This is a genomic window from Faecalimonas umbilicata (assembly GCF_042846195.1).
GTDB classification, from domain to species: Bacteria; Bacillota; Clostridia; order Lachnospirales; family Lachnospiraceae; genus Faecalimonas; species Faecalimonas umbilicata.
In genome coordinates, this window is the sequence record NZ_AP031411.1 from 1,441,789 (window position 1) to 1,499,459 (window position 57,671).

The following is a 57,671-nucleotide window of genomic DNA, read 5'->3' on the forward strand; positions in this document are numbered from 1 at the left end:
ATGCAGCAGGATTTTTCCTGGGATAATTCTGCAAAACAGTATGAGCAGTTGTACGATGATTTGATCTAAGGCACACCCAAAATAACAGCATGAGAATATTGCAGCTAAGGAGATTACGAGAAGATGAAGATTATAGATAAATTACAGGAGAACAAAATACATATTTCATTTGAGATTTTTCCACCAAAGACGGATGCAGGAATTGAGGCCGTTTTAAGCGCCACAGAGCAGATCGCGAAGCTTGCACCTGCGTTCATCAGCGTCACTTACGGCGCAGGAGGCGGAACGAGCAAGAATACTGTACAGATTGCCTCGGATATTCAAAAGAAAATGGGTGTGACCAGCCTGGCGCATCTGACCTGTGCTTCTTCGACAAAAGAGGAAGTGTTGTCGGTGGTAGACCGATTAAGGGCGGAGGGGATTGAAAATATCCTGGCACTGCGCGGAGATATTCCGGAAGGGCGGGAATTTCCGGAGACAGACCAGTATCATTACGCATATGAACTGATCCGAGAGATTAAAAAGCAGGGCGATTTTTGCATTGGGGCGGCATGTTATCCAGAGGGCCATGTGGAAAATGAACACAAAGAAGATGACATCGCTTATCTGAAGCGGAAGGTAGACTGTGGAGTGGATTTTCTTACAACGCAGATGTTTTTTGACAATGCGATTCTCTATAACTTCCTCTATCGTATTCGGGAAAAAGAGATCACTGTTCCGGTACTCCCGGGAATCATGCCTGTCACAAACAGCAGACAGATGACGAGAATCTGCAAATTATCCGGAACGGTTCTGCCGCAGCGGTTCCATGCGATCTTAGACCGTTTCGGGGAGAAGCCGGAAGCGATGAAGCAGGCGGGAATCGCTTATGCGACAGACCAGATCATTGATCTGATCGCCAACGGAATTGATCACATCCATATTTACTCAATGAATAAGCCGGAAGTGGCGGCAGCGATTATGACAAATCTGTCAGAGATTTTGAGGTAATGCCGATGGAAATGCGGATAAAGGAAGCAATCCGCTATCTTGGCTATGGAAGACATGCGGTAGATGATGGAACATTTGCACTGATCACAGAAGTTTTTAGAGAACTTGATCAGATAAAATGTGCGAAGTCAGTCTATCGCATTTTTGATTTGCAGGTCAAAGGAGCGGATCAGATAGAAATTGGCGGATGGACAGTCACAAGCAAAAACCTCTCAAAAAATCTTACGGGATGTGATCAAATTGTTTTGTTTGGGGCGACGCTTGGGACGGAGGTGGACAGATGGATCCGGAGATACTCTCTGACAGATATGGCGAAGGCGGTTGTCGGTCAGGCATGTGCTGCTGCGGAATTGGAAGAGTATTGTGATGACTGTCAAAAGAAAATCGCAGAAGAGTATCAGAGACAGGGAAGGTATCTGCGCCCGCGGTTTAGTCCGGGATACGGAGATTTCTCAATTTCCTGTCAGGAGACACTGATGCGGATGTTAGACTGTGCGAAGACGATCGGTCTTACCCTCACAGGAGGAGGGATGATGACACCGACAAAATCTGTCACCGCAGTGATCGGAGCCAGCACAGAACAACAGCCATGCCATATCAAAGGATGTGAGGCGTGTGAGAAGAAGGATTGTTTATACAGAAGGAGTAGTTAGAGGATGCTGTTAGAACGTTTGGGAAAAGAATTACTGTTTCTCGATGGAGGAATGGGCACATTGTTACAGGAGAAAGGGTTACAGCCGGGAGAACTTCCAGAGAGCTGGAACTTAAAAAGACCGGAAGAAGTCATTGCGATCCACCAGAATTATTTTGAGGCGGGAAGCGATATTGTACTGACAAATACTTTTGGCGCGAATGCGTTGAAGTTTCACAGTGAAGACTGTCCTTTGCAGGAGGTTGTCACCAGAGCTGTGGAAAATGTGCGGGAGGCGGCACGGCGTGGTGTCAAAGATGGCAGAGAAATCTATGTGGGTCTGGATATCGGACCGACCGGAAAGTTGTTAAAGCCGATGGGAGATCTTGCCTTTGAGGATGCCTATGAGGCATTTGCAGAAGTAATGGAATATGGTGAGAAAGCCGGAGCAGATCTCATTCATATTGAGACGATGAGCGATACTTATGAAGTGAAGGCAGCAGTTCTCGCGGCGAAAGAGCGCACAAGTCTTCCCGTATTTGCAACGATGATCTTTGACGAACGCGGAAAGCTTTTGACGGGGGGAGACGTTCCTTCGGTGGTTGCGATGCTGGAAGGACTTCGTGTGGATGCCCTCGGAATCAACTGTGGTATGGGACCGGAGCAGATGCTTTCGATTTTGGAGGAACTTTTGACTTATACGTCACTGCCTGTGATCGTAAAGCCAAATGCAGGACTTCCGAAACAGAGGGACGGGCAGACTTACTACGATGTAGTGCCGGAAGAATTTGCGTCTACGATGAAACTGATTGTAGAGAAGGGCGCCTGTATTATCGGGGGGTGTTGCGGAACAACACCGGCACATATCCGACAGATGACAACACTATGTCAGGGGATGAAAGCAATTCCGCCGGTAAAGAAGCATCATACACTCGTATCTTCTTATGGAACCTGCATAAGTTTTGGCAGAAAGCCTGTCATCATTGGAGAACGCATCAATCCAACTGGAAAAAAGAAATTAAAACAGGCATTGAAAGACGGAGATTTTGACTATATCCTGAAAGAAGGGATCATGCAGCAGGAGAAAGGCGCGCATATTCTAGATGTCAATGTAGGACTTCCCGATATCGATGAAGTGGCAGTGATGGAAAAAGTGGTGACAGAACTTCAGAGTGTCACAAGCCTTCCACTTCAGATTGATACGGTGCTTCCGGAAGCGATGGAACGTGCGATGAGAATTTACAATGGAAAGCCGATGATCAACTCTGTCAATGGGAAACAGGAGTCGATGGACCAGGTATTTCCACTGGTGCAGAAGTATGGTGGCGTCGTTGTTGCACTGACGATCGATGAAGACGGCATCCCGGATACGGCAGAGGGGCGTCTTGCAATTGCGGAAAAAATCATCTGTGAGGCGGAAAAATATGGCATCGATCGGAAAGACATTGTTGTTGATGTGCTTGCGATGACGATCAGTTCTGAACCGGAAGGAGCGCTTGTGACATTGAAAGCATTGAAACTCGTGCGGGAAGTATGCAAAGTAAATACGGTGCTTGGCGTATCCAATATATCTTTTGGACTTCCGAAACGTCCTGTGATCAATGCGCATTTTTATACGATGGCGATGCAGCAAGGGCTTACATCGGCAATCATCAATCCGTTCTCAGAGGAGATGATGAATTCTTATTATGCGTTTTGTGCGCTGATGAACTATGATGAGAACTGTGCTTCCTATATTGAGCGGTACAGCAAAACTGTCGAGGAGGAACAACAGTCTATAGCGGGCAGTCCGACGCAGGCCGGGCAGGAGACGTCCCGGGCGGGAGAAATGTCACTGCAGACAGCGATCGAACGTGGATTAAAGGAAGAGGCGGGACATCTTACGAGAGAGCTCGTCAGAGAAAAAGAGCCGCTTGCGATCATCCAGGAACAGTTGATCCCGGCGCTGGATGTTGTTGGAAAAGGATTTGAGAAGGGAACAATCTTTCTTCCGCAGCTTCTGATGAGTGCAGAGGCAGCGAAAGAAGCATTTGCCGTGCTGAAAGAAGTGCTGGAACGAAGCGGACAAAAAGAGCAGAAGAAAGGAAAAGTGATCCTTGCCACAGTCAAAGGAGATATCCATGATATCGGGAAAAATATCGTGAAAGTTCTGTTGGAAAATTATAGTTTTGATGTGATCGATCTTGGAAAGGATGTGGATCCGGAGGTGATTGTGCATACTGCAAAACAAGAGGGGATCAGACTGGTCGGACTGAGCGCGCTGATGACTACGACTGTTGTGAGCATGGAAGAGACGATCCGATTGCTTCGGGAACACTGTCCGGACTGCAAAGTGATGGTCGGAGGTGCTGTTTTAAATCCAGAATATGCAGAGATGATCGGGGCTGATTTCTATGGAAAAGATGCCATGCAGTCTGTCTATTATGCGCAGCGTGTATTTGCATAAGGACCTCTCATATAAGATAGCAATCTACTTCCAAATATGGAAGTGGGAGGGTGGAAACGAGTTACATTGTATCTGAAAGAATGCATCCGAGAACATTGACAAACGATTAACACTCTTTTATGATTAAAGGTAATAATGTATCGGAACTGATGTCCGATGGAAAAGCAGCTTGTGACATTGTAAAAATGTCATGGATATATGCTGGAAAGATAAAGGAGGAAGAAGAATGGGAATGCGAGGATTAGAAACACCTGTCAGAAAAATCAGAAGACAAGTATTCCGTGAAGTATCGAAAGTAGCATTTGAGTCAACATCAGAGAATCTGATTGAAGAGATTGAGGAAATCCCATATCGTCTTGTGACGGAGGATGGAGAAAAATATAGGGACAGTATGTATCGTGCGAGAGCTGTTGTCAGTGAGCGTGTACGCCTTGCGATGGGAATGTCTTTGCGTCCAGAAGACCGTCCGGTTCATATTACAGCAGGAGTGGAAGAAAGTAATATTTCTGAGAAGTATTATGAGCCGCCACTTATGCAGGTTGTGCCATCCGCGTGTGCTGCGTGCGAAGAGCGTGGATATGAGGTCAGCAATATGTGTAAAGGATGTCTGGCACATCCATGTGCAGAGGTCTGTCCAAAAGATGCAATCTCTATGGTAAACGGACATTCTTATATTGATCAGTCAAAATGTATCAAGTGTGGAAAATGTAAGTCTGCCTGTCCATACGATGCAATTGCAAAAAAAGAGCGCCCATGCGCGAGAGCATGCGGAGTAAATGCGATTGTCAGTGACAAAGTAGGAAGAGCAAAGATTGACAATGAGAAATGTGTTTCCTGTGGAATGTGTATGGTAAGCTGTCCATTCGGAGCAATCTCGGATAAGTCACAGATCTTTCAGTTGGGAAGAGCGCTCAGAGAAGGCGGCGAGATCATTGCAGAGATTGCACCTGCCTTTGTTGGACAGTTTGGAACGGATGTCACACCAAGAAAAATTAAGTCTGCATTATTGGACTTAGGATTCAGCGAAGTATATGAGGTCGCACTGGGAGCGGATATTGGAGCTGTTTCAGAGGCGCATCACTATGCGGAAAAAGTAGCTACGGGAGAGTTGCCATTCCTTCTGACGTCCTGCTGCCCATCGTGGTCTATGCTTACAAAGAAATTTTTCCCGGACCTTGTAGACGAAGTTTCTCAGGAATTGACACCGATGGTTGCGACTGCAAGGACGATCAAACAGAAGCATCCAAATGCAAAGGTGGTATTTATCGGTCCGTGTGCGTCAAAGAAACTAGAGGCATCAAGAAGAAGTGTGCGCAGTGATGTGGATTTTGTGATCACTTTTGAAGAACTGCAGGCGATGTTTGATGCGAAAGACATTGACTTTGATAATTATGAAGGAGAATCCTCTTTCCATGATGCAACCGGAGCTGGCCGTGGATATGCAGTGGCAGGTGGTGTCGCAAATGCGATCGAGCAGTGTATCAATGAGTATTATCCGGATATCGATGTGAAGATCGAACATGCAGAAGGACTTGCAGATTGTAAAAAATTGTTGACACTTGCAAAGGCAGGCAAGATGAATGGATGTCTGATCGAAGGAATGGGATGTCCGGGAGGATGTGTTGCCGGAGCGGGAACGAATCTTCCGGTGAATAAAGCACAGGCAGAACTGAAAAAATTTGTGTCAACTTCCACTAAAAAACTTCCGCCAAAAGAACTGGCAGAGATTGAGTTGAATTAGAAGCGGAAGGAAGAGGCTTTGCACGGCTTTACAAATGCAGAGTGCTGTGTTATGATAACAGAAGAAAAGTCGGAGAGAAAGATCCGAATGGAGGGAAGAATATGGCATTTTTTGCAGAACTTATTATCACAGTTGTGAAAATGGTATTTCTGATGGCAGTAGCAGTTCTTGGAGTCAAAGCCGGACATGCTCTGCGTGTCAGAAAAGAAAAGAAATAAGAAAATCCCCTTTCAAATGAAAAGGAGAAGGAACACTGCCTATGAGAGAGAGATTGCAGTAAGTTTTCAGGTCTGTCCGGCAGAGAATGCCGCAGACAGACAGCGTATGCGATCTCAGTTGAATAGGCAGTGTTTTTTATTACAGAAGTGTAATCTTTTTGCCGCCTGGATCAGAACGGTATGTTTTCTGCTGTCTGTTCATTGACAAGGCAGGCAAACCTATTTATAATTAGGAAGTATTTAGCAAGTAAGTCGATCAGACATGAAATAGTTTGCCTTAGGAGGAAAAGTATGAAACAATACGGAGTAAATGAATTGAGAAAGATGTTCCTTGAATTTTTTGAGAGCAAAGGACATCTTGCAATGAAGAGTTTTTCACTGGTGCCGCACAATGACAACAGTCTGCTCCTGATCAACTCGGGAATGGCGCCGCTGAAACCATATTTTACAGGACAGGAGATTCCACCGCGCAAGCGCGTGACAACCTGCCAGAAGTGTATCCGTACCGGAGATATTGAGAATGTCGGAAAGACAGCACGCCACGGTACATTTTTTGAGATGCTTGGAAATTTCTCTTTCGGAGATTACTTTAAGAGAGAAGCTATCCAGTGGTCATGGGAATTTTTGACAGAAGTGGTAGGACTTGATGCAGACCGCTTATATCCGTCTGTGTATGTGGATGATGAGGAAGCATTTGAGATCTGGAACAAGGAGATGGGAATTCCGGCAGAGCGTATCTTTAAGTTTGGAAAAGCAGATAATTTCTGGGAGCATGGAGCTGGTCCATGTGGTCCATGTTCTGAGATCTACTATGACCGCGGGGAGAAATACGGATGCGGAAGCCCGGATTGTACAGTTGGATGTGAATGTGACAGATATATGGAGATTTGGAACAATGTATTCACTCAGTTTGACAACGATGGACATGGAAATTATTCTGAGTTAGAGCAGAAGAATATCGATACCGGTATGGGATTGGAACGTCTTGCTTCTGTTGTGCAGGATGTAGATTCTATTTTTGATGTGGATACTGTCAAAGCACTTCGTGATAAAGTGTGTGAAGCAGCGAACGTGACTTACAAGAAAGATGCGGATCAGGACGTATCGATCCGTCTGATCACCGATCATATCCGCTCTGCAACATTTATGATTTCAGATGGAATCATGCCGACAAACGAAGGACGCGGGTATGTGCTTCGCCGTCTGATCCGCCGCGCGGCAAGACATGGCCGTCTTCTTGGAATTGAAGGAAAATTCCTTGCAAAATTAAGTGAGACAGTCATCGAAGGTTCCAAAGACGGGTATCCGGAATTAGATGAAAAGAAAGAGTTTATCTTCAATGTGCTGACGCAGGAGGAAGATAAGTTTGACAAGACAATCGATCAGGGATTGCATATTCTCTCGGTGATGCAGGAAGAGATGAATCAGGCCGGAGAAAAGGTACTTTCTGGAGAAAATGCATTTAAACTGTATGATACTTATGGATTTCCACTTGATCTGACAAAAGAGATTTTGGAAGAAAAAGGTTATGGAATTGACGAGGAAGGTTTCCAGGTAGCAATGGAAAAACAGAGAGTCCAGGCAAGAGAAGCCCGCAAAGAGACAAACTATATGGGTGCAGATGCGACTGTATATGATGAAATCGATCCGTCTGTCACAACCGAATTTGTCGGATATGACACACTGTCCTGTGATTCTAAGATCACAGTGCTTACAACAGAAAGTGAGATCACGGAAGCGGTTGCAGATGGACAGAGAGCTACAATCTTCGTAGAGAAGACACCGTTTTATGCTACAATGGGTGGACAGGAAGGTGATACTGGAATCATCCATACTGCAGATGCAGAGTTCGCAGTAGAAGAGACGATCAAGCTGCTCGGAGGAAAATTCGGACACATCGGTCGTGTGACAAAGGGAATGTTCCGTACAGGAGATACTGTGACACTTGAGGTGAAATCGAAAGAACGTTTGAATACATGTAAGAATCACAGTGCAACACATCTGCTCCAGAAGGCATTAAAAACAGTACTCGGATCTCATGTAGAGCAGAAAGGTTCTCTTGTGACACCAGACAGACTTCGTTTTGACTTCGCACATTTTTCTGCGATGACAAGAGAAGAGATTGAGGCAGTAGAAGCGCTTGTAAATGAAGAAATCGCAAAGAACAATCCGGTCGTAACAGAAGTAATGAACGTGGAAGAAGCGAAAAAGACAGGTGCGATGGCACTTTTCGGAGAAAAGTACGAAGAAGATGTGCGCGTTGTCACAATGGGAGACTTCTCTAAAGAACTTTGCGGTGGAACACATGTAAGTAATACTGGTCTGATCACAACATTTAAGATCGTGTCCGAATCCGGTGTGGCAGCAGGTGTGCGCCGTATTGAAGCACTGACTGGAGACGGTGTATTTGCTTATTATAAAGCACAGGAACAGAAGCTTGCAGAAGCGGCAAAATTATTAAAAGCAACACCAGAGAATCTGACGGAGAAAATCAGTCATCTGCTCGCAGAGACAAAGTCACTTCACAGTGAGATCGAAAGCTTAAAGAGCAAAGCGGCTCAGGAAGCTGTCGGCGATGTGATGAATCAGGTAGAGGAGATCTGCGGAGTGAAAGTGCTTGCAGTCCGTGTGGAAGATGTAGACATGGGAGGACTTCGTGAGCTTGGCGATCAGTTAAAAGAAAAACTCGGAGAAGGAGTTGTAGTGATCGCTTCAGCAGCAGGTGGTAAGGTTAGCCTGATGGCGACAGCTACAGAAGGTGCGTTAAAGAAAGGTGCCCATGCAGGAAATCTGATCAAAGCAATTGCTGGTCTTGTAGGTGGAGGCGGCGGAGGTCGTCCGAATATGGCGCAGGCCGGCGGAAAGAATCCAGAAGGAATTGACGCAGCATTGTCGAAAGCGAAAGAAGTGTTAGCAGAACAGATTCAGTAGATGCGTGCAAACTGGTTGATTTTTTTGAAAAAGTCTGAAAAAAGAAGAAAAAAGTAATAAAAATCATTCCGAAAATTTGCAGGAAACTATTGACGAAATCAAAAAATATGCTATAATCATATGTAGTGCAATAAAAATACCCGAACAGTCGTATGATGCACAATATAGGGCTGGAGGGGAGGTTAGGTGTGAGACTATGTCAAATGTAATCGTAAAAGATAATGAGACGTTAGATAGCGCTTTACGCAGATTCAAAAGAAACTGTGCAAAAGCTGGTATTCAGCAGGAGATTCGTAAAAGAGAACATTACGAAAAACCAAGCGTAAGACGTAAAAAGAAATCTGAAGCTGCTAGAAAACGTAAATATAATTAATGAATATGTGCAGAAGTGAGGAGTGTTTTTACAAACACTCCTTTTTCAATGTGTAAAGATAGAAAGAGCTTAAATGGTTTCATATAAATGATGAGAAGAATACAAAAAGAGGAGAAAAAAGATGATAGATACTGTGATTTTTGATCTTGGGAAAGTGCTTGTTGAGTATGACTGGGAATCTTATCTAAAGCAGTTTTGTTTTGACGAGAAGACTTTTCAAGTGTTGGCAGATGCGATTTTCTTAAGTGAGGCCTGGATCCTTGGGGACCAGGGTGCTGTTACACCAGAAGAATGGCTGCAGTGCTTTCTTCAAAATGCACCGCATAATGAGAAGGAAGTGCGGCAAGTATTTGAAGGACTTGCGGGCTGCATACATAAATTCCCTTACACAGATCGTCTGATCGCTCATTTTCGTGAAAAAGGGTGCCGGATCTATTATCTTTCCAATTATTCGGAAGGATTATATGAAATGACAAAAGAGGAACTGGGATTTATCAATAGCTTTGACGGAGGTGTTTTTTCTTACAAAGAAAAATGTATAAAACCGGAAGAAAAGATATACAAAACCCTTCTGACGAGGTATAATATAAAACCGGAGAATGCGATATTCTTTGATGACAGACCGGAGAATGTAGAGGCGGCAAAGATGCTCGGCATCCAGGGCGTTGTTTTTACACCAGAAGTTGCAGAAGAATATCTTGGATAAATGAGAGGAAGGTACCGAATGAGAAAAGTAGTAAAATTTGGCGGGAGTTCGCTTGCAAATGCGGCTCAGTTTAAAAAAGTAGGAGAGATTATCCGGGCGGATCAGACAAGACGCTATGTAGTTCCATCTGCACCGGGAAAACGGCATATTAATGACACGAAAGTCACAGACATGCTCTACCACTGCTATGAACTGGCAGAGAAAGGAAAGAAATTTCTTCCACTGTTAAACGAGATCAAAGCACGCTATGAAGAAATCATTGACGGACTTCAGCTGGAGTTGTCTCTTGACAAAGAATTTGAGGTGATCGCGGAACAGTTTTTAAAAAAGGCAGGAAGAGATTATGCGGCATCCAGAGGAGAATATCTGAATGGGATTGTTATGAGCAGTTATCTGGGCATCACGTTTATTGATGCGACAGAAGTGATCTTTTTTGATAAGCAAGGAAATCTTGATCTGACACGGACCGAAGATGTACTCGCGAAACGTCTTGAAAATGCAAATCGTGCGGTGATTCCGGGATTTTACGGAATGGGAGCGGATGGAAAGATCCACACATTTTCAAGAGGAGGATCAGATATTACGGGATCGATCGTGGCAAAGGCTGCGAAGGCGGATATGTATGAGAACTGGACGGACGTCTCGGGATTTCTGATTGCAGATCCAAGGATTATCCACAATCCTCAGCCGATCGAGACGATCACATACAGAGAGTTGAGAGAGCTTTCTTATATGGGGGCCACAGTCCTGCACGAGGATGCTATCTTTCCGGTGAGAAAAGACGGAATTCCGATCAATATCCGCAATACCAATGCACCGCAAGATCCTGGTACGATGATCGTGGAAAGTACCTGCCGTCAGTCGAAGTATACGATCACCGGGATTGCAGGAAAAAAAGGATTTGCTTCGGTTCATATTGAAAAAGAAATGATGAATGCAGAGATCGGTTTTGGACGAAAAGTTCTTCAGATTTTTGAAGACAATGAGATTCCGTTTGAACATATGCCGTCAAGTATTGATACGATGACAGTGCTTGTGGATCAGTCTGTGTTTGAGGAGAAAGAGCAGGCTGTAATTTCCGGAATTCAGCGGGCAGTACAACCGGATCATATTCAGCTGGAATCAGACTTCGCCTTGCTTGCCGTTGTTGGACGAGGGATGGCGCGTGCGAGAGGAACAGCCGGGCGCATTTTCTCTGCTTTAGCACATGCAAATGTCAATGTCAAAATGATCGATCTTGGCTCCAGTGAGTTAAATATTATTATCGGAGTGAAAAATGAGGAGTTTGAAACTGCCATCCAGGCAATTTATGATATCTTTGTAAAAACGCAGATTTAACAGCTAAAGAGAGGACAGATATATGAACATTTTATTTTTTCTAAGACCGAAGAGTGATCTTGCATATGTCTATGACAATCACACATTGCGACAGGTGTTAGAAACAATGGAGTATCATAAATATTCTTCTGTTCCGGTATTGAACCGGGAGGGAAAATATGTGGGAAGCATCACAGAGGGCGATCTTCTCTGGTGGATCAAGGATCATGCTAATCTTGACCTGAAAAAGGCGGAAAATATTCTGATGACAGAGGTTACAAGACGTTATGATTATCAGGCCGTGAATGCAGGCGCAAAGATGGAGGATTTGATCGACCGCGCGATGGAGCAGAATTTCGTCCCGGTCGTAGATGATCAGCAGAATTTTATCGGAATCATCACAAGACGCGAGATCATCAGCTACTGCTATAAGCATATGGAAAGAGGAATAAAAAGTATAAAAAAAATCAGTAAACCTATTGACACAATGAAAAACAGATGATAGTATATAGGAGATGCCGCACAGCGAGGTATAAGAATCTTATTTAAGGTCACCAAAGCTGGCGAGTAATGATAATAGGAGGTGCCATATGTACGCAATTATAGCAACAGGTGGTAAACAGTACAAAGTAGCCGAAGGCGATATCATTAGAGTAGAGAAACTTGGTGTAGAAGCTGGAGAAACTTTCACATTTGACCAGGTGCTTGCAGTTAGCGATGCTGAATTAAAAGTTGGAAATCCGACAGTAGAAGGTGCAACAGTTACAGCTTCTGTAATCGGAGATGGAAAAGCTAAAAAAGTTATCGTTTACAAGTATAAGAGAAAAACTGGATACCATAAGAAAAATGGTCACAGACAGCAGTACACAGCTGTTAAGATCGAAAAGATCAACGCTTAATCAAGACCATGATTCAGGTAACGATTTTAAAAAATGAAAAGCATGCATGTGTTGGTTTTCGTACGAAAGGACATGCCGGAATGAGCGAGGCGGGGCAGGATATTGTTTGCGCAGCAGCTTCGGTACTGATCATTAATACAGTGAATGCAATTGACCGTTACACATCAGATGAGACAAGTTTGGTATCGGATGATGAGGAAGGTGTAATTGAATTTGAACTGCCAAATAGTCCTTCGGAGAGGGCTGCACTGTTGTTGGATGCGATGATTCTCGGTCTTGAGAGCATAGCAGATGACGAAAACTACGAGCAATATATTGATATAACATTTGAGGAGGTGTAAGACCATGATGAAATTAAACCTTCAATTTTTCGCTCACAAAAAGGGAGTTGGTTCTACAAAGAACGGTAGAGACTCTGAATCTAAGAGATTAGGTGCGAAAAGAGCTGACGGACAATTTGTAAAAGCTGGAAATATCCTTTACAGACAACGTGGAACAAAGATTCACCCAGGAGTTAACGTAGGACGCGGTGGAGATGATACTTTATTCGCTTTAGTTGACGGAGTTGTAAGATTCGAAAGAAAAGGAAGAGATAAGAAACAAGTTTCTATCTATCCAGTAGCAGAATAATAAGTATGAAAATAGGCTTCAAATCATCAGGTTTGGAGTCTTTTTTAAATTCTACTATCTATCATTACAAGATTCTGATATAATAATAGCATTCATGGAACAATAGAACAGAGAGATTGACATAGAAAGGAAACAAAAATATGTTTGCAGACAGAGCAAAAATTTATATCCGTTCCGGAAAAGGCGGGGATGGACATGCAAGTTTCCGGAGAGAATTGTATGTGCCAAACGGCGGACCGGACGGAGGAGACGGCGGAAAAGGCGGAGATGTGATCTTTGAAGTAGATGACGGACTCAACACACTTGCAGATTACCGTCATAGAAGAAAGTATGTCGCAAAAGATGGAGAACAGGGTGGAAAGCGCAGATGTCATGGGAAGAATGCGCCGGATATCATCCTGAAAGTTCCAGAAGGAACGATCATCAAAGAGGCAGAGTCTGACAAGGTGATTGCAGATATGTCCGGAGAAAATAGAAGACAGGTAATTCTCAGGGGAGGAAAAGGAGGACTTGGCAATCAGCATTTTGCAACTGCGACGATGCAGGTGCCGAAGTATGCACAGCCAGGACAGCCTGCACAGGAACTCTGGGTGAATCTGGAACTGAAAGTGATTGCGGATGTTGGGCTGATCGGATTTCCAAATGTAGGAAAATCGACGTTCCTCTCTCGTGTGACAAACGCAAATCCGAAGATTGCAAATTATCATTTTACAACATTGAATCCGAATTTAGGTGTTGTAGATTTTAAAGATGGCGGAGATGGCTTTGTAATCGCTGACATTCCGGGTCTGATCGAAGGAGCATCACAGGGAGTTGGATTGGGATATGAATTTTTACGTCACATTGAGCGTACAAAGATGATGATCCATGTCGTCGATGCAGCTTCTTCGGAAGGAAGAGATCCGATTGAGGATATTTATAAGATCAATGCAGAACTGGAAAATTACAACAGCGAGATCGCAAAGCGTCCTCAGGTGATCGCGGCAAATAAGACAGATTTGATTTATGCGGAGGATGAAGATCCGGTAGAGAAGATTCGGGCGGAGTTTGAACCAAAAGGAATCAAAGTATTTCCGATTTCCGGTGTTTCCGGTGAGGGTGTGCAGGAACTCCTCTACTATGTACGTGAACAGCTGAAGACATTGGATGTACCTCCGGTTATTTTTGAGCAGGAGTATTTCCCGGAGGAGGAATTAATTACGATCGATCTTCCTTATACGGTAGAGAAAGAAGACGATGTATATGTTGTGGAAGGGCCAAAGATCGAGAAGATGCTTGGTTACACCAATCTGGATTCCGAAAAGGGATTTGCGTTCTTCCAGAAATTCTTAAAAGATACCGGTATTCTTCAGCAGCTTGAAGATGCAGGCATCCAAGAAGGAGACACTGTGCGGATGTATGGTCTGCAGTTTGACTATTACAAATAGAAAAGAGTTTTTGACAGAGAAACAGAGGTGGATAAAAGATGACAACAAAACAGAGAGCATATTTAAAGAGTCTTGCTATGACGATGGATCCAATTTTCCAGATTGGTAAATCCAGCATGACACCTGCGCTTACTGAGGCGATCAGCGAGGCGCTGGAGGCAAGAGAACTGATTAAAATCAGTGTTTTAAAGAACTGTGCAGATGATCCAAAAGAACTTGCACAGTTGATCGCAGAACGAACACGGGCACAGGTTGTGCAGGTGATCGGAAAGAAAATCGTACTTTACAGAGAAGGAAAAGACAATAAAAAGAAAATTATTCTGCCGTAAAGGAGAATGAGAACAATGAAAATCGGAATCATGGGTGGGACATTTGATCCGATCCACAATGGTCATCTAATGCTCGGAGAGTACGCAGCCAGACAGTTCCGCCTTCAGAGAGTGTGGTTCCTGCCAAATGGAAATCCACCACACAAATCAGGGGAGATCTCAATCCGGCATCGGATTGAGATGGTGAAACTGGCTCTGGAAGGGCATGACCGTTTTGAATTGAATCTGTACGAGGCAGAGAAGGGAACTGTATCGTATTCTTATGATACGATACGGAACTTAAATGAACTTTACCCGGAACACGAATTTTATTTTATCATAGGTGCGGATTCGCTTTTTTCCATTGAGTCATGGAAATGTCCGCAAAGCCTTCTGTCTGACTGTACGATTCTGGCGGCATGCCGTGATGAGAAAGATCAGTCACAGGTACAGGAGCAGATTGATTATCTGAAGAAAAAGTATCAGGCAGGGATAGAACTGCTTCTCACACCGATGATGGATGTTTCCTCAAGTGATATCCGTCAGATGGTCCAGTATGGAATGGATATCAGCAGTCTTGTTCCGCCTGGAGTCAAAGAGTATATTCATGAGCACAGACTGTATCTTACGGAGGAAAAGGGAAAGTGAAAGAAAATGCAAACATTCATGCAATTAAAAAAGAAGTAAAACTACATCTCGACAGTGACAGATATGAGCATACGCTTGGAGTGATGTACACAGCCGCTTCACTGGCGATGTGCTACGGGGAAGATATTGAGAAGGCAATGACCGCAGGGGTGCTTCATGACTGTGCCAAAGGGATTCCAAACAGTAAGAAAATAAAGCTGTGCGAAAAATACCAGATTGAGGTCACAGAGTCTGAAAAGAAAAATCCAGAATTGCTGCATGCAAAGCTTGGCGCTTATATGGCAGTACACAAATATCATGTCGGTGATGAGACGATTGCGCAGGCAATCACATCTCATACGACCGGGCGGCCGGGAATGACACTTCTTGAGAAAATTATTTATATTGCAGATTTTATAGAACCGGGAAGGAAAGAGATTCCAAAACTGGACGAGATCCGAAGGATGTCTTTTCAAAATATTGATCAGGCATTGTTTACAATCTTGGAAAATTCTCTCGCCTATTTGCGGACACGGGATAAGGTGATCGATCCGATCACAGAGAAGACTTATCTATATTACAAAGACTTATTTGAAAAACGGACAGAGGAGGCATAAAAATGGATCACTCAAAAGAAATGGTGCGTCTTGCTTACGAGGCGCTGAGCGATAAAAAGGGAGAAGATATCCGTATCATCGATATCTCACAAGTATCTGTACTTGCAGATTATTTCATCATTGCAAATGGTTCCAGTGAAAATCAAGTAAAAGCGCTGGTCGACAACGTGGAAGAATATCTGCACAAAGGTGGATACGAAGTAAAACAAAGAGAAGGACAGGGACTCGGAAATTGGGTACTGTTAGATTTCGGCGACTTGATCGTGCATGTATTTGACAGAGAAAACCGTCTGTTCTATGATTTAGAGAGAATCTGGAGCGATGGAAGAACCGTGGAAATCGATTCTTTATAAGAAGCGGATAGAAAAACAGATGTCTGAAAAGCAGAGATAAAGCTTTTGGGACATCTGTTTTTTGTTTTGTTATTGTTGTAAGTTCTTGGAAGCGGTAATAGGTTCTTCGCTTGTAAATGCACGGAAAATCTGGATGATCGACAGGTGCAGATATGGCAGATATTCATCGATGGTCACCGGTTCCTCAAATAGGATACAGTTGTAGCAGGTTGCATTGATCAGTTCAATGATGGTAAACAGCATCAACTCAGGATCTTTGCAACCAATATGATTTTTCTTCAGCATTCTCAGATAGTAATCGTAAAATTCTTCAGACTCTTTTGGGACATTGCTTGAAAAAGCAGTGCGAAAAATTCCCCAGGATAGATTTTTTGCGAGAAACTGAAGAAGCGAATGATCCTTCTTCAGACGCTCGATGATATAGTCTGCCACAAAGAGGAGTTCCTGCTCGAATCCATTTATCGGTTGACTGACAAGAGCTTTGTAAGCATCGCAGAAAAGTTGTCCTGCCTTATAGACAATCAGTTTATCACGCAAGTCATATTTGTCTTTAAAATATAAATAGAAAGTACCTTTCGCAAGACCTGCCCGACTGACGATGTCAGAGATCGTTGTCTTTGCGAAGCCTTTGTCTGTAAATAATTCAAATGCATTCTGAAGGAGTGCATTTTTTTTCACCTTTTTATTTGTTTCTAATTTTCCCACTCGAATCCCTCCAATTTTTTGCTCATATGTATTATTTACGATTCCAAAAAGAAAGTCAAGCTATAAAAATGACTAAATTTCATTTTTAGTATTGACTATTAGTCATTTTTGAATATAATAAAGCTGTAAAGAAAAAAGAAAAAGTCAGGAGATGATTAGAGTGGTCAAAGTTGGTAAGTGGATCGCCAAACACAGGATATTTATTTTATTAGTAAGTATCTTACTGCTTATTCCTGCGGCAATCGGGAAAGCAGAGACAAAGATTAATTATGACCTGCTCAGTTACCTTCCGGGTGATCTGGAAACAGTAAAAGGGCAGGACATCCTTGTAGACGAATACGGTATGGGTGCATTTTCCATGGTTGTCGTCGAAGGAATGGAATTAAAAGATGTACAAAAACTGGAAGAAAAATTCAGCGAAGTTGATCATGTGAAAGATGTGATGTGGTATGACGATGTGGCAGATATCAGCCTTCCGGTAGAAATGATTCCGAAAGATTTACGGAAAGCATTTTTTAACGGAGATGCGACAATGATGCTTGCATTGTTTGATAATACAACTTCTTCAGATGAAGCTATGGAAGCTGTTACAAACATGAGAAAAATTGCAGATAAGCAATGCTTTATCAGTGGTATGACAGGGATTGTCACAGATATTAAAAATATCTCATTACAAGAACTTCCGATCTATGTTGTGATTGCAACGCTGCTTTCCTTCTTTGTGTTGGAATTGACGGGAACATCATTTCTCGTACCAATATTTTTCTTGATCAGTATTGGTGCAGCAGTTTTATATAACTTGGGAAGTAATATTTTTCTCGGAGAGATTTCTTATATTACAGAAGCATTAACAGCAGTACTACAGCTTGGAGTGACGATGGATTATTCGATTTTCCTGCTGAACAGCTATGAGGAAAATAAATTAAGATTTCCAGGAGAAAAAGAACGTGCGATGGGGCATGCGATCGCAAATACATTTAAGTCCGTTGTGGGAAGTTCCGTCACAACAGTTGCAGGATTTATGGCACTTTGCTTTATGACATTTGCACTTGGCAAAGACTTAGGTATTGTTATGGCAAAAGGTGTAGTGATCGGTGTTTTATGCTGTGTAACGTTATTACCATCTTTGATATTGATCTTCGATAGAGCGATTGAAAAGACAAAACATAGACCATTGATTAAAAGTATTGATAAGCCATCTGCGTTTATTACAAAACACTACCGTCTGTGGCTCATTCTGTTTGCAGTGTTGCTGTTCCCGGCAATTTACGGAAATAATCATACGAAAATTTACTACAATATTGCACAGTCACTCCCGGATACACTTCCGGCAAACGTGGCAAACAAGAAACTGGTAGACGACTTCAAGATGAGCAATATGCACATGGTCCTGATGCAGAAGGATATGGATGCAAAGGATAAAAGAAAGATGTTGGAAGAGATTGACGAAGTCGATGGAGTCAAATGGAGCCTTGGAATGAACACATTGTTCGGACCGACCATTCCGGAATCCATGATCCCGGATGATATGAAGAAGATGCTTCAGAGTGACAATTATGAATTGGCATTTATTTGTTCGGAATATGAATCTGCAACAGATGAGGTCAACAAACAGATTTCAGAAATTGACAAAATTGTAAAATCTTATTCCAAACATGCAATGGTCATCGGAGAGGCTCCTCTGATGAAGGACCTTCAGGATACGACCGATGTCGATCTGAAAACAGTCAATGCCATTTCAATCCTTGCAATCTTTATCATTATTATGATCGTGTTTAAGTCGATCTCCCTTCCGGTCATCCTTGTGGCGGTTATTGAGTTCGCAATCTTTGTCAATATGGCAATTCCATATTACCAGGGAACGAGCCTTCCGTTTGTGGCAAGTATTGTCATCGGTACTATTCAGCTTGGAGCAACTGTGGACTATGCGATCCTGATGACGAGCCGTTATCAGAAAGAACGTGGAAAAGGAAAAGATAAGAAGACAGCGATTTCAATCGCACACAGAGCAAGCATGCTTTCTATTATCAGCAGTGGATTCAGCTTCTTTGCCGCGACCTTCGGTGTGGCGCTTTATTCAAAGGTAGATATGATCGGCTCCATCTGTACACTGCTTGCGAGAGGTGCATTGATCAGCATGTTTGTAGTTATTTTGATCTTGCCGGCGATGTTTATGATCTTTGATAAAGTAATTTGTAAAACATCCGCAGGATTTCTTGGCAAAAAAACTGCCGAAAGGAGTAATTAGATATGAATAGAAATAAAGTAAGAAGTAATACAAACCGGAAAATGGATCTGAAAAAGAAAATGACAGCAGGGCTTGCGGTCGGCATGGCAGGATTGATGGGAACAACTCCAGTTTTTGCAGCGGAGCCAGCAGATAAGAAAGTCTCAAAAGATGAGACCGTGTATGTGAATGCAGATGCACAGGGAACAGAACAGGAAATCACAGTTTCCAACTGGTTAAAAAATGCCGGAGCAGAAAAAAACTTAAAAGATGAGACAGAACTTGAAAATGTCAAAAATGTCAAGGGAGAAGAGACATTTGAAGAAAATGGAGATGCAATTACATGGCAGACAAACGGAGTAGATATTTATTATCAGGGAACTACAGATAAACAGTTGCCGGTATCCATGAAAATGACTTACTATCTTGACGGCAAAGAAATAACACCGGAAGAGTTGAAGGGACAGAGCGGGCATTTAAAGATAAAAATTGACTATACAAATAATGCAAAAAAGACCGTGAACATTGATGGAAAGAAGCAGGAAGTGTACAGTCCGTTTGTGATGGTGACAGGGCTGATTCTGCCGGATGAGACGTTTTCCAATGTTATGATCGATAACGGAAAAGTAATCTCTGATGGACAAAAAAGCATGGTTATGGGAATTGCAATGCCTGGATTAAAAGAGAGCCTTGGTTTAAACAATGAAGATTTTAAGGAAGTATCTGAGGATATCCAATTGCCGGAAAGTGTAGAAATCACGGCTGATGTAACAAACTTTACAATGGGATCGACGTTTACAATTGCATTGTCAGATCTTCTTGACGATGTTGACTGGAAAAACGTGACAGATTTCGATACGCTGAAAAATTCTTTAAATGACTTGGAAGATGCGGCACTTCAGCTGGTAGACGGTTCTGCCCAGTTATCGGAAGGTACACAGACACTTGGATCCAGCTATGCGGAGTTTGACCAAGGTGTGCAGACACTGAAAGATGGAATCCATACACTTCAAAGCGGCGCTGGAGAATTAAAGAGTGGTGTAGACAGTTACACAGCGGGAGCAGATCAGCTAAATGCGGGAATCCAGCAATACCTCGGAGAAAATGGGGAGCTGAATGTAAAAGTTACAGAATATGTAAATGGCGTGAATAAGGTTGTAAAAGGGGTAGAAGATTATACAACGGGCGCTTCTCAGCTCTCTGCCGGAATCACTTCCTACATTGGTGGTGAGAAGCAACTTGCAGCAGGAGCAGATGAGCTGACTGCATTAAAAAATGGCCTGACACAGACAAAAGAAGCAGTCGGACAGCTTTATGCGGCGATTGATGGAACCGGAGACAATGATATTCAGGTGGCTTCTCAAAAACTTGCAGAAGGAACAAAAAAATTAAATGATGCGGTAAATAGCATGAATAACCTACTTTCCAATGTAGATACGATGACAGCCACAGGAAAAGAATTGATCACACAGACAGAAGGACTTTCTGAGGTGATGCAGAAGCAGATTGCAGTTCCAGTGCAGGAAATGATGAAAAACGGCCAGGAATTGATGAAGATTTTAAGTGCTGTTACCACTCAATTGGAGACGATCAGCGCAGATAGTGAGGCTGCCGTTTCACAGGCAAAAGAAGCTGCTGTCAGTGAAGTAAATGCACAGATTGCAGAGCGAAATGGCCAGATCCAGGCGGCAAATCAGGCAGCGGCGGCAGCCAATGAGCAGGTGGAAGCGGCAAAAGCTCAGATTAGCGCTCAGATCGCAGAAGCTGAAGCAAATGGAAATGCAGAACTGGCAGCTTCTCTGCAGAGTGCACTTGTGGCAGTTTCTGGAATTTCTGTAGATGCGGGAGTTTCCGAAATTGCTCCGGTTACAGTGCCGGATGTGTCGGTAAAAGTTGGATCTGTTGACACGACACAGATCAAAGCATTGTTAGAAAGTATGCAGAATTCTTTCGGTGAAATAGAGGGAACGGTAAACGGACTGACTCCACAGTTGGCAGAAATGCAGAAAAAGATGGAAGACATCACAAATTTGAAAAAACAGATTCCGTCAGGAATGGCAGATCGGTTAAAAGCCAGTGTGTCTGAACTGAATACAGGAATGCAGAGACTCAACGCAGCAATCGGAGGGTATGCTGCGAATATGAAGAAATTAAATGATGGAATGGAAGTGACTGTGCCTGAAGCTTCTCAGGGCATCGATCAGCTCAATGCAGGATTTGCACAACTTGGTGCAGCCAATGATGCACTACTTCAAGGTGCAGCGAAACTTCAGCAAAATACACCGGTACTCGTAGAAGGAGTACAGACATTGGCGGGTGGCACAACAGAGTTGAGCGGCGGTTTGCATCAGCTTGGAACACAGCTTTCTTCCGGAGGTGCACTTCTCGCAGGAAATAGTCAGGCACTGAGAGATGGAGTAAGCACACTTGTACAAGGAGCTGGCCAGCTTTCCGATGGTGGTAACACACTTGCTTCTGCAAGCGGAGAAGTCAAGAACGGAATTGCACAACTTTCTGATGGAGCTTCTCAGTTAAAAGATGGTGCAGAAAAATTCAATGAAGAAGGAATTAAGAAACTGCAGAAAACAGTGGAAGATGCATTGGAGAAGATCCTCGATAAAGTGGATGCACTGACATCCGAAGACTGCTCTTATGATACTTATAGTGGAAAAGCAGATAATATGGATGGAAATGTGAAATTTATTATTGAGACAGATGCAATTGAATAAAGCAAGCAGGTTCTGTTAGGGCAAAGAAAAGGGACAAAACTTTATAAAATAAAGTGGAGTTCCTTTTCTTTTTGCGTGCTGGGATTCTATCGAGGCATTCCGCAGTTTCTAAGAAGTTCTCTTGTGAAACGGACAGTATTGTATATTTTTCTCTTAAATGTTGGATATGAAAAAAATAATATAAAATAAATGGAATGTTGAAATTTGCTTTTTACGTTGTTACAATAGAGATACTGTTCACAGGACATAATAAAGAAAGACAGTTCGGACAGGGCTGTCTGGAAACAGAAGGGAAAATGAAATGTCAACGGAATTAGAAAAGTATTATAATAAATTTTGTGAAGAAAAACGCCTGACGAGAAGACACGGAAAGGTAGAATATATTACCTCGATGAAATATATCCATAAATATCTGGAAGGAAAAGAAGGAGCAAGGATTCTGGATGTGGGTGCCGGGACCGGAAGGTATTCGGTGCAGCTTGCAGAGGAAGGGTATGATGTGACGGCAGTAGAGCTTGTCAAATACAATCTTGGAATTTTAAAATCAAAGGGAAGCAGTGTAAAGGCTTATCAGGGGACTGCATTGAATCTGTCACGGTTTGCTTCCAATTCTTTTGATATGGTCCTTGTATTTGGGCCAATGTATCATTTGTATACGATGGAGGATAAGATCAAAGCGCTTGCGGAGGCAAAACGCGTAGTGAAACCGGACGGGGTGGTACTTGTCTCTTATTGTATGAATGAATACAGCATTCTGACCTATGGGTTTAAAGAAGGACATATCCGGGAAAGCATTGCCTCCGGGAAGGTCAGCGAAGAGTTTCATGTACAGGCAGAGCCGGAGGATCTATATGATTATGTACGTCTGGAGGACATTGCTGCAATCAATGCAGGGGCAGGCATGAAACGGATTGAGATTATTGCGGCAGATGGTCCGGCAAATTATATGCGGCAGATTTTAAATGCGATGGACGACGAGACTTACCAGACGTTTATTGAATATCATTTAAAGACGTGTGAGCGCCCGGAATTGCTTGGTGCGAGCGCACATACACTTGATATTTTGCAGATGGGGGAAGAAGGGGATTTAATAAAATAGATGAAGGCAGATGTAAAGAAAGACGGAAAATTATTTTTGGCGGAAGTGTCAGACAAGCTGCGTGACAGACTTACAAAGCTTGCAGAGACACTTCTTGCGGGACAGCAGGAAATTGAAAACATGCATGCATATTACTGGGAGAATTACACAGAGATGGACCAGTATGGGTATGAAGATTTTGACAATCAACAGGCACTGCTGCATCAGATCAATGCAAACAACGAATCACAGCTTTTATATCAGCGCTTTCAGAAGATGGCAGATGCCCCATTTTTTGGCAGAGTGGATTTTCTGTATGACGGGGATGAGGAAGCGGAGATTTTTTATATCGGCATTGGAAATTTTGCGGAGCGCACAGGAGCGATTCCGCTGATCTATGACTGGAGAGCCCCGGTGAGCGGACTGTTCTATGACTATGATAAAGGTCCTGCTTCTTATGAAGCGCCAGGCGGGACGATGGAAGGAACTATTGAGGCAAAATGGCAGTACAAGATCCAGGGTGGAAAGATGATCTATGGATTTGAGAGCGATGTAAAAATCGATGATGACATTTTGAAGAAGGAACTTGGGCAGAATGGGGACGTACAGTTGAAAAACATTGTCCGTACGATCCAGAAGGAGCAAAATGATATTATCCGCAATACAAAAGATAAAATTTTAGTTATTCAGGGAGCAGCAGGAAGCGGAAAAACTTCGGTGGCATTGCATCGGATTGCCTATCTGCTGTATCATGACAGAGAACACTTAAAATCATCCAATATTCTTGTACTGTCGCCAAGCGGTGTGTTTTCAGACTATATTTCTCATATTTTGCCGGAACTTGGGGAAGAAAATATCCGTGAGATGAGTTTTGATCTGTTTGCTTATCAGGAATTAAAAGGAATCGTTCCAGATTGTGAGGATCGCTATCATCAGATAGAACGGCAGATGGAAGGGATGAGCAAAGAGGCACAGGCGCGCTATGAGCTGAAGCAGTCTCAGGCATATATCGGAGCAGTGGAAGGATTCCTTGTAGGACTGGAGGAAGATCTTGTAGAACTAAAAGAGTTCGAGTGGCGCCAGATGAAAAAAACAGAGGAAGAACTGATCGAGCTATTCTACTTTAAATTTCAGGAAATTCCGCTTTTGGAGCGGATGTATGCAGTTATGGATTATGTGGTAGATGAGTTTGAAACACTGTATGACCGAGATTTAAGTGAAGAAGAGCTGGCAGCCGTGCGAGAGAAATTTGACCAGATGTATGTGACGAGGGATGTGTACCGGATCTATAACTGGTTCTTAGAAGAAAACGGATGGGAGCAGTTGCCGGATGTACCTTATGAGAGCCGTATGCTCTCCTATGAAGATGTATTTCCGATGCTGTATTTGAAATACCGGTTAAGTGGCAAGGCAAAGCATAAGCAGATCAAGCATCTGGTCATCGATGAAATGCAGGATTACTCTTATCTCCAGTATGCTATTTTAGAGACATTGTTCTCCTGCAGGATGACGATTTTGGGAGACCGGGCTCAGACGATGGACGGCAAGATCCAGGATGTTCTTACATTTCTTCCGAAGATTTTTGGAAAAGAAATCCGTACGATCATTATGAATAAGAGCTACCGAAATACGATTGAAATTGCACGTTATGCAGAACAGATTACAAATGTGACCGGATTGGAATTTCTTGAGCGCCACGGGAAGGCGGTGGAGGAAAAAACGGTTTCGGGTATCGTTGGAGCGCTCCGGGACATCGAGGGACATCTGCACTTAAGAAAGGATGGAGTGCAGATCAAAGAAGCTTTTTCTGAAACAGCAGCGGACAGAACGGAGCACACAGAGGATGCTTTCGAGACGGCGGCGATTCTTCTGCGGACGGAAGCGGAGGCGAGGATGGTCTACGAATATCTGAAAGAGCAGCGGGAAGATATTCATTATATTGATCGGGACAGCAGCCATTTTGAAAAGGGAGTGACGGTCACAACTTTCTATCTTGCAAAGGGATTGGAGTTCGATCAAGTATTTGTATTGCGTGAACAGACAGAAAGTGCTTTTGAACGGCAGGCAGACTATATTTGTGCGACAAGGGCGCTGCATGAACTTTATCTGTATTACTTGGAAGAAAAATAAGACAGATGTCGGGAAGGGGCTTCCTATAGCGAACAATCTGTAAGAAGAACGGGAGAGAAACATGAGAAGAGAAATAGATCTGAAAGAAATATCGGACGGCAGGCTTTATACAGAAAATGACTTGGTGAAAGCAGGATGCGGGGATTGCCAGGGCTGTTCTGCCTGCTGCCGGGGGATGGGAACATCGATTGTGCTGGATCCGCTTGATATTTTTCGGCTGACAACGCAGTTAGAGATGACTTTTGAGCAATTACTGCAAAAGTATGCAGAGCTCAATGTAGTAGATGGTGTAATCTTGCCAAACTTAAAAATGACCGGAGCGGAGGAAGCATGTGCTTTTCTCAATGCAGAGGGGAGATGTTCCATTCATCCGCATCGTCCGGGCATTTGTCGTCTGTTCCCGCTTGGAAGATATTATGAGAATCATCGTTTTCAGTATTTTCTGCAAATACACGAATGTCCGAAGGAACCAAAGACGAAAGTGAAAGTAAAGAAGTGGATCGATACCCCGGAATTGAAAAAGAATGAACAGTTTATCAACGCATGGCATGATTTTATATTGGAAATGCAGGACAGACTTTTAAAACTGGGAGATGAAAAGGCAAGCCGTGAGAGCAATCTATACCTTTTGCAGGAATTTTTTCTGACACCGTATGAGAAAGAGCGTACATTTTATGAGCAGTTTGCAGAAAGGCTTGCAAGAGCAAAGAAGGTTTTCCGATAGCAGTTTTTTTGACAGAGAACTTTACGGAACGATGATAGGAAGGAGATACGAAGGAAATGGAATATCAGATTAGAAAGGCAAAGCAGTCAGATCTTGCTGCACTTGCCGACGTGGAGGCATGCTGTTTTCCGGTGAGTGAGGCAGCTTCCAAAGAGGCGATCCAGAAGCGCCTGGAGACGTTTGGAGACTGTTTCTTTGTGGCAGAGATGCCGCATGGGGAGGTGATTGGTTTCATCAATGGTTGTGTGACAGACCGGACTACCATCTGTGATGAAATGTTTGCAGATGTGACATATCACAGTCCAGAAGGGGCGTATCAGTCTGTGTTTGGACTGGATGTACTCCCACAGTACCAGCGAAGAGGGATTGCAGCAGATCTTATGGAACATCTGATTGCAGATGCATGGAAGCGGGAAAAGAAAGGAATGATCCTTACTTGCAAGGAACGGCTGATTCCGTATTACGAACGGTTTGGATACCGAAATCTTGGAAAGTCACAGTCTGTCCACGGGGGAGCTATCTGGTATGATATGCTCCTAGAAAGAGGTGAAGCGATTGATTAAAACCTATGTAGCGTTTGACCTTGAGACGACCGGACTCAGCGAAGAGAGAGACAGTATTATCGAGATTGGCGCTGTGAAAGTGAGAGATGGAAAAGTGACGGATCGTTTCATGGAGTTTTTGAAGCCGGCAGAAGAGATTTCTCCGATGATCACACAAATTACCGGGATCACCAATGAAATGGTGGCACATGCGAGAAATACAAAAGAGGTCATTGATGATTTTATGGGTTTTTGTGGGGAAGAAGTGCTGCTCGGACACAATATTCTGTTTGATTATAAGTTTATGAAACGATATGCTTGTAAGTATCAGCATTCTTTTGAGCGAAGAGGGATAGATACGTTAAAGATTGCCAGAAAAGTGCATAAGGATCTGGAATCAAGGAGTCTCGAGGCATTGTGTGCACACTATCAGATCAAAAATGACGCGGCACACCGTGCATATCACGACGCCCTTGCAACAGCAAAACTATATCACTGCCTGGGGCATTATTTTGAGGAAAAGGAACCAAATTTATTTGTGCCGGAACCACTTTTCTATCAACCGAGAAAAGAACAGCCGGCGACAGAGAAGCAAAAACGGTATTTGGAAAAGTTGTGCGGCTGGCATCGGATTGCGGTTCCGGAGGATCTGGAAGCTATGACAAGAAGTGAGGCATCCAGATTTATTGACCGAGTGATCGCAAAAAGCGGGCGGATGGATCGCGAATAAGAAAACCTGTATTGGATATTGATTTTTCAGACATGATTTTATACAATGAAGGCAGATGATCATTGCAGAAAAATAATCAAAAAAACTGTTATTTTTCTGACAAAAATCTACAATATTCCCTTTAGATGGGAAGTACGTGTAGAAAAGGAGGAAAACATATGGTTCGTGAAATCATGGATTACATTTCATCTTGTGATGAAGCAGTGGGAAAAGCTTTGTATGCAGAGTATCACAGGCAGCAGCGGAATCTGGAACTGATCGCGTCTGAAAATATTGTATCCCCGGCAGTGATGCTGGCAATGGGAACGGTTCCGACAAACAAGTATGCAGAAGGGTATCCGGAGAAACGATATTATGGCGGCTGCGAGGAAGTTGACGTATTGGAAGATCTGGCAATTGAGCGGGCAAAGAAGCTGTTTGGTGCAGAACATGCATGTGTGCAGCCGCATTCCGGTGCAAGCGCAAATCTTGCTGTATATCAGGCGTTTTTGGAGCCGGGAGATACGGTAATGGGAATGAACCTTGCACACGGTGGGCACCTGACCCATGGATCTCCGGTCAACATTTCGGGACGTCTATATCATTTTATTCCGTATAATGTCAATGCCGATGGAGTGCTGGATTACGAAGAAATCAGGCGCCTTGCCCTGGAACATCAACCGAAGATGATCGTCGCAGGCGCTTCAGCATATCCGAAGGAAATCCGGTTTGATCTGTTTGCAGAGATTGCAAAGGAAGTCGGAGCTTATCTTTTCGTGGATATGGCACATATCGCAGGGCTTGTTGCGGCAGGACTTCATCAGAATCCGGTACTCTACGCGGATGTGGTATCGACGACGACGCATAAAACATTGCGAGGACCGCGTGGCGGTACGATCCTCTGTAAAAAGGAGTATGCAAAACAGATTGATAAAGCAATTTTCCCGGGAACACAGGGAGGTCCTCTGATGCATGTGATCGCAGCGAAGGCTGTCTGCTTCGGGGAGGCATTAAAGCCGGAGTTTCGGACATATCAGGAACAGGTGGTAAAAAATGCAAAAGCATTGTCCACTGCATTGATGGAAGAGGGATTTCATCTTGTGAGCAACGGTACAGACAATCATCTGATGCTTGTAGATCTGCAAAATATGCACATTACAGGAAAAGAACTTCAGAATCGACTGGACAATGTATATATTACTGTCAATAAAAATGCAGTTCCAAATGATCCGGCCAGTCCATTTGTGACAAGCGGTATCCGAATTGGTACACCTGCAGTTACCACAAGGGGACTTAAGGAAGAGGATATGAAGACCATTAGCCATCTGATCAAACTGGCAGTGACAGAGTTTGATACGAAGGCGGATGAGATCCGTGCGGCTGTCAATGAGATCTGCAGCCGTTATCCAATCTATGAATAACGAATAATTTGCCGTGCCATACATATACTTAAGATAAAAAGTATGTGTATGGCATTTCCTATGAGTCGAGAGTATGAAAAAGGGACATTTAAACATAAAATGGCGGAAGCGGCAAATCTTCCGAAAGATCTGGCACTGGGACTTCCGGTTGTGCATGTAACTGGGAGATCCGAAGCATGCGTGGAAAATTACAGAGGGATTTTAGAATATACCGATTCGCTTGTGCGCGTGCAGACAAAGTGTGGGCAGATCCGCTTTACCGGGAAACATCTGCAAATTGAATATTATATGAACGATGAGATGAAGATCACCGGGAGAATTACGGCTATGGAATACGTGTGATCGGGATGTTTCACATTGGTTTCTGAAGCAATCGGAAAATAGTTCCAGGAGGATCCTATGTTTGTTTTACTCATGCGTTATTTGAAAGGTTACCTTCGGATTTGTGTAACCAGCACTTCCCCTGAACGGTTTTTAAACTTATGCCGAAACCGGGGGATTCTTCTGTGGGGGCTGTCCCCGCACGGGAGAGATTATGAAATGTATATCAGCATTCGTGGATTTCGGAAGTTAAAGCCAGTTTTAAAAAAGACAAAGACAAAAGTTACCATTGAGGAACGGTTTGGACTGCCGTTCTTTTTCCATAAATATCGAAAACGAAAAATGTTTTTCTGCGGGGCGGCCGGGTGTGTGATGATTGTTTATCTTCTTTCTCTTTTTATCTGGAATATCCATATAGATGGCAATCAGACGAGAACAGATGAGACGATTCTTGCTTTTCTGGAAGAAAAAAATACGGTACACGGGATGCTTCGAAAAGATGTGGACTGTGAGCAGATCGTAAAGGATATCCGGCAGCAGTTTGACGACATTATCTGGGTATCTGCGTACGTGAAAGGAACAAGACTGATGATTCAGGTGAAGGAAAACAGTGATACGATTACAATGCCTGCCACAGAGATGGAGAAGCCTTCTGATATTGTTGCGGACAAAGACGGGGTTGTAACTGAGATTATCACGCGCAAAGGGGTACCGCTTGTCCATGCCGGGGATGAGGTGAAAAAGGGAGATCTCCTTGTTTCGGGGAGAGTGGAAGTATTAAATGACAGTAAAGAGGTAATCGGTTATCAATATCAGACCGCAGATGCGGATATTTTTGTACAGACGGTCTGTTCATATGAAGAGACGATGGAGCGCGCTTACGAGAAAAAGATCTATACAGAGAAGGAGCGACGGAAATACTATCTCAAATGGAACGATATAAAGGTTTCTGTTGGGACGACAAAAAATCAGTACCAACATGCAGAGCGGCTGACAGAGGAGTATCGGTGGACACTAGGAGAACATTTTGTACTTCCGGTTTCTCATGGAATGGAGAGGGAACGAGAGTATCGTCTGCAGAAGAAACTATATGGAAAAGAAGAGGTCCAGACGATGCTCAGTGAAAATTTTCACAGATTCTGTGGGGAATTAGAGAAAAAGGGGGTTCAAATTCTTGAAAATAATGTTAAAATACACATAGGTCAAAATCGCGCCACCGCAAAGGGAACATTGACCCTGATCGAACCGGCGGGGGAACAGAGAGAAACCGAAATTATAGAAGTAGAACAAAAAACAGAAGGGGAACAGTAAATGAGTATTCTGGAAGAAATCATAGAAATACCAGTGGAACATGAGCAGAATGTCTTCGGACAGTTTGATGCATTTGCAAAGAAGATCGAGCGGACACTTCATGTGACATTGATCGCAAGAGATGGAAAGGTAAAGATTCTTGGAGATGCAGCGCGTGTAAGTCAGGCAAAGAGGACATTGACGCAGCTGACAGCTCTCTCAGAGAGAGGGAATACAATCACAGAGCAGAATGTAGATTATGCGCTGTCGCTCGTATTGGAAGATCAGGAAGCGGGGATTGTGGAGATTGATAAGGATATCATCTGTCATACACTTCAGGGAAAACCAATCAAACCGAAGACACTCGGACAGAAAAAATATGTAGATGCAATTCGTGATCAGATGATCGTATTCGGACTTGGACCTGCAGGAACTGGAAAGACATACCTTGCGATGGCAATGGCGATCACTGCATTTAAGAACAATGAGGTGGGCAGGATCATCTTGACGAGACCTGCCATAGAGGCAGGAGAAAAACTTGGATTTTTGCCGGGAGATCTGCAGAGCAAGATCGATCCCTATTTAAGACCGCTCTACGATGCACTGTATCAGATCATGGGGGCGGAGAGCTTTTTGAAAAATTCGGAAAAAGGGTTGATTGAAGTGGCTCCGCTCGCCTACATGCGAGGACGTACATTAGATAATGCATTTATTATTCTTGATGAGGCGCAGAATACAACGCCAGCGCAGATGAAGATGTTTCTGACAAGGATTGGGTTTGGATCAAAAGTAGTGATCACCGGAGATTCTACACAGAAGGATCTCCCGGCGGGAACAACCTCCGGGCTTGACGTGGCAGTCAATGTTGTAAAAAATCTGGAGGATATCAGTATCTGCAGATTGACGAGCAAAGATGTTGTCAGACACCCGCTTGTTCAAAAAATCGTCAAGGCATACGAAGAATATGAGAAGAAAAGCAGCGCGAAAAATATAGGAAAAGAACGAAGGAGAAAGAAATAAATGACCGTTTATTTTGAGGAAGAGGGAGCGTATCAGCTCCCGTTTGACTGCAGAAAGCTGGCTGAAAAAGTTATCGCCGAGGCAGTGGACTACGAGCAGTGTCCCTATGAAACAGAAGTGAACTTGCTTCTGACAATGAATGAAGAAATTCGTGAAATGAATCGGGAATTTCGGGAAATCGACCGTGCGACGGATGTGTTATCCTTCCCGATGGTTGACTATGGAACTCCAGGAGATTTTGAGTTCCTTGAGGAAGATGACTCTTATTTTCATCCAGAATCAGGAGAACTGATGCTTGGGGACATTGTGATTTCCAAGGAGAAGGTAACTGCACAGGCTGAAGAGTATGGACATACGGAAGAGAGGGAATTTGCCTTTCTTGTGGCACACAGTATGCTGCATCTGTTTGGTTATGACCACATGGAAGAGGATGAACGTGCTGTGATGGAGCAAAAGCAGAGGGAGATCCTTGAGCGGCTCAATATATTAAGATAACAAAAGAGGGATAATATGACGAAACAAATTAATAAAAACAGCGGTTTTCTACTGCAAGGTGCGATCCTTGCAGCAGCAGCCGTCATTGCAAAGATCATTGGAGCAGCCTACAAGATTCCTCTGACAAATATTCTTGGGGATGAAGGAATGGGGTTTTATGGCTATGCGTTTGAGGTCTATGCAATTGCGCTGATCCTTTCCTCCTTCAGTCTACCGCTTGCAGTCTCAAAGCTTGTGTCTGCACGTGTGGCAAAAAAGGAATATAAAAATGCGATGGCGATTTTTAAAGGATCTATTCTATTTGCAATCGGTGTAGGGCTCCTTGCTGCACTGGTCGTTTTTTTTGGAGCAGATTTCTTTGCAGATAAGGTAATGGCATCAGCGCCAAGTGCCTATGCACTTAGAGTATTGGCGCCAGGACTTTTTATCGTGGCAGTTATGGGAGTCGTACGAGGATATTTCCAGGGACTCGGTTCTATGATTCCGACAGCGATTTCTCAGGTGATCGAGCAGATCGTCAATGCGATCGTGAGTATTTTAGGAGCAAGCTATCTGCTGAAGGTAGGGGCAGAAGCAGCAAAAAGCAAGAACAGTCCACTGTTAGAACCTTCCTATGGTGCGGCAGGAGGAACGCTCGGTGCAGTCGCCGGGGCATTTGTAAGCCTCCTGTTTGTTCTGTTTGTGTTGTATGCTTACAAGGGAGTGATGAAACGGCAGTTAAAAAGAGATCACGGTACCTCTGTGGAAAGCTATGGAAATATCTATAAGGTACTATTATTTACGATTGCTCCGGTTATTATCAGTACATCGGTTTATAACATCAACCAGATTTTAGATCAAGTAATGTTTAGTAAGATTATGGCGGCGCAGGGACATGCCGTGAAAGATTACATGGCACTTCTCGGAATTTATACCGGAAAATATAATACGCTGATCAATGTTCCGCTTGCTATGGCAAGTGCACTCGGTGTGTCTGCAATCCCAAGTCTCGCTGGCGCGATCGCAGTCGGCGATCGAAAACAGATTTATGGGAAGATCCATCATTCCATCCGCTTCACGATGTTGATCGCAATTCCAAGCTTTGTCGGATTTCTGATGTTGTCATCGCCGCTTATGAATCTGCTCTATGGAGATCAGAGAAAAACTCCTGCGGCGATGTTAAGCCTCGGATCAATTACCGTTGTGCTTTACTGTCTGTCCACGGTACAGAATTCCATCTTGCAGGGCCTTGATAAGATGACAGTGCCGATTCGAAACGCTCTGATTTCTCTTGGAATCCATCTAGTGGCAGTCTTTGTGATGCTTGTGATGTTGAAATGGAATATCTATTCGATTGTTGTCGGAAATATTGTTTTTTCACTCTGCATGTGTATTTTGAATGCACATTCGATCCAGACGGCAGTCGGATACCATCAAGAAGTGAAGCGAACATTTCTGCTTCCTACAATGGCAGCATTTTTGATGGGAGTGGTATCTTATCTGGTATTCAAATTGTTTGATGTTTTGATCGGTGGAAGAGTTTTCCCAATCCTGTTTGCGCTTGTGGCGGCAGTCGGGATTTACGCAGTGGCACTCATTCTGATCGGAGGACTTACAGAAGAAGAATTGTATGCGATGCCAAAAGGAGATATGCTTGTCAAGATTTTTCGAAAATTACATTTGATGAAAGGGTAGAGAAGAGTGAAACCAGTAAAAAAAGTTGCACTGCTCCATGATCTGTGCGGAGTAGGAAAAGCTGCGATGACAAATATGCTTCCAGTATTAAGTGTGATGGGAATTGAGGCATGTCCGATTCCGACGATGTTATTATCCACCCACACAGGAGGATATGGAAAACCTGCGGTTGCCCGCATCTCTCCGGAATATATCAAAGGTTGCGCTGATCATTACTGCGAACAGAATGTGAAGTTCGATATGATCTTCATCGGTTATCTCGGAAATGAGGAACTGGCAGAGTCGGTATTATATTTCGTTTCTTGTTTTCCGGAGGCGATGGTCGTTTTTGATCCGATCATGGGAGATCATGGAAAATATTACAGCAATTTTGATACCAGCTATGGGGAAGCATTAAAGAAGTTAATCCCCTGTGCAGACCTGTTGCTTCCTAATCTGACAGAGAGTTGTCTGCTTGCGGGATATCCATATGCGAAAGAACTGTCCCGAAAGGATTTGAAAAAAATCTGTGAAACACTGCACAATCTGGGGGCGAAACAACTAATCATCACCAGTGTCCCGGATGGCAGAAGTGAGAAGTCCATCCTCCTTTTTGAGCAAGGAATGATGACAATGTTGGAGACCACACAGCTTTCGGCAGAATTTCACGGAACCGGGGATGCATTTGATGGAGTTCTGATCGCCAGTATTTTAAAAGGCTGTTCTCTTAAAGAGAGTATGATCGAAGCACACCGCTTCGTCTATGCCTGCATGGAGGAGAGCCTAAAAATGGAATATGAAGAAAGAGAAGGGCTGATGATCGAGAAGAATCTGTACATGCTTGTATAAAATAGAAGAAAGAGCGGATACTGTATAAAAAAGGAGTGGCATGGAAATGAAGAAGAGATACAGTATCGGCTTTTTTTGTTTTGCCTGTTGTGCGCTCCTTTTGCTGACTGCCGTCTATCAAATTCGTTACCGAAAGGCTTATGAGGAAGTGGAACGGCTGGAGGCACAGTTGGCAGAAGCGCAGAGACAAAAAGAAAAAAGCATCAGTGCAGATGGAACGGCAAAAAAAGAGAATGGATATTTCCTGAAAGAAAAGAATGGATACCTTGTAGTTTATCTCGCGGACGGAGAGACATTCTATGAGAGTACTGGGATCCGAACAGAGAGTCTTCCCGAAAAACTCCTAGAGGAGATCCGACAGGGGAAATATATCGAAACTACAAAAGAACTTTATGGTTTTTTGGAAAATTATTCCAGTTAGATTACAGTAGAAAAACAGTAGGAAAACAGCAAAAACAGCCCCTTCCGGCTGGACTTTGTATCAGATATGGTGTATGATATAGAATGGCATGCGGCAAAATCTTGGCGAACTTCTCAGTTTTGTGGCATGCCGTTTCAGGCAAATGAGAAAGAACAGTGAGGTAAAGAGATGTTAGAAGAGAAGATTCAGAGAATCAATGAATTATATCGAAAATCTAAGGCAGAAGGATTGACAGAAGCTGAACTAAAAGAGCAGAAGATTCTTCGCGCAGAATATATTGAGGCTTTCAAGCGAAACTTACGGGGACAGCTTGATAACATTTCCATCAAAGAACCAGATGGAAGCATTACGAATCTTGGAGAGAAATATGGAAAAAAAGCCGCGAACAAAAAAGGACATTAGAAGACAGATCCTTGCAGTGAGGCGGACACTCCCTGTGGAGGAGGCAAAAGAAAAGAGCAGAGAAATCTTTCAGAAAGTAACTGCACATCCATGGTACATAGAGGCAGATACTGTTTTCTGCTATGCAAGTCATGACGGAGAAGTCCGGACAAGAGAACTGATGGATCAGATTCTTGCAGATGGAAAACGGCTTGCGCTTCCGCGTGTGGAAGGAAGAGAGATGACATTTTATGAAGTAAGAGAGCCGGATCGTCTGGAGGAAGGTGCCTATGGGATTGAGGAGCCATTGCCTGAAAATCCCGTGCGAAAGGAGCACAGCGAAAAGGCCTTGATGATCATTCCAGGAATAGTATTTGACCGCAGGCTGCACCGGATTGGATATGGCGGTGGGTTTTATGACCGGTATCTTGCCGGTGACGCACCATTTCATACAATGGCAGTTGCATATGAATGTCAGTGTATCTTAGGAGAGTTACCATTTGAAAGTCATGATCTGTGTCCAGAGGTACTGGTCACAGAAAGAGAGATTTATCAAAGATAGAAAAGAGGTGGAGGTATGCTTACAGGACTTCCCAAAGACCCGATATTATTATTGAGTGTGGTCAATACAAAATTACGAGATGAATACAAGAATCTAGATGCACTCTGTGAAGATCTTTCTGTGGAGAAGGAAAAATTGACAGAAACCTTAAAGGCAATCGATTATCTATACGATGCCGGACAGAATCAGTTTATATAGAAACAAAACGATGTTGGCAATTTTACGAGAAAAGAACCTTAGGAGGTAGAAATATGAATGTATGCGAGTGTGTGATTTCTTGTAAATCCGGAGATCAGGTAATATATCGAGGAGTGAAAAAAGAAGATGCAGAAGCACTTTATCAGCATCAGTGTACGATTGCGCAGGAAACTTATTTTACATCCCTCTATCCTGAGGAGCTTCTCTACAATATCGAAGGGAAAGTGGAAAGAATCAAGGAAATTCAGAACCATCCAGTCCATTTTCAGATTGTTGCAATTAACGATGGGAAGATTGTTGGTCAGGCAGAAGTGCGTGTAGTCAAGAACCATTTGAAATATAAGCATCGGGCGAATATAGGAATTTCTATTGACAGAGATCACTGGGGAATGGGAATTGGAAGCAGCCTGATGAAACTTGCGCTGCATCAGGCAAAAGAGAATGGGCTTGAGCAAATGGAACTTGGTGTTTATGCAGATAATGAACGGGCAATCCATCTGTATCAGAAGTATGGATTTGAGCAGTGCGGAATCTGGAAGAATGCGTTCAAATTAAAAGATGGTACATACCGAGATGAAATTCTAATGAGTAAAATTCTTTAAGAATCTCCTGCGACTGCTGCCCAGTAGTCAAATCCAAGGATACTTTCCCATCGGCGGACTTCAACAGTTCCGCCGATTTTTATGTTCTGATAGTCAGATTTGCTTACTTGAAGCTGTTCTGTTTTCCCTTGCCGTTCGACATAGACGTAATAATAATCATATACAACTCTATAACCAGATTTCCCGGATTCTTTTTCCAAAACAATCAAATATTCCGTGCTCGCAGGTGTAAATGTCAGGATTCGGTTGACCGGAAGCACAAGTACGATCCCAAGAATGAGCGCAGAGAGCACGACAGAAACTGTACGCATCCAGTGCTGCTTCAATTGTTTCTTATGCTGATGAACAGCAAATAGAAGCAAGAGGAGGAATGCAAAGAAACATGCATACAGATACAGTTGCCAGTCGCTGCACATAAAAAGGTAATATATATAGTTGATAGAGAAAAACAGTGTGAAAAATCCGCCCATGACAGGGAGAGGGAGGATGTAGTAATCTAATTCACTGTCTGGTTTCTCGTAAGGCAACAAGTGTCCCTGAAGCAGATAAATATACGGATAAAAATGAATATACACAAACCATAAAGTGACAAGGATCAAAACTGGCGCGAGAAAATATAATTTTCCCTCTAAAAATGAGCTGAAAATCCCGGCGGGAATGAGAAGCCATCCAAGGATCCGTAGCCGTTTTCTTACTTTTTTAATCGTATCCAGAGAGACACTTCCCCGGAATTGTTCTAAAGTTGTCTGTGCATGGAGTTCGAAAAGGCAGCTGCACTTCGTCAAAAATGGAAGTGCTGGAAGATACCGAAAAACATCATCACCATCTGTAAGCAGAGCAGCGATATCCAGAGTAGGAATTGCATAGGTCTCCAACAGCATTTGCACTTTTTCAAAGTTTTTATCATCTTCCTTGATTTCACAAATTCGTTTTCTGCTTTTGGAAATCAGAATGTAGTGTGACGGTTCTGTGTTTTGTGTGCGTGCCAAAGAGGTCTTGCCAGAATCAGAATTTGAAAGATCCCGCAGATCGACACGCATCAGACATTCGATTTCTGTCCAAAAAACTGTATATACTCGCTGAAATGGAACATGGATACAGATCCCTTCTTCGGTATACAAAATTTTTTTGCCCAATAGGAACAGCTGTACAAAAAGAAGGATACTGGCGGGAAAGAAGATGATACACGAAAGAAGAAAACAGAGGAGATTCCCCGAAACACATCCTGCCAGTGTGAAAAAAAGTCCGAGAAACAGATATAAAATTGCGAGAAACAGAAGTAATTTTTTTCGGGTTTTGATCGGTTTTGTCATGAGAGATCTCCTCCGTATGTATAGTAGTTATTTTAGATTGATTGTACCATGAGCGAAAAATCTTTACAAGCAGCGAAAAGACGGCAAAAAGCAAAAAGGACATTTAATCTCATATGAGAAGTATGCTATACTATGAATCTCATATGAGAAGTATGCTATACTATGTGCATGAAAGAAAATTATACACTAGAAGAACGGAGAATTGTAATGGAGATTAAGGAAATACTACAAAATCAAGAATCTCAGGCTGCTATGAAGCAGGATGATATTACATTGATTGAAATCAAAGAATATATTAAAAAACCTAAGCTGAATGGATATCGCTCCCTGCACCTGATCATCTCTGTACCTATTTTCTTAAAAGATGAAAAAAGAGATATGAAAGTGGAAGTACAATTGCGGACAATTGCCATGGACTTTTGGGCGAGTCTTGAACACAAGATCAGATATAAGAAAAATCTTTCCGAGGACTTGCAGAAGGAGTTGGCAGAGGAATTATTGTATTGTGCAAATCAAAGTGCAGAATTGGATATGAAAATGCAAAAAATTCGAAATAAGATATAGGAAGAACCTATGTCTGTATGATAGTTGGAACAATTTTGCTTGCGATTTTATGAAACCTTTGAAAAATTGTTCCAGTGAAAAGAAAAAATTGTTCTTGTATGTATGAAAAAAAAAGAGTTATAATAATCGGGTGTCTGCTTAAAGGAATGATAAAACTGCAGAGGAAGCAGCATAAAAAGAAAACAAAAGAGAAAGGAAAAATTATGCAAGATACCCAGAAAACAAAATTATTTGAAGAAACAGCGATCCCGAAGGCGGTGGCACAGCTGGCGGTTCCGACGATCTTAAGTTCGCTTGTCATGGTAATCTATAACCTTGCAGATACTTATTTTGTCGGGATGTTGAACAATTCAACACAAAATGCAGCAGTTACACTGGCAGGACCGGTGCTTTTGGCATTTAATGCGGCAAATAACTTATTTGGCGTTGGAAGTTCCAGTATGATGAGCCGCTCGCTTGGGAAAAAGGATTATAACACATTGAAAAAAAGTTCTGCATTTGGATTTTACTGTGCATTGATCTGTGGTGTAATTTTTGCACTGTTATGTACCGTATTCAAAGATCCGCTGCTTATAATGCTTGGAGCAGATGCAAAAACAGCGGCAGCAACGGGGGCTTATATGCGATGGACGGTTACATTCGGTGCAGTTCCTGCAATTTTAAATGTTGTGATGGCATATTTGTTCCGTGCGGAGGGTGCTTCTCTCCATGCCAGTATTGGAACAATGAGCGGATGTCTTTTAAACATTGTGTTAGACCCGATCTTTATCCTTCCATGGGGACTGGATATGGGGGCGGAAGGTGCCGGACTTGCGACATTTATCTCAAACTGTGTGGCATGTCTCTACTTCTTTGTGCTGATGTATAAAAGACGCGGAAAGACACTTGTCTGCATCCATCCGTCACAGTTTGGATTCCAGAAAGCAATTGTATTTGGTGTATGCGGAGTCGGAATTCCTGCTGCGATACAGAATCTCTTAAATGTAACCGGAATGACGATTCTAAATAATTTTACTTCTTCTTTCGGATCTGAGGCTGTTGCGGCGATGGGGATTACACAGAAAGTCAACATGGTTCCGATGTATATCGCAATGGGACTTTCACAGGGAATTATGCCGCTGATCAGTTACAATTATGCCAGTGGAAATCATAAGAGAATGAAACATACTGTCCTTTTTAGCGCGGCGCTTTCGGTTGGATTCATGATTCCGGTTGCGACCCTTTATTATTTGTTCTCTGGACCACTGACAAGTCTGTTCATCGGAAATGAGGCGATCATTGCGTATGGAGCAAGCTTTTTAAGAGGATTCTGTCTGAGTCTCCCATTTATGTGTATCGATTTCCTCGCAGTTGGAGTTTTCCAGTCTGTAGGAATGGGAAAAGAATCATTGATTTTCTGCATTATGAGAAAAATCGTGCTGGAAATTCCGGCATTGTATATCTTAAACAAAGTATTTCCGCTTTATGGACTTGCTTACGCACAGTTCATTGCAGAATTTGTACTTGCAGGTGCGGCGATATTCGTCCTTACAAGGCTGTTTAAGAAAATCGAAAAAAATGGTGTCGCAGTCTCATAGGAGTCAGAATACCTATGGAAGGACACCATAAAATCTAATCACATTTCACTGTGATCATAGTAATGTAATCGTTTTTATCTTTGATGGACATTTCATTTAATCCTTCTTCGTAAGCATAACCAGTGAGTGTGAGTTGATGCGCGCGTGCATATGAAAGAATGGATTGGTAAATAGCCGGAAGCTGCTCCCACCTGCCGATACAATATGCTCTCAGATAACTTCCAGCCGGAAGGACTACGTCATATGTCTTTGAACCATGTGGGCAGTAAGCGAAAAAAGAATCGTAACGGTGAAAACAATTTTTTTCAATCTGTTCCATCGAGATTCGACTTCCAAAATTGTCATAAAGATGAAAAAGAGTTTTGAGGCGGAGAGAAAACTCTGCCGCAACAGAGAAATCTTCTTCATCATAATCTCCGGAGATTGGTGCAGAGAGCACAAGTTTCCGTTCGGGAAGTGTACATCGCTCAATCTTACCGTGTTTGGATTGCATGCCGATTTTTAACCGTTCTGCTTTTTGTTCTAAAAAAGATTGTACGGATAAGAGCTGATTGATGGATTCATCGATCAGCTTTTTCTTTTTGATCATCATCTGGGAGAACGATTCATCCGATGGTGTTGTCACATATTCCCGGATTTCATCCAGGGAAAGTCCTATTTTTCGCAAAGTAAGAATGAGTTCCAATTGTGCAAATTGGAAACAAGTGTAGTAATGGTATCCATTTTCTCCAATGACTTCCGGACAAAATAATCCAATTTCATTATAATAATGCAAAGTTCGCTTGTTGATACCAGTGAATTTTGCAAACTCTCCGGAAGAATATAAATATTTTTTATGATTCATAAAAACACCTCTTGACTGTACAGTTACTGTACATTCTATAATACACGAGAGGAAAAGAGAAAGCAATCACAAGAAGGAGGATATGATGGAATTTACACTTGCAAATGAACAGCAATGGGCAAATATAAAGGAGATTTACTTGGAGGCTTTTCCAAAGCAGGAGAGAAAGCCGTATTTTATACTGAGAAGATCTGTGAAAAAGGGAAAAGCAGTTGTGATGACAGCGACAGAGGGAGGAGAACTTTTAGGATTTACCGTACTGATTCCGTACAAAGATATGGTTATGGTTGATTATCTGGCAGTATCTTCAAAGATACGGAGCAAAGGTACTGGAAGTTATATTATGCAAAATGTATGTAGGCATTATGCCGGAAAGAAAATTGTTCTTTTGATTGAGCGGTTAGATGACCAGGCACAAAACAGAGAACAAAGAGTTGCGCGAAGAAGATTTTATCTCAAAAATGGATTCACTTCTTCTGATATTTTTATTGAAGGAGTGAGTGGAGAGTTGGAAGTATTAAATTATAGAGGCAAAGTTTCACAGGAAGATTATATTTGCCTGCAAAGATATGCGCTTGGAGAATTGTTTTTTAAATTATCTAAAATCAAGATTGTAAAATAGAAGATACAAACAGGGTTGCGGCAGTAGTGCAGCAACCCTGTTTCTTTTTAAGCAGTTTCAGTATTTTGGAGATTTTGTGCTTTGATCCGTGCGATCTCTGTTTGGATTTCTTCCATTTTTTCTTTTGTTAAAGGATAGTATTTCATTGCAACCAGGTTGCAGATTAATCCGAGAATTACGATTCCATAGCATAAGAATACCCCTACATAATGCAAAGAAGATGTATACGGTGTATTTACATCTGGAAGGGTATCTTTAAATCCTACCATTGCAAATAACAATCCTGCGATCAATGGAGCAAGGGAGGAAATCAATTTGTCAACAAAGCTGAACAGAGTTCCCATCAGTCCCGGAACGTAACGGCCGGAGCGGTATACTTCGTAATCGGCACAATCTGCTGTCATAGGAATTACGATACTTCCGGAAAGCCCTGTAAATCCAGTTGCAGCAATAGAAAGAATGATATGTAAAATTGTGAAGATTCCAAACGCAAGACCGCCTTTTGCATTTACCATTGTTGTAGCATCTCCAAAAAGCCAGAGGAGCGCGAGCAGTACGTTCATGACAATTCCGCCGATACTTCCGATCAGCATTCCTTTGCGCTGGCCTAAGCGGGTGGCGAGTGTACCGATACCAAACATCATCAGAATCATAGCAGGAATTGTGATATATCCCATGATAGTTCCGCTGATTGCAAAATTGCCGGCAACAATTCCGAACATAACAATCTGAACAGTTGTTGTGCGGGCGTTTCCTGCAAGTTTATCTGTAGAAGCTGCCACGACAAGCATTTGGATCGCTCTGTTGTTCTTTAAGATATCCCAGTAATCCTTTGCGCGGATTCGCTCAGATTTTCCAGTTCCGAAAAACTCTGTGCGATCTTTTGGGGCGATAGAAATGACTGCGATCACGGTTGCAATTGCACTTCCGATCGCTATGATTACCCACAGATCATGGAAAAGATCAACGCTGTAGAAAGATCCGTATTTTGTACTGAGCTTTGCCGCTATAACAGCCATGATTGTCCATAACAAAGAATTGTAAACACCATCAAAAATGGAAAACAGAGGTCTCTGTTTCGGATCGTTTGTAAGACAAGTCTGTGCTGATTTTGTCACGACACATTGGAATGTGTATCCGATATAGTAAATTGCAGAAATTACAATAAAAAATCCGAATCGGATAGCTGTATTTTCCGGAAGCCGATGTGTGACATGGAAGAGAATAAAGCTCATCACACAGAGGATTATCTGTCCGATAATCATAAACGGGCGGTTCTTCCCAAATTTACCATTTGTCTTGTCTACAAAATATCCAATAAATGGATCCGTGACACCATCCCAGACTCTCATTGCCATAGAAAAACTAGATGCTGTTACGACGGCAACACCTACAAATCCTGTCAGATAGTAGGCGACATAGCCCATTAAGAATAGATACATATTTGTTGCCAGATTATTTGCGGCGAATCCGGCAATACGCCATAGCGGAACCCGGTGGATTCCATTTTCTCCGTAATACTTTGCATTTGTTGATGCCATAATACATATTCCTCCTTTGCGAGTGACGATTTTCTTCTATTGTATCATTGAAAATCAAATGACATTAGAAAAAAATATAGGGTTTATAGTAAAATATATATAAAAATCATTAAAAAAGAACAAAAAATATATAAAACATACAATAAAAAATGATTTCTAAAAATATAATTAAAAAAAATAAATAAAAACTAGGTTGAAATTTTATTAAAAACAATAAAATTTACTACATCGAAAACGAAATCTTATAAAAAGCATTGCAAATCTATATAAAAAAGGTAAAATTATTAATAAGTACTGCCAAATTTTGAGAGAATGAAAGGAATTTATTATGAAACAGAATTACGAAACAACAGTAAAGAGTATTCAGAATCCAGACGGACCAAAACTTTGCTGGTCTGAACAGTCTGGCATGAAACTAATTGAAAAAGATGGATTATATTTCAAGGATCTTGCAGGGACAGGAGAGTTATATCCCTATGAGGATTGGAGACTTCCGGCAGAGCAAAGAGCAAGTGATCTGGCATCTCGCATGTCCGTAGAACAGATTGCAGGTCTGATGCTTTATAGCAGACATCAATTTATCCCTGGAGTTTCTATGCCGTATTTCGGAGAAGTGACTTATAATGGGAAATCTATTCAGGAAAGCGGGCTTCCGGTGTCGGCAATCTCAGATCAGCAGAAGACTTTTCTCAGAGAAGACTTTATTCGTCATCTTTTGATCATTTCGGTTCAGTCTGCGGCAGATGCTGCAAAGTGGAATAATAATATCCAGTCGTTGGCAGAAGAATTGCCTTGGGGAATTCCAGTTGCAATCAGCTCGGATCCAAGGCATGGAACAACGGTCACATTTGAGTTTGATGCCGGAGCCGGAGGAGATATTTCACATTGGCCGGAACCACTGGGACTTGCTGCGACTTTTGAACCGGAGTTGATGGAGAAATTTGGAAAGATAGCATCCAAAGAGTACCGGGGACTTGGAATTACGACGGCATTATCTCCTCAGATCGATCTCTGCACGGAACCTCGCTGGAAACGATTTGCTGGAAGCATCGGAGAGAGTTCCAAGCTTGGAGCGGATCTCGCGCGGGCGTACTGTGATGGCTTCCAGACATCAGAAGGAGACAGCGAGATCACGGATGGATGGGGATATGAAAGTGTGAATACTATGGTAAAACACTGGCCAGGCGGAGGCGCGGTAGAAGGCGGAAGGGATGCTCATTTTGGTTCCGGAAAATATTCTGTGTATCCAGGTGATAATTTTGAAGAGCATCTGCTTCCATTTACAGAAGGCGCTTTTAAACTCCATGGCAAAACAGGAAAGGCAAGTTCGGTCATGCCATATTATACAGCGGTATACGGAAAAGCAGGTAATTATGAGAATGCAGGATCTGGTTACAGCAAATATCTAATTACAGATCTTCTAAGAAACACCTATCATTATGATGAAGTGGTATGTACAGACTGGTCTATCACAGAAGATGCATCTACACTGGAAAATCTGTACGGAGGAAAATGCTGGGGAGCAGAAAAACTGACGAGAGGAGAGAGGTGCTATCGTATTTTGATGGCGGGTGTCGATCAGTTTGGCGGATTAAATGAAAAAGAACCAGTTCTTGATGCATACCGTATCGGTGTAAAAGAACATGGCGAAACCTTTATGAGAAAACGTTTGGAACAGTCTGCTGTCCGACTTCTGAAAAATATATTCCGTGTGGGACTGTTTGAGAATCCATATTTAGACCCGGAAGTATCCGCAAGAACAGTTGGTTGTGCAGCGTATATGGAAGAAGGATTTGCCGCACAGAAAAAATCAATTGTCATGTTGAAAAACAAAGAAAATGTACTTCCGTTGCAAAAGAAAATGAAAGTCTATGTCCCGAAAATCCACTGGCCGGAAAGTGTAGACTGGATGTGCCAGAAAATGGAGGAGCACTGGGACCGTCCAATTTCCAAAGAACTGCTGGAGAAGTATTTCACAGTGACGGATCATCCAGAAGAGGCGGATGCAGCAATTTGTATCATTCGTCAGCCTGATGGCGCTGCATTTGGACTTGCAGGTGGATATGATGTCAGTGATAAAGAAGCCGGCGGAAATGGGTATCTTCCAATCAGCCTGCAATATCGCCCATACACTGCCGTTTACGCGCGGGAACATAGCATTGCCCAAGATCCAAATGATGAGTTCCCGGATAGAACTTACCGTGGAAAGACCGTAACAGTCAATAACGAAGATGATTTGGACCTTGTTTTACATACAAGAGAGCTCATGGGTGAAAAACCGGTGATCGTTTGTGTGAATATGCTTGGTCCAATGGTAGTAAAGGAGTTTGAAGCGGCGGCAGATGCGATCGTTGCGATGTTTGGTGATCTGTCAAATGCACTGCTGGAGGTGCTCAGTGGTAACTTTGAACCGGAAGGACTCCTTCCAATGCAACTTCCGGCAGATATGCGCACCGTGGAAGAACAGCAGGAAGATGTTCCGTTTGATATGGAATGCCACAGAGATACCGAGGGGCATATCTATGATTTTGGTTATGGAATGAACTGGCAGGGAGTCATTGCAGATGAGCGTGTCAGAACGTATGGACATCATTTGCCGAAAGAAAACTAGCTAGGAGACGTTGAAGACTGGCAGCTTTTTCTTGAAAAAGGGAAAAAATTCGATTATAATATAAGTTCATATGAAGCGGGCAGATACTGTGAGATCTCTTTTGGCAGAATGCATACAGTTTCTGTCCGCTATTTAGCAGAGAAAGGAAAAGATTATGAGAGAACAGAATCGAAATAAGAATCAAGAAATTGAAGAAATTCTTGAACAAATGGATTTGAGTCAGCCGGCACCGGAAACAGAGCCGATGCGTCAATATTGGTTTATGAAGAAAGCACGCGAACTGGTGAAAGAACAGTCTGAAAAACTGGGTCGTCCCCTGACAGCGTGCACGACAACATTTGGCTGCCAGATGAATGCGCGGGATTCCGAAAAACTTCTTGGAGTATTAGAGCAAATCGGATACCAGGAAGAAACAAACGAGGAGGAAGCGGATTTTGTCATCTACAATACATGCACTGTGCGGGAAAACGCTAACATGCGCGTATATGGAAGACTTGGACAGTTAAATCGAGTGAAAAAACAAAAGCCGCATATGTTGATCGGGCTTTGTGGCTGCATGATGCAAGAACCGGAAGTCGTGGAGAAGATCAAAAAAAGCTACCGGTTTGTGGACCTGATTTTCGGAACACATAATATTTATAAATTTGCAGAGTTGATCGTGACACGGCTGGAATCACAGCGCATGGTCATTGACATTTGGAAAGATACAGACAAGATTGTGGAAGATCTCCCGAGTGAGCGGAAATTTTCCTTCAAATCCGGTGTCAATATTATGTTTGGCTGTAACAACTTCTGTAGCTACTGTATCGTGCCGTATGTGCGTGGCCGTGAACGCAGCAGAAATCCGGAAGATATCATCCGTGAGATCCAAGGGCTCGTGGCAGATGGCGTCGTAGAAGTGATGCTGCTTGGTCAGAATGTAAATTCTTACGGAAAGACACTGGAACATCCGATGACCTTTGCACAGCTTCTTACCGAAATTGAGAAGATCGAGGGATTGGAACGAATTCGTTTTATGACATCTCATCCAAAGGATCTCTCTGACGAATTGATTGAAGTGATGAAACATTCTAAGAAAATCTGCAAACACCTTCATCTGCCGGTGCAGTCAGGAAGTACAGAGATCTTAAAGAAGATGAATAGACGCTACACAAAAGAACAGTATCTGGAACTTGTGCGTAAGATCAAAGAAGCTGTGCCGGATATTTCGCTGACAACGGATATTATTGTTGGATTTCCGGGAGAGACAGAAGAAGATTTCCTGGAGACAATGGATGTTGTAAAGAAGGTTCGCTATGACAGTGCATTTACATTTATCTACTCTAAGCGGACAGGAACACCTGCGGCAGCGATGGAAAATCAAGTTCCGGAAGATGTTGTCAAAGACCGTTTTGACAGATTGCTAAAAGAAGTGCAGAGCATCTCGGCGGAAGTATGCAGTGTGCATGAAGGAACGACACAGTCTGTTCTTGTAGAGGCAGTCAATGACCATGATCCTGCGCTTGTTACTGGAAGACTCAGCAACAATATCCTTGTACATTTTCCGGGAGAAAAAGAGTTGATTGGGAAAATTGTGTCGGTGCGACTGGATGCATGTAAAGGATTTTATTATATTGGAACCCGTGTATAGTGGGTTCCTTTTGTGATGTCATAATTTTCAGATTTTTGCCCACAATAAAAAGGAGAATTTGTGTGACAGGAGAGAGACGATTGAAAAAAGTAAGTGAATATTTGTTTTTGTGGGCGCTTGGCGGTACGATTTATTATGAATTTGAAATGATCTTCAGGGGTTTTTCTCACTGGTCCATGTTTGTGCTGGGAGGAATCTGCCTCTGTTTCATTGCATGGCAAGGGAAAATGGTTCACTGGAGAGATCCTCTTTGGCGCCAGACGGTTCGCTGCGTGATCTTTGTGGCAGCAGGAGAATTTTTCACCGGGATCATTGTAAATAAATGGCTCAGACTCAATGTATGGGATTATAGCGATCAGCCGATGCAGCTGTTTGGTCAGGTCTGTGTTCCTTTTCTGATTATTTTTTCGGGGCTTTGCGTTATCGGAATATTTCTGAGCAGTTTCCTTCTGCATATTCTGTATGGGGAAGAAAAACCATCGTTCCATATTTTGTAGGTGCAATTTTCTGCTGTTTTAAATGGGAAGGCATTGCTGAAAATTTGTATTCAGAATCATAGAGAGATAGCAGCAAACAAAGAACACTTTATTTTTTCATTGAAAACATGTTGATAGGAGGGATAAAAAATGATTCTGTCAGGAAAGGAAATTTTAAAACACATAGGGAAAGAGATCCAGATTGAGCCGTTTGATGAGAATAGATTAAATCCTAACAGTTATAATCTGTCATTGGCAAATGAACTGCTTGTCTATGAAGATGAGGTTTTGGATATGAAAAAGGATCATGCCGTCAGAAAGATAGTAATTCCCGAGGAGGGTCTTCTGTTAGAACCACATAAACTATATCTTGGACGGACGAATGAATTTACAAAAACAGAAGGGTTTGTGCCAATGCTAGAGGGTCGCTCCTCTACGGGACGTCTCGGGCTTTTTATCCATGTGACAGCAGGATTTGGAGATGTTGGTTTTGCAGGCTACTGGACATTAGAAATTTTTTGTGTACAGCCGATCCGGATTTATCCGAATGTAGAAGTCTGTCAAATCTATTACCACGATATTCATGGAGAGTATGACTGTTATCAGAGTGGAAAATATCAGAATAACAAAGGAATCCAGTCCAGTATGCTGTACAAGGATTTTTTAAAATAGGAATCAGTAACATAAAAGACACAAAGAATGAGGATACATTTGGGAGGAAAAAGATGCATCAGATTTTTGTATATGGAACACTTTTAAAGGGGATGTACAATTATGAGATTTACTGCAGCGCAGAGGACTCATACCGTCAAAAAGCCTATGTAGATGGGCTTCTTTATAGTCTGAAAGGAAGAAGATATCCGGCGCTGATCGAGGGGAAAGAAAGAATTGCCGGAGAGCTACACGAAGTATCTGAACAGACATTAAAGAAGATTGATGAGTTGGAAAGCTATTTTGGGGAAGGACACCCGGAGAATGAATATGATAAAAAGTTTGTAATGGCATATGCAGAAGACGGAAGCGAAATCGGAGAGGGTCCAGTCTATTTTTACAACATTAGAAATGAGAAAAACAGAGCACTGTTAGATCAGAGAATCACATGTAACGATTATCGGAAATATGTGGAGTAGCAGAACTATGAAATTGGAGAAGAAATACTACATATTTACTGCTAGTTTGACCATATTATCCATTTTGATGGCAATAGCAAATACAGCACAGCCGTTGATTGTGGAACAATTTATTAATCAGTTAGGCAAATCTGAGCAGAACGTATTATTTTGGGCTGCAATTTATTTCCTGTCGATCCTTGTTATTCTGACAGTGGAAATGATACGAAAGCTTGGGGAAGCGAAATATGTTGCAAGCCTGAAAGACTGGTTCCGGGTAAAAGTCAGCAATGGAATCCTGAATAGAACCGCACAGCAATTTGCTGAGTCTACACCGCAGGAATATATTTCCCTGATGAACAACGAAGTACCGGCGGTGGTAGAGAAGTATTATGTGAAAATCGTAAATTTGATTTTTCAGGTATTGTCAATTTTGTTTACCTGTACGGTATTGATAAAGATTTATTTCCCACTGGCAGCAATTTCGGCAGGGGCGAGTATTCTGATTGCGGTGACGCCATTCTTCTTTGAAAAGAAGATGCAGCAAAAGACAGACAAGAAGTTTGAAAGTCTGGCACAATTTAATGTGAAATTCTCAGACGTTGTTTTTGGACATAGTGAAATCCGTATCCAGCAGATAAAAAAAGCGATTGGAAATATTGTGAATCTGGCATCCCATAAAAGCGAAAAAAGTGAGTTTGCTTATGAAAAGGTTCAGGCGTATTCTGAAATTGTGATGGGGTTTATTTCGTTTATGGGGACATTTCTGATCATCACACTTGGAGGCTATCAGGTGCATGAGGGGAAGCTAAACGTAGGGAGTCTATTCGCGGCGATTCAGTTATCAGATCAGCTTATCATGCCAATCCTCGGAATTTCCACATCACTTAACTCCATTATTTCTACACGGAAAGTAAAGGCAAAATTATTTACATACGCAAGCGTAGAGGAGAAGAAATCCAGCGCTGATTTGGGCGAACTGCAAAGCATTTCCATTGAACATATGACATTGAATTTTGGAGATAGATATATTTTCAAAAATTATACAAAGTGTTTTGAGAAGAATAAAAAATATTTGATCATCGGTCAAAACGGAAGTGGAAAGAGTACGCTGATCCATGCCATTGTAAATAGCCTAGACACAAAGGCTGCAACTTTGACTGGAACGATCCGCATGAATGGGAAAAAACAGGAGGATGTTTCCGATGAAGACTTATTTAGAAATCTTACCATTGTATCACAGGTTCCATATATGTTTTCGGGAACAGTGAAAGATAACATCACACTATTTGGAAAAGAGGATGTAAAAAACCTCAGCAATTACTCAATGTTGGTCGATGACAGTTTTTGGAAATTAATTGATGATGACAGAGATATTTCAAATGAAAGTACGCATATTTCTGACGGTGAGCGCGAAAAGATTGCCCTGTTACGTGCGCTTATGCGGCAAAATAGCTGGCTCATTCTAGATGAGGCAACAGCAGCGCTGGATAAAAAGAGTAAACAGATATTTGAGAAGTATATTTTAGATAGGGACGATATGACCGTTCTTCATATCTCGCATAATTTCCAGGAAGAGGATGCAAAAATGTATGATGAGATTATCGTTATCGGAGAATAGTTTCCTTTTCAAAAGAGGTTATGCTTTTTATCATGAAAAATGGAACCTTTGTACTTATTTTATTTTTGGGGAGGATCATAGATGTCAACAGGGATAATGATTATTGGGCCATCAGGAAGTGGAAAAACTACATTGGGCAGATTTGTCGCCGCTCAGCTAGGCTACCCTTACTTTGATGTGGACGATTATATTTGGAGAAAAGATACTAAAGAACCATATACTGTTATGTATAGTCATGAAGAAAAGATTAGCAGATTGAGCAATGATATTTTGCCCTATGAATATTTTGTGATGGCTGGTTCGATGAGTTCTTTCCATTATGCATTTGATGACAAGTTTGAGATGATGGTTTTTCTTTATGTCGAACCTGACATTCGTGTACAGCGAGTACATAACCGCGCATTGGAATGTTTTGGAAGAAGAATACTTGAAGGCGGCGACTTGTATGAAAATCATATGCGATTTTTAGAAAGTAATCGCCGCTATGAGAAGGATGGTTCTCCAAATCTGCATGAGCAGAGAAAATGGATGGACGAAATGTCTTGCCTGAAGTTGGAATTGGACGGGACAGATAGTCTTGAAAATAATGCAAACATCATTATTGAAAAATGGAAAGGATTAGGAAGATAAAGTGGATTTCAGAGGCTTTATCAAGAATCGGTTTTATCTTGAATAACAGTTAAAAATTTGATAAGATGATAACCGTACATAATTAGTATCCTTGTTTCCTGTAGAAATGATATTAAGAGACAAGGAGGACAATTATATCGGTAAAAATAAAAAAAGGAAAAGCATAGGACGTGGAATGAGTCGACGCTGGTTAACGTCTAGAAATGCTTAAAAATAAGGAAAAATGATTGATACTAAGTGTTTAACACCAATGATGCAGCAGTATATGGAGACGAAGAAACAATATTCTGACTGTATTTTATTTTACAGACTTGGTGACTTTTATGAAATGTTTTTTGACGATGCCATTACGGCATCCAAGGAACTGGAAATTACACTGACCGGAAAAAATTGTGGATTAGAGGAGCGTGCGCCGATGTGCGGTGTTCCGTATCACTCTGTGGATAGTTATCTGAACCGGCTTGTGGAAAAGGGCTATAAGGTTGCAATCTGTGAACAAGTGGAAGATCCGCAACAGGCGAAGGGCATTGTTAAGCGAGAAGTTGTGCGTGTTGTAACTGCAGGCACTAATATGAATGCGCAGGCACTCGATGAGACAAAGAATAATTATATCATGTGTATTGTATATATCGCCGATCGATATGGACTGGCGGTGGCAGATGTGTCTACCGGGGATTATTTTGTGACAGAACTTGACAGTGGACGGAAGCTTTTGGATGAGATTCATAAATTTTCACCTTCTGAGATTATTTGCAATGAATCCTTCTATATGAGCGGACTTGATCTGGACGATTTAAGACATCGTCTTGGAATGATGATCTATTCGATCGATACGCATTTCTTTGATGATGAAATGTGTGCACGTATTTTAAAAGAACATTTTCATGCAGCTTCGCTGGAAGGCATGGGACTTGGAGATTATAACTGTGGTGTGATCGCAGCAGGAGCTCTTTTGAAATATCTCTATGAGACTCAGAAGACATCGCTTTCTCATATCACACATATTACAGGATATGCGACAGGGAGATATATGTTATTGGACAGCTCTTCCCGAAGAAACCTGGAATTGTGTGAGACGTTGCGTGAAAAACAAAAAAGAGGCTCTCTTTTATGGGTGCTGGATAAGACGAAAACGGCTATGGGCGCCAGAATGCTTAGAAGTTATATTGAACAGCCGCTGATTGACCGGCATGAGATTGAACAGAGGCTGGAGGCGGTAGAAGAATTAAAAGACAAAGCGATTTCTCGTGAGGAGATCCGGGAATATTTATCTCCGGTCTATGATCTGGAACGTCTGATCAGCCGTGTGACATATCAGTCTGCGAATCCAAGAGATTTGATTTCTTTCCGCAATTCTCTGGAAATGTTGCCGCATATCAAATACATTTTAACAGAAATGCACGAAGAACTTTTACAGCAGATTTGTGAAGAATTGGATACGCTGGAAGATCTTTATCAGCTTTTGAATGAATCCATCATGGAAGAACCCCCGCTTGCGATGAAAGAAGGCGGTATTATCAAAGATGGATATGATGCGGATGTGGATATGCTACGACAGGCAAAAACAGAAGGAAAGAACTGGCTTGCACAGCTGGAAGAGGAAGAGCGAGAGAAAACTGGCATTCGGAATTTGAAAGTGAAATATAACAAAGTATTTGGATACTATTTGGAAGTCACAAACGCTTACAAAGAACTGGTACCAGATTATTATACGAGAAAGCAGACACTTGCCAATGCGGAGCGTTTCATCACTCCAAGATTAAAAGAGTTGGAAGATACAATCCTCGGTGCAGAAGATAAGCTGTATGCGCTTGAATATACTCTGTATTGTAAAGTGCGCGACCGAATTGCATCTGAAGTGCTTCGTGTCCAGAAAACAGCGAAGGCCGTCGCAAAAATTGATGTATTTACGTCTCTTGCGCTTGTGGCAGAGCGGAACAATTATGTCCGACCGAAGATCAACGAGAAAGGACTGATTGACATCAAGGGCGGCAGACACCCGGTTGTGGAGAAAATGACACCGGACAATATGTTTATCGCAAATGATACACTGCTGGATGATAAGAAAAATCGTGTTTCCATCATCACTGGTCCGAATATGGCAGGAAAATCTACATATATGCGCCAGTCTGCGCTGATTGTTTTGATGGCACAGATCGGGTCATTTGTTCCGGCAGATAGTGCCAATATCGGAATCTGTGATCGTATTTTTACGAGAGTCGGCGCATCAGATGACCTTGCGTCCGGACAGAGTACTTTTATGGTTGAAATGACCGAAGTTGCAAATATTCTTCGAAATGCCACAAGCAGCAGCCTGTTGATCTTAGATGAAATCGGACGGGGAACGAGTACGTTTGACGGATTGAGCATCGCATGGGCAGTTGTAGAACATATCAGTAATAAAAAACTACTTGGAGCTAAAACCTTGTTTGCGACACATTACCATGAACTGACGGAACTGGAAGGAAAGCTTGACAGCGTGAACAATTATTGTATTGCAGTCAAAGAGCAGGGAGATGATATTGTCTTCTTGAGAAAGATTGTAAAAGGTGGTGCGGATAAGAGTTATGGGATCCAGGTTGCAAAACTTGCGGGGGTACCAGAATCCGTCATTGTACGTGCAAAAGAAATTGTCGGAGAATTAAGTGAGGCAGATATTACGACAAAGGTGCGTGAGATTTCTGCGCAAGGAAGCGAGACGAAAGCTCGCCAGAAAAAATATGATGAAGTAGATCTGGCACAAATCTCATTGTTTGATACGGTCAAGGATGACGATGTATTAGAAGAACTAAAAGAAATTGATGTGTCGAATCTGACGCCGATGGATGCTTTAAATACCATTTACCGGTTGCAGAATAAATTGAAGAACCGGTGGAAATAGTCGGAGAAAGGAGCAGATATGCCAAATATTCAAGTCTTAGATCAGGTTACGATCGATAAGATTGCGGCGGGAGAGGTGATCGAACGCCCGGCATCGATTGTAAAAGAACTGGTGGAAAATGCAATTGATGCGAAAGCCACTGCCATTACCGTGGAGATCAAAGACGGCGGAATCTCGCTGATCCGCATTGCAGACAATGGATGTGGAATTCCAAAAGAAGAAGTTCCGCTTGCTTTTTTAAGGCATTCGACAAGTAAAATACGCTCTGTGGAGGACTTGACTGGAATTGCTTCCCTTGGTTTTCGCGGAGAAGCGCTTTCGAGCATTGCGGCGATCGCGCAAGTGGAGCTTCGTACAAAGGTGAAGGAGGCAGATGCGGGCATACAGTACCGAATTGAAGGCGGATCAGAAAAATCACTGGAAGAAATCGGAATGCCAGATGGAACGACTTTTTTTGTCCGTCAGATTTTTTTCAACACGCCGGCACGGCGGAAGTTTCTGAAAACTCCGATGACAGAAGCAAGCCATGTCAGTGAATTGATCACGCGATTGGCGCTGTCTCATCCGGAAATCTCGTTTCAATTTCTTACAAACGGACAGCCGAAACTTCACACATCCGGAAACGGCAGGCTGAAGGATGTTATTTACCATATTTATGGAAGGGATATTACCGGAAACCTGCTCGAAATCAATGCAAAGGCAAACGGAGTTGCAATCCGGGGATATATTGGAAAACCTCTGATTTCCAGAGGAAACAGAAATTATGAAAATTACTATATCAACGGAAGATATGTAAAGAGCAGCATAGTTGCAAAAGCAATCGAAGATGCCTATAAGGGGTTTACGATGCAGCATAAGTATCCGTTTACTGTGTTACACTTCACGATAGACGGAACAGATCTGGATGTAAATGTCCATCCAACAAAAATGGAAGTCCGTTTTAGCAAACAACAGGAAGTGTATAATTTTATTTACAATACACTGAAGGATGCTTTGAGCGAAAAAGAATTGATTCCACGGGTGGAATTATCGGTGGCGGAACCGGTTTCCCAAAAGAGTACGTTCTTAGAAAAAGCGGTCTCGCCATCTGTTCCAAACGTTTTACCACATAAAAAAAATGAAAAAGTTTTTGTGGAGAAACTTCCGCAGGAAGCGCGGTATGCAGAAGCTCCTTCTGAAGAGAAAAATCTAGATTATTTTATGAAGAAGATGCGGGAACGTGTCACTGCCTATCACAATCAGAGTTCTCAGGCAGAAGTGAAAGACCGAGGAGGGCTTTATAGAAATCAATTATCCACTGATAGGATCAAAGAGGCTGCGGCATACCGGGCAGAACAAAAAAAGCAGTTCGGACAGTCTGAAAAAGTGCAGGAAAAAATATATAGAAAAGAAGATAAAAGGGAAAACCTACAAGAAACGCCACAAGAAATCGCACGGTTGCAAACACCGAAAGAGGCGGAAAAGGATACACAACTAAATTTTTTTGATCAAAAGCTATTGTCAAAAGAAGCAAAACAGGAATATACTTTAGTAGGACAAGTGTTTGAAACATATTGGATTGTAGAATACCGAGATCAGATGTATATTATCGATCAACATGCCGCTCATGAACGTGTGCTGTATGAGCGGACTTTGAAACGGATGAAGGAGAAGCAGTTCACTTCGCAGCGGATCAGTCCGCCAATCGTTCTGAATCTGTCGATGCAGGAGGAACAGCTTTTATCAGAGCATATGGAAAATTTTACAAAGATTGGATTTGAGATCGAGCCTTTTGGAGGGGATTCCTATGCAGTCCGCGCAGTTCCAGACAATCTGTTCAGTATTGCAAAAAAAGATCTGCTGATTGAAATGTTAGACAGTCTGTCAGACAGTATTTCTACAAATCTTGCACCGGATATTGTTCTCGAGAAAATTGCTTCGATGTCATGCAAGGCTGCGGTAAAAGGGAACTCCAGGCTTTCTGGCAGAGAAGTGGATGCGCTGATCGGAGAGCTTTTAGAACTGGACAACCCATATCATTGTCCACATGGAAGACCAACGATCATTGCGATGACAAAACGCGAGCTGGAGAAAAAATTTAAAAGAATCGTATAGCATCTTATTTTGTAAAAATATTATAGTATAGGAAACAGGGGAAGGACAAATGATAAACTTTATAATCAGTGAAAATTTTTATTCTTTATTTGCAGGAATCGGTCTTATGGCAGCATTTTTGATGACTTGTGTCTGCATTACCAAATTTAACTATTTACTTCCAAAAGATGCCGGCAGAGATTTTGCCCATGATGGAAAGCTTTCTGCAGGAAAACCAAGAGGAGCCGGGATCATTTTTATTCTTGTATTTGCGGCAGCGGCACTACTGTTCTCGGAACTTTCTGTCGAGATCGTCATTTACATTGTGCTTGTCATTGCGGAGATGCTGACTGGCTATCTGGATGACGCCTCAGAAAAGCCGTGGAATGAGTATAAGAAAGGGTTACTCGATCTTTTGGTTGCTGTAGTGCTTTCGCTTACCTTTATGCACTACAATTCCAGCACGATTGAATTTGCAATTCCAGGAATCTCTGTGACAATTCCTCCGGTTGTATTTTGTCTGCTCTCGATCGTTTTGATCTGGGTGTCTATCAACGTGACAAACTGCTCTGATGGAGTAGACGGCCTTTCTGCTACGTTGACGATCATCACGTTAATCACACTTTATATTGTAAAAGGGATGAAAGGGACAACAGACAACTTCTCTTATTTGATCTTGCTGTTTGTAATCTGTTTGCTTGGGTATCTGTGGTACAATGCTGCTCCGAGCCATCTGATGATGGGGGATGCAGGATCCCGAGCGATGGGAATTTTTATTGCAATCGCAGCGTTAAAGACAGAAAGTCCATTTTTATATATTTTCGCTGCATTCGTGCTGATTGCAGATGGAGGAATCGGGATTGTCAAAGTAGCATTGCTTCGTTTCTTGAAGATCAAGATCTTAACAAATGTTCGGACTCCCCTACATGATCATGTGCGAAAAGTGTGGGACTGGTCGAACACACAGACTGTTTTCCGGTTTGGAATCATTCAAATCGTAATTTCTGTGGCAACAATTTACATGCTTATGTTGTAATCAACAGGAGTAGATTATGAGGTGGCTATGATAGATACAGAAAAAAAACCATTGATCATATTGACCGGTCCGACTGCTGTCGGAAAAACGAAGGCATCGATCGGACTGGCAAAAGCAATCGGCGGAGAAATTATCTCCGCTGATTCTATGCAGGTTTACCGACATATGGATATCGGTTCTGCAAAAATTACAAAAGAAGAGATGGCAGATGTTCCACATTATCTGATTGACGTTCTGGAACCGGAAGAGGAATTTCATGTGGTACGGTTTCAACAGATGGCAAAGGCGGCAATGGCAGATATTTATTCCAGAGGCAAAATACCAATTATTGTCGGTGGAACCGGATTTTACATCCAGGCACTTTTATATGACATTGATTTCACTGAAAATGAAGGAGACAGTGTATATCGAGAGAAGCTGGAGGCACTTGCAAAGGAAAAAGGAGCCGCATATCTCCATGGACAACTTGCCATGGTCGACCCGAAATCAGCAGAAGAAATCCATGCGAATAATATAAAGCGCGTGATCCGTGCACTGGAATTTTATCACCAGACAGGACAGAAGATTTCCGAACACAATGAGCGGGAAAGACAAAAAGAGTCTCCTTATCAGTTCTGTTACTTTGTTTTAAATGACCGACGAGAATGTCTATATGAACGGATTGACCAACGGGTGGATCAGATGATCCGAAACGGTCTTGTTCAGGAAGTACAGACGTTAAAAGAGAGAGGCTGTACAAAACAGATGGTCTCGATGCAGGGGCTTGGATATAAAGAAATCTTTTCGTATCTGGAGGGGGACTGTTCTCTTGAGGAGGCTGTCTATATTATTAAGCGGGATACAAGACACTTCGCAAAAAGACAGCTGACTTG

Annotated in this window: 54 protein-coding genes and 1 pseudogene (2 of these 55 only partly in view); 51 read left to right on the forward strand and 4 right to left on the reverse strand. The window is 42.5% G+C overall.

Going from position 1 to position 57,671, the window contains the following annotated elements:
* The 18 genes from glgA to rsfS form a co-directional block, all read left to right on the forward strand.
* Nucleotides 1-69, forward strand: the final stretch of a protein-coding gene (glgA, locus tag ACGG81_RS06835; RefSeq protein ID WP_008975794.1) for a glycogen synthase GlgA. 1,371 nt of this gene lie to the left of the window's left edge; the window shows 69 of its 1,440 coding nt (coding positions 1,372-1,440); the start codon falls outside the window, past its left edge; it ends in the stop codon at nucleotides 67-69.
* A gap of 54 nt (nucleotides 70-123) precedes the next feature.
* Nucleotides 124-990, forward strand: a complete 867-nt coding sequence (metF, locus tag ACGG81_RS06840) for a methylenetetrahydrofolate reductase [NAD(P)H] (RefSeq protein WP_390110306.1) — start codon at nucleotides 124-126, stop codon at nucleotides 988-990.
* A 5-nt stretch (nucleotides 991-995) separates the two neighbouring features.
* The gene (locus ACGG81_RS06845) at nucleotides 996-1,643 is read left to right on the forward strand and encodes a vitamin B12 dependent-methionine synthase activation domain-containing protein (protein ID WP_008975792.1); all 648 of its coding nucleotides are present in this window, start codon (nucleotides 996-998) and stop codon (nucleotides 1,641-1,643) included.
* A 3-nt stretch (nucleotides 1,644-1,646) separates the two neighbouring features.
* Nucleotides 1,647-4,067 carry a homocysteine S-methyltransferase family protein gene (locus ACGG81_RS06850; protein ID WP_390110309.1) on the forward strand — a complete coding sequence of 807 codons (2,421 nt, stop codon included), beginning with the start codon at nucleotides 1,647-1,649 and terminating at the stop codon, nucleotides 4,065-4,067.
* Between the two features lie 226 nt (nucleotides 4,068-4,293).
* The gene (locus ACGG81_RS06855) at nucleotides 4,294-5,808 is read left to right on the forward strand and encodes a 4Fe-4S dicluster domain-containing protein (protein ID WP_009261768.1); all 1,515 of its coding nucleotides are present in this window, start codon (nucleotides 4,294-4,296) and stop codon (nucleotides 5,806-5,808) included.
* Nucleotides 5,809-6,317: 509 nt separating this feature from the next.
* Nucleotides 6,318-8,957 carry an alanine--tRNA ligase gene (gene alaS, locus ACGG81_RS06860; protein WP_390110312.1) on the forward strand — a complete coding sequence of 880 codons (2,640 nt, stop codon included), beginning with the start codon at nucleotides 6,318-6,320 and terminating at the stop codon, nucleotides 8,955-8,957.
* Nucleotides 8,958-9,153: 196 nt separating this feature from the next.
* Nucleotides 9,154-9,330 (forward strand): 30S ribosomal protein S21, encoded by a 177-nt coding sequence (gene rpsU / locus ACGG81_RS06865; RefSeq protein ID WP_008975787.1) that lies wholly within the window; start codon nucleotides 9,154-9,156, stop codon nucleotides 9,328-9,330.
* A gap of 121 nt (nucleotides 9,331-9,451) precedes the next feature.
* Nucleotides 9,452-10,036 (forward strand): HAD family hydrolase, encoded by a 585-nt coding sequence (locus ACGG81_RS06870; protein ID WP_008975786.1) that lies wholly within the window; start codon nucleotides 9,452-9,454, stop codon nucleotides 10,034-10,036.
* 18 nt (nucleotides 10,037-10,054) lie between these two features.
* Nucleotides 10,055-11,374, forward strand: coding sequence for an aspartate kinase (locus ACGG81_RS06875; protein WP_390110316.1), 1,320 nt, complete (start codon nucleotides 10,055-10,057; stop codon nucleotides 11,372-11,374).
* A 22-nt stretch (nucleotides 11,375-11,396) separates the two neighbouring features.
* On the forward strand, nucleotides 11,397-11,855 hold the full coding sequence (locus ACGG81_RS06880; RefSeq protein ID WP_009261773.1) for a CBS domain-containing protein: 459 nt from the start codon (nucleotides 11,397-11,399) through the stop codon (nucleotides 11,853-11,855).
* An 88-nt stretch (nucleotides 11,856-11,943) separates the two neighbouring features.
* A complete protein-coding gene (gene rplU / locus ACGG81_RS06885; protein WP_008975783.1) occupies nucleotides 11,944-12,252 on the forward strand; it encodes a 50S ribosomal protein L21 in 309 nt (102 codons plus the stop codon).
* An 8-nt stretch (nucleotides 12,253-12,260) separates the two neighbouring features.
* The gene (locus ACGG81_RS06890; RefSeq protein WP_009261774.1) at nucleotides 12,261-12,593 is read left to right on the forward strand and encodes a ribosomal-processing cysteine protease Prp; all 333 of its coding nucleotides are present in this window, start codon (nucleotides 12,261-12,263) and stop codon (nucleotides 12,591-12,593) included.
* Nucleotides 12,594-12,597: 4 nt separating this feature from the next.
* A complete protein-coding gene (gene rpmA / locus ACGG81_RS06895; RefSeq protein WP_008975781.1) occupies nucleotides 12,598-12,882 on the forward strand; it encodes a 50S ribosomal protein L27 in 285 nt (94 codons plus the stop codon).
* 140 nt (nucleotides 12,883-13,022) lie between these two features.
* Entirely contained in the window at nucleotides 13,023-14,309 is a 1,287-nt protein-coding gene (gene obgE, locus ACGG81_RS06900; RefSeq protein ID WP_008975780.1) for a GTPase ObgE, read from the forward strand.
* A gap of 38 nt (nucleotides 14,310-14,347) precedes the next feature.
* A complete protein-coding gene (gene yhbY, locus ACGG81_RS06905; RefSeq protein ID WP_008975779.1) occupies nucleotides 14,348-14,638 on the forward strand; it encodes a ribosome assembly RNA-binding protein YhbY in 291 nt (96 codons plus the stop codon).
* 15 nt (nucleotides 14,639-14,653) lie between these two features.
* Nucleotides 14,654-15,265 carry a nicotinate (nicotinamide) nucleotide adenylyltransferase gene (nadD, locus tag ACGG81_RS06910; protein WP_120091630.1) on the forward strand — a complete coding sequence of 204 codons (612 nt, stop codon included), beginning with the start codon at nucleotides 14,654-14,656 and terminating at the stop codon, nucleotides 15,263-15,265.
* Nucleotides 15,262-15,861, forward strand: coding sequence for a bis(5'-nucleosyl)-tetraphosphatase (symmetrical) YqeK (yqeK, locus tag ACGG81_RS06915; protein ID WP_008975777.1), 600 nt, complete (start codon nucleotides 15,262-15,264; stop codon nucleotides 15,859-15,861). The genes nadD and yqeK overlap by 4 nt, the downstream gene beginning before the upstream one ends.
* 2 nt (nucleotides 15,862-15,863) lie before the next feature.
* The gene (gene rsfS, locus ACGG81_RS06920; RefSeq protein WP_008975776.1) at nucleotides 15,864-16,214 is read left to right on the forward strand and encodes a ribosome silencing factor; all 351 of its coding nucleotides are present in this window, start codon (nucleotides 15,864-15,866) and stop codon (nucleotides 16,212-16,214) included.
* Between the two features lie 69 nt (nucleotides 16,215-16,283).
* Here rsfS and ACGG81_RS06925 read toward each other — a convergent pair whose 3' ends face one another.
* On the reverse strand, nucleotides 16,284-16,919 hold the full coding sequence (locus tag ACGG81_RS06925; RefSeq protein WP_016438973.1) for a TetR/AcrR family transcriptional regulator: 636 nt from the start codon (nucleotides 16,917-16,919) through the stop codon (nucleotides 16,284-16,286).
* Nucleotides 16,920-17,079: 160 nt separating this feature from the next.
* On the opposite strand from ACGG81_RS06925, the gene ACGG81_RS06930 reads away from it, so the two are divergent.
* The 19 genes from ACGG81_RS06930 (at nucleotide 17,080) to ACGG81_RS07020 (ending at nucleotide 36,271) form a co-directional block, all read left to right on the forward strand.
* Nucleotides 17,080-19,167: an efflux RND transporter permease subunit gene (locus ACGG81_RS06930; RefSeq protein WP_009261777.1), complete on the forward strand. Its 2,088-nt coding sequence runs from the start codon at nucleotides 17,080-17,082 to the stop codon at nucleotides 19,165-19,167.
* Nucleotides 19,168-19,169: 2 nt separating this feature from the next.
* Nucleotides 19,170-21,875 (forward strand): hypothetical protein, encoded by a 2,706-nt coding sequence (locus ACGG81_RS06935; RefSeq protein ID WP_390107519.1) that lies wholly within the window; start codon nucleotides 19,170-19,172, stop codon nucleotides 21,873-21,875.
* 301 nt (nucleotides 21,876-22,176) lie between these two features.
* Nucleotides 22,177-22,974 carry a class I SAM-dependent methyltransferase gene (locus ACGG81_RS06940; protein WP_120091638.1) on the forward strand — a complete coding sequence of 266 codons (798 nt, stop codon included), beginning with the start codon at nucleotides 22,177-22,179 and terminating at the stop codon, nucleotides 22,972-22,974.
* Nucleotides 22,975-25,083, forward strand: coding sequence for a UvrD-helicase domain-containing protein (locus ACGG81_RS06945; protein ID WP_120091640.1), 2,109 nt, complete (start codon nucleotides 22,975-22,977; stop codon nucleotides 25,081-25,083). It abuts the gene before it with no gap.
* Between the two features lie 61 nt (nucleotides 25,084-25,144).
* Complete coding sequence (locus tag ACGG81_RS06950) at nucleotides 25,145-25,807, forward strand: YkgJ family cysteine cluster protein (RefSeq protein ID WP_390107523.1); 663 nt, start codon at nucleotides 25,145-25,147, stop codon at nucleotides 25,805-25,807.
* Between the two features lie 56 nt (nucleotides 25,808-25,863).
* Complete coding sequence (locus ACGG81_RS06955) at nucleotides 25,864-26,370, forward strand: GNAT family N-acetyltransferase (RefSeq protein ID WP_336304951.1); 507 nt, start codon at nucleotides 25,864-25,866, stop codon at nucleotides 26,368-26,370.
* On the forward strand, nucleotides 26,363-27,079 hold the full coding sequence (locus tag ACGG81_RS06960) for an exonuclease domain-containing protein (RefSeq protein WP_390107526.1): 717 nt from the start codon (nucleotides 26,363-26,365) through the stop codon (nucleotides 27,077-27,079). Before ACGG81_RS06955 ends, ACGG81_RS06960 begins: the two co-directional genes overlap by 8 nt.
* Before the next feature lie 158 nt (nucleotides 27,080-27,237).
* The gene (glyA, locus tag ACGG81_RS06965; RefSeq protein WP_390107529.1) at nucleotides 27,238-28,479 is read left to right on the forward strand and encodes a serine hydroxymethyltransferase; all 1,242 of its coding nucleotides are present in this window, start codon (nucleotides 27,238-27,240) and stop codon (nucleotides 28,477-28,479) included.
* A 48-nt stretch (nucleotides 28,480-28,527) separates the two neighbouring features.
* The gene (locus tag ACGG81_RS06970; RefSeq protein ID WP_008975765.1) at nucleotides 28,528-28,821 is read left to right on the forward strand and encodes a YabP/YqfC family sporulation protein; all 294 of its coding nucleotides are present in this window, start codon (nucleotides 28,528-28,530) and stop codon (nucleotides 28,819-28,821) included.
* Between the two features lie 57 nt (nucleotides 28,822-28,878).
* The gene (locus ACGG81_RS06975) at nucleotides 28,879-30,111 is read left to right on the forward strand and encodes a sporulation protein YqfD (protein WP_009261785.1); all 1,233 of its coding nucleotides are present in this window, start codon (nucleotides 28,879-28,881) and stop codon (nucleotides 30,109-30,111) included.
* Nucleotides 30,112-31,110 (forward strand): PhoH family protein, encoded by a 999-nt coding sequence (locus ACGG81_RS06980; protein WP_008975763.1) that lies wholly within the window; start codon nucleotides 30,112-30,114, stop codon nucleotides 31,108-31,110.
* Nucleotides 31,111-31,605, forward strand: coding sequence for an rRNA maturation RNase YbeY (gene ybeY / locus ACGG81_RS06985; RefSeq protein ID WP_009261786.1), 495 nt, complete (start codon nucleotides 31,111-31,113; stop codon nucleotides 31,603-31,605).
* A 15-nt stretch (nucleotides 31,606-31,620) separates the two neighbouring features.
* Nucleotides 31,621-33,279 carry a polysaccharide biosynthesis protein gene (locus ACGG81_RS06990; protein WP_117576510.1) on the forward strand — a complete coding sequence of 553 codons (1,659 nt, stop codon included), beginning with the start codon at nucleotides 31,621-31,623 and terminating at the stop codon, nucleotides 33,277-33,279.
* Between the two features lie 6 nt (nucleotides 33,280-33,285).
* A complete protein-coding gene (locus ACGG81_RS06995; RefSeq protein ID WP_120105653.1) occupies nucleotides 33,286-34,107 on the forward strand; it encodes a pyridoxamine kinase in 822 nt (273 codons plus the stop codon).
* A gap of 46 nt (nucleotides 34,108-34,153) precedes the next feature.
* On the forward strand, nucleotides 34,154-34,528 hold the full coding sequence (locus ACGG81_RS07000) for a hypothetical protein (RefSeq protein WP_009261790.1): 375 nt from the start codon (nucleotides 34,154-34,156) through the stop codon (nucleotides 34,526-34,528).
* Nucleotides 34,529-34,696: 168 nt separating this feature from the next.
* Nucleotides 34,697-34,930, forward strand: a complete 234-nt coding sequence (locus ACGG81_RS07005; protein ID WP_008975758.1) for a DUF896 domain-containing protein — start codon at nucleotides 34,697-34,699, stop codon at nucleotides 34,928-34,930.
* The gene (locus ACGG81_RS07010; RefSeq protein ID WP_009261791.1) at nucleotides 34,896-35,471 is read left to right on the forward strand and encodes a 5-formyltetrahydrofolate cyclo-ligase; all 576 of its coding nucleotides are present in this window, start codon (nucleotides 34,896-34,898) and stop codon (nucleotides 35,469-35,471) included. The genes ACGG81_RS07005 and ACGG81_RS07010 overlap by 35 nt, the downstream gene beginning before the upstream one ends.
* Nucleotides 35,472-35,486: 15 nt before the next feature.
* Nucleotides 35,487-35,669, forward strand: coding sequence for a DUF4250 domain-containing protein (locus ACGG81_RS07015; RefSeq protein WP_009261792.1), 183 nt, complete (start codon nucleotides 35,487-35,489; stop codon nucleotides 35,667-35,669).
* Between the two features lie 53 nt (nucleotides 35,670-35,722).
* Nucleotides 35,723-36,271 (forward strand): GNAT family N-acetyltransferase, encoded by a 549-nt coding sequence (locus ACGG81_RS07020; RefSeq protein WP_009261793.1) that lies wholly within the window; start codon nucleotides 35,723-35,725, stop codon nucleotides 36,269-36,271.
* On the opposite strand, the gene ACGG81_RS07025 is transcribed toward ACGG81_RS07020, so the two are convergent.
* Nucleotides 36,268-37,584 carry a hypothetical protein gene (locus ACGG81_RS07025; protein WP_390107537.1) on the reverse strand — a complete coding sequence of 439 codons (1,317 nt, stop codon included), beginning with the start codon at nucleotides 37,582-37,584 and terminating at the stop codon, nucleotides 36,268-36,270. The two genes, ACGG81_RS07020 and ACGG81_RS07025, sit on opposite strands and share 4 nt — an antisense overlap.
* Nucleotides 37,585-37,836: 252 nt before the next feature.
* On the opposite strand from ACGG81_RS07025, the pseudogene ACGG81_RS07030 reads away from it, so the two are divergent.
* Together ACGG81_RS07030 and ACGG81_RS07035 are read left to right on the forward strand one after the other, a co-directional pair.
* Nucleotides 37,837-38,148 (forward strand): annotated as a pseudogene (locus ACGG81_RS07030) (GTP pyrophosphokinase family protein); the annotation flags it as partial.
* 203 nt (nucleotides 38,149-38,351) lie between these two features.
* Nucleotides 38,352-39,725 (forward strand): MATE family efflux transporter, encoded by a 1,374-nt coding sequence (locus ACGG81_RS07035; protein WP_270196572.1) that lies wholly within the window; start codon nucleotides 38,352-38,354, stop codon nucleotides 39,723-39,725.
* 34 nt (nucleotides 39,726-39,759) lie between these two features.
* Here the strand turns inward: ACGG81_RS07035 and ACGG81_RS07040 are convergent, their stop codons facing one another.
* A complete protein-coding gene (locus ACGG81_RS07040) occupies nucleotides 39,760-40,569 on the reverse strand; it encodes a MerR family transcriptional regulator (protein ID WP_116442158.1) in 810 nt (269 codons plus the stop codon).
* Nucleotides 40,570-40,654: 85 nt separating this feature from the next.
* Between ACGG81_RS07040 and ACGG81_RS07045 the strand changes: the two genes are divergently transcribed.
* A complete protein-coding gene (locus ACGG81_RS07045) occupies nucleotides 40,655-41,191 on the forward strand; it encodes a GNAT family N-acetyltransferase (RefSeq protein WP_390110356.1) in 537 nt (178 codons plus the stop codon).
* Nucleotides 41,192-41,238: 47 nt separating this feature from the next.
* On the opposite strand, the gene ACGG81_RS07050 is transcribed toward ACGG81_RS07045, so the two are convergent.
* The gene (locus tag ACGG81_RS07050) at nucleotides 41,239-42,732 is read right to left on the reverse strand and encodes an MFS transporter (RefSeq protein ID WP_390107540.1); all 1,494 of its coding nucleotides are present in this window, start codon (nucleotides 42,730-42,732) and stop codon (nucleotides 41,239-41,241) included.
* Between the two features lie 328 nt (nucleotides 42,733-43,060).
* On the opposite strand from ACGG81_RS07050, the gene ACGG81_RS07055 reads away from it, so the two are divergent.
* The 11 genes from ACGG81_RS07055 to miaA form a co-directional block, all read left to right on the forward strand.
* Nucleotides 43,061-45,343, forward strand: a complete 2,283-nt coding sequence (locus ACGG81_RS07055; protein ID WP_390107542.1) for a glycoside hydrolase family 3 N-terminal domain-containing protein — start codon at nucleotides 43,061-43,063, stop codon at nucleotides 45,341-45,343.
* A gap of 154 nt (nucleotides 45,344-45,497) precedes the next feature.
* Nucleotides 45,498-46,973, forward strand: coding sequence for a tRNA (N6-isopentenyl adenosine(37)-C2)-methylthiotransferase MiaB (gene miaB / locus ACGG81_RS07060; RefSeq protein ID WP_009261801.1), 1,476 nt, complete (start codon nucleotides 45,498-45,500; stop codon nucleotides 46,971-46,973).
* A gap of 80 nt (nucleotides 46,974-47,053) precedes the next feature.
* On the forward strand, nucleotides 47,054-47,470 hold the full coding sequence (locus ACGG81_RS07065) for a putative ABC transporter permease (RefSeq protein ID WP_409338801.1): 417 nt from the start codon (nucleotides 47,054-47,056) through the stop codon (nucleotides 47,468-47,470).
* 129 nt (nucleotides 47,471-47,599) lie between these two features.
* On the forward strand, nucleotides 47,600-48,121 hold the full coding sequence (dcd, locus tag ACGG81_RS07070; RefSeq protein WP_009261803.1) for a dCTP deaminase: 522 nt from the start codon (nucleotides 47,600-47,602) through the stop codon (nucleotides 48,119-48,121).
* Nucleotides 48,122-48,174: 53 nt separating this feature from the next.
* Nucleotides 48,175-48,579 (forward strand): gamma-glutamylcyclotransferase, encoded by a 405-nt coding sequence (locus ACGG81_RS07075; RefSeq protein ID WP_390107546.1) that lies wholly within the window; start codon nucleotides 48,175-48,177, stop codon nucleotides 48,577-48,579.
* Between the two features lie 7 nt (nucleotides 48,580-48,586).
* On the forward strand, nucleotides 48,587-50,179 hold the full coding sequence (locus ACGG81_RS07080) for an ATP-binding cassette domain-containing protein (protein ID WP_390107549.1): 1,593 nt from the start codon (nucleotides 48,587-48,589) through the stop codon (nucleotides 50,177-50,179).
* Between the two features lie 81 nt (nucleotides 50,180-50,260).
* A complete protein-coding gene (locus tag ACGG81_RS07085; protein WP_270456992.1) occupies nucleotides 50,261-50,809 on the forward strand; it encodes an AAA family ATPase in 549 nt (182 codons plus the stop codon).
* A 223-nt stretch (nucleotides 50,810-51,032) separates the two neighbouring features.
* Nucleotides 51,033-53,690, forward strand: a complete 2,658-nt coding sequence (gene mutS / locus ACGG81_RS07090; RefSeq protein WP_390107552.1) for a DNA mismatch repair protein MutS — start codon at nucleotides 51,033-51,035, stop codon at nucleotides 53,688-53,690.
* Between the two features lie 18 nt (nucleotides 53,691-53,708).
* On the forward strand, nucleotides 53,709-55,784 hold the full coding sequence (gene mutL / locus ACGG81_RS07095) for a DNA mismatch repair endonuclease MutL (RefSeq protein WP_390107555.1): 2,076 nt from the start codon (nucleotides 53,709-53,711) through the stop codon (nucleotides 55,782-55,784).
* A 49-nt stretch (nucleotides 55,785-55,833) separates the two neighbouring features.
* Nucleotides 55,834-56,799, forward strand: a complete 966-nt coding sequence (locus ACGG81_RS07100) for a phospho-N-acetylmuramoyl-pentapeptide-transferase (RefSeq protein WP_009261844.1) — start codon at nucleotides 55,834-55,836, stop codon at nucleotides 56,797-56,799.
* 27 nt (nucleotides 56,800-56,826) lie between these two features.
* Nucleotides 56,827-57,671, forward strand: partial view of a tRNA (adenosine(37)-N6)-dimethylallyltransferase MiaA gene (gene miaA / locus ACGG81_RS07105; RefSeq protein WP_009261845.1) — the 5' portion only. It continues 118 nt past the right edge of the window; only the first 845 of its 963 coding nucleotides appear in the window; the start codon lies at nucleotides 56,827-56,829; its stop codon lies beyond the right edge, outside the window.

What these genes read in the sequence shown, in the direction of transcription:
- metF (WP_390110306.1), top strand. Translation starts at nt 124, where the DNA reads ATGAAGATTATAGATAAATTACAGGAGAACAAAATACATATTTCATTT.
- ACGG81_RS06845 (WP_008975792.1), top strand. Translation starts at nt 996, where the DNA reads ATGGAAATGCGGATAAAGGAAGCAATCCGCTATCTTGGCTATGGAAGA.
- ACGG81_RS06850 (WP_390110309.1), top strand. Translation starts at nt 1,647, where the DNA reads ATGCTGTTAGAACGTTTGGGAAAAGAATTACTGTTTCTCGATGGAGGA.
- ACGG81_RS06855 (WP_009261768.1), top strand. Translation starts at nt 4,294, where the DNA reads ATGGGAATGCGAGGATTAGAAACACCTGTCAGAAAAATCAGAAGACAA.
- alaS (WP_390110312.1), top strand. Translation starts at nt 6,318, where the DNA reads ATGAAACAATACGGAGTAAATGAATTGAGAAAGATGTTCCTTGAATTT.
- rpsU (WP_008975787.1), top strand. Translation starts at nt 9,154, where the DNA reads ATGTCAAATGTAATCGTAAAAGATAATGAGACGTTAGATAGCGCTTTA.
- ACGG81_RS06870 (WP_008975786.1), top strand. Translation starts at nt 9,452, where the DNA reads ATGATAGATACTGTGATTTTTGATCTTGGGAAAGTGCTTGTTGAGTAT.
- ACGG81_RS06875 (WP_390110316.1), top strand. Translation starts at nt 10,055, where the DNA reads ATGAGAAAAGTAGTAAAATTTGGCGGGAGTTCGCTTGCAAATGCGGCT.
- ACGG81_RS06880 (WP_009261773.1), top strand. Translation starts at nt 11,397, where the DNA reads ATGAACATTTTATTTTTTCTAAGACCGAAGAGTGATCTTGCATATGTC.
- rplU (WP_008975783.1), top strand. Translation starts at nt 11,944, where the DNA reads ATGTACGCAATTATAGCAACAGGTGGTAAACAGTACAAAGTAGCCGAA.
- ACGG81_RS06890 (WP_009261774.1), top strand. Translation starts at nt 12,261, where the DNA reads ATGATTCAGGTAACGATTTTAAAAAATGAAAAGCATGCATGTGTTGGT.
- rpmA (WP_008975781.1), top strand. Translation starts at nt 12,598, where the DNA reads ATGATGAAATTAAACCTTCAATTTTTCGCTCACAAAAAGGGAGTTGGT.
- obgE (WP_008975780.1), top strand. Translation starts at nt 13,023, where the DNA reads ATGTTTGCAGACAGAGCAAAAATTTATATCCGTTCCGGAAAAGGCGGG.
- yhbY (WP_008975779.1), top strand. Translation starts at nt 14,348, where the DNA reads ATGACAACAAAACAGAGAGCATATTTAAAGAGTCTTGCTATGACGATG.
- nadD (WP_120091630.1), top strand. Translation starts at nt 14,654, where the DNA reads ATGAAAATCGGAATCATGGGTGGGACATTTGATCCGATCCACAATGGT.
- rsfS (WP_008975776.1), top strand. Translation starts at nt 15,864, where the DNA reads ATGGATCACTCAAAAGAAATGGTGCGTCTTGCTTACGAGGCGCTGAGC.
- ACGG81_RS06935 (WP_390107519.1), top strand. Translation starts at nt 19,170, where the DNA reads ATGAATAGAAATAAAGTAAGAAGTAATACAAACCGGAAAATGGATCTG.
- ACGG81_RS06940 (WP_120091638.1), top strand. Translation starts at nt 22,177, where the DNA reads ATGTCAACGGAATTAGAAAAGTATTATAATAAATTTTGTGAAGAAAAA.
- ACGG81_RS06945 (WP_120091640.1), top strand. Translation starts at nt 22,975, where the DNA reads ATGAAGGCAGATGTAAAGAAAGACGGAAAATTATTTTTGGCGGAAGTG.
- ACGG81_RS06950 (WP_390107523.1), top strand. Translation starts at nt 25,145, where the DNA reads ATGAGAAGAGAAATAGATCTGAAAGAAATATCGGACGGCAGGCTTTAT.
- ACGG81_RS06955 (WP_336304951.1), top strand. Translation starts at nt 25,864, where the DNA reads ATGGAATATCAGATTAGAAAGGCAAAGCAGTCAGATCTTGCTGCACTT.
- glyA (WP_390107529.1), top strand. Translation starts at nt 27,238, where the DNA reads ATGGTTCGTGAAATCATGGATTACATTTCATCTTGTGATGAAGCAGTG.
- ACGG81_RS06970 (WP_008975765.1), top strand. Translation starts at nt 28,528, where the DNA reads ATGGCATTTCCTATGAGTCGAGAGTATGAAAAAGGGACATTTAAACAT.
- ACGG81_RS06975 (WP_009261785.1), top strand. Translation starts at nt 28,879, where the DNA reads ATGTTTGTTTTACTCATGCGTTATTTGAAAGGTTACCTTCGGATTTGT.
- ACGG81_RS06980 (WP_008975763.1), top strand. Translation starts at nt 30,112, where the DNA reads ATGAGTATTCTGGAAGAAATCATAGAAATACCAGTGGAACATGAGCAG.
- ybeY (WP_009261786.1), top strand. Translation starts at nt 31,111, where the DNA reads ATGACCGTTTATTTTGAGGAAGAGGGAGCGTATCAGCTCCCGTTTGAC.
- ACGG81_RS06990 (WP_117576510.1), top strand. Translation starts at nt 31,621, where the DNA reads ATGACGAAACAAATTAATAAAAACAGCGGTTTTCTACTGCAAGGTGCG.
- ACGG81_RS07000 (WP_009261790.1), top strand. Translation starts at nt 34,154, where the DNA reads ATGAAGAAGAGATACAGTATCGGCTTTTTTTGTTTTGCCTGTTGTGCG.
- ACGG81_RS07005 (WP_008975758.1), top strand. Translation starts at nt 34,697, where the DNA reads ATGTTAGAAGAGAAGATTCAGAGAATCAATGAATTATATCGAAAATCT.
- ACGG81_RS07010 (WP_009261791.1), top strand. Translation starts at nt 34,896, where the DNA reads ATGGAAAAAAAGCCGCGAACAAAAAAGGACATTAGAAGACAGATCCTT.
- ACGG81_RS07015 (WP_009261792.1), top strand. Translation starts at nt 35,487, where the DNA reads ATGCTTACAGGACTTCCCAAAGACCCGATATTATTATTGAGTGTGGTC.
- ACGG81_RS07020 (WP_009261793.1), top strand. Translation starts at nt 35,723, where the DNA reads ATGAATGTATGCGAGTGTGTGATTTCTTGTAAATCCGGAGATCAGGTA.
- ACGG81_RS07025 (WP_390107537.1), bottom strand. Translation starts at nt 37,584, where the DNA reads ATGACAAAACCGATCAAAACCCGAAAAAAATTACTTCTGTTTCTCGCA.
- ACGG81_RS07035 (WP_270196572.1), top strand. Translation starts at nt 38,352, where the DNA reads ATGCAAGATACCCAGAAAACAAAATTATTTGAAGAAACAGCGATCCCG.
- ACGG81_RS07040 (WP_116442158.1), bottom strand. Translation starts at nt 40,569, where the DNA reads ATGAATCATAAAAAATATTTATATTCTTCCGGAGAGTTTGCAAAATTC.
- ACGG81_RS07045 (WP_390110356.1), top strand. Translation starts at nt 40,655, where the DNA reads ATGGAATTTACACTTGCAAATGAACAGCAATGGGCAAATATAAAGGAG.
- ACGG81_RS07050 (WP_390107540.1), bottom strand. Translation starts at nt 42,732, where the DNA reads ATGGCATCAACAAATGCAAAGTATTACGGAGAAAATGGAATCCACCGG.
- ACGG81_RS07055 (WP_390107542.1), top strand. Translation starts at nt 43,061, where the DNA reads ATGAAACAGAATTACGAAACAACAGTAAAGAGTATTCAGAATCCAGAC.
- miaB (WP_009261801.1), top strand. Translation starts at nt 45,498, where the DNA reads ATGAGAGAACAGAATCGAAATAAGAATCAAGAAATTGAAGAAATTCTT.
- dcd (WP_009261803.1), top strand. Translation starts at nt 47,600, where the DNA reads ATGATTCTGTCAGGAAAGGAAATTTTAAAACACATAGGGAAAGAGATC.
- ACGG81_RS07075 (WP_390107546.1), top strand. Translation starts at nt 48,175, where the DNA reads ATGCATCAGATTTTTGTATATGGAACACTTTTAAAGGGGATGTACAAT.
- ACGG81_RS07080 (WP_390107549.1), top strand. Translation starts at nt 48,587, where the DNA reads ATGAAATTGGAGAAGAAATACTACATATTTACTGCTAGTTTGACCATA.
- ACGG81_RS07085 (WP_270456992.1), top strand. Translation starts at nt 50,261, where the DNA reads ATGTCAACAGGGATAATGATTATTGGGCCATCAGGAAGTGGAAAAACT.
- mutS (WP_390107552.1), top strand. Translation starts at nt 51,033, where the DNA reads ATGATTGATACTAAGTGTTTAACACCAATGATGCAGCAGTATATGGAG.
- mutL (WP_390107555.1), top strand. Translation starts at nt 53,709, where the DNA reads ATGCCAAATATTCAAGTCTTAGATCAGGTTACGATCGATAAGATTGCG.
- ACGG81_RS07100 (WP_009261844.1), top strand. Translation starts at nt 55,834, where the DNA reads ATGATAAACTTTATAATCAGTGAAAATTTTTATTCTTTATTTGCAGGA.